This is a genomic window from Psychroflexus salis, from assembly GCF_014640175.1.
Lineage (GTDB): Bacteria > Bacteroidota > Bacteroidia > Flavobacteriales > Flavobacteriaceae > Psychroflexus > Psychroflexus salis.
In genome coordinates, this window is record NZ_BMGL01000003.1 from 1 (window position 1) to 57671 (window position 57671).

46 protein-coding genes (1 of these 46 running past the window's edge) are annotated in these 57671 nt (G+C 32.6%); 21 read left to right on the forward strand and 25 right to left on the reverse strand.

Annotated features, from left to right (window positions below; translation table 11 throughout):
- The 4 genes from IEV63_RS02565 to IEV63_RS02580 all read right to left on the reverse strand — a co-directional run.
- Nucleotides 1–2826: S8 family serine peptidase (locus IEV63_RS02565; RefSeq protein ID WP_188405199.1), on the reverse strand; the 2826-nt coding region annotated here is incomplete at its 3' end.
- Nucleotides 2827–3309: 483 nt separating this feature from the next.
- Nucleotides 3310–5610: a putative inorganic carbon transporter subunit DabA gene (locus IEV63_RS02570; RefSeq protein ID WP_188405200.1), complete on the reverse strand. Its 2301-nt coding sequence runs from the start codon at nucleotides 5608–5610 to the stop codon at nucleotides 3310–3312.
- Nucleotides 5611–5613: 3 nt separating this feature from the next.
- Nucleotides 5614–7035, reverse strand: coding sequence for a proton-conducting transporter transmembrane domain-containing protein (locus IEV63_RS02575; RefSeq protein ID WP_188405201.1), 1422 nt, complete (start codon nucleotides 7033–7035; stop codon nucleotides 5614–5616).
- Nucleotides 7036–7080: 45 nt separating this feature from the next.
- Nucleotides 7081–7386, reverse strand: coding sequence for a hypothetical protein (locus IEV63_RS02580; protein WP_229737159.1), 306 nt, complete (start codon nucleotides 7384–7386; stop codon nucleotides 7081–7083).
- Between the two features lie 89 nt (nucleotides 7387–7475).
- Here IEV63_RS02580 and IEV63_RS02585 point away from each other — a divergent pair, with 89 nt between their 5' ends.
- Nucleotides 7476–8399, forward strand: coding sequence for a LysR family transcriptional regulator (locus IEV63_RS02585; RefSeq protein WP_188405202.1), 924 nt, complete (start codon nucleotides 7476–7478; stop codon nucleotides 8397–8399).
- Between the two features lie 166 nt (nucleotides 8400–8565).
- On the opposite strand, the gene der is transcribed toward IEV63_RS02585, so the two are convergent.
- Nucleotides 8566–9870 carry a ribosome biogenesis GTPase Der gene (gene der / locus IEV63_RS02590; protein ID WP_188405203.1) on the reverse strand — a complete coding sequence of 435 codons (1305 nt, stop codon included), beginning with the start codon at nucleotides 9868–9870 and terminating at the stop codon, nucleotides 8566–8568.
- A 303-nt stretch (nucleotides 9871–10173) separates the two neighbouring features.
- Between der and IEV63_RS02595 the strand changes: the two genes are divergently transcribed.
- The 3 genes from IEV63_RS02595 (at nucleotide 10174) to IEV63_RS02605 (ending at nucleotide 12287) form a co-directional block, all read left to right on the forward strand.
- Nucleotides 10174–10683: a hypothetical protein gene (locus IEV63_RS02595; protein ID WP_188405204.1), complete on the forward strand. Its 510-nt coding sequence runs from the start codon at nucleotides 10174–10176 to the stop codon at nucleotides 10681–10683.
- An 82-nt stretch (nucleotides 10684–10765) separates the two neighbouring features.
- Nucleotides 10766–11323 carry a LemA family protein gene (locus tag IEV63_RS02600; RefSeq protein WP_188405205.1) on the forward strand — a complete coding sequence of 186 codons (558 nt, stop codon included), beginning with the start codon at nucleotides 10766–10768 and terminating at the stop codon, nucleotides 11321–11323.
- Between the two features lie 10 nt (nucleotides 11324–11333).
- On the forward strand, nucleotides 11334–12287 hold the full coding sequence (locus tag IEV63_RS02605) for a M48 family metallopeptidase (protein ID WP_188405206.1): 954 nt from the start codon (nucleotides 11334–11336) through the stop codon (nucleotides 12285–12287).
- Nucleotides 12288–12375: 88 nt separating this feature from the next.
- On the opposite strand, the gene IEV63_RS02610 is transcribed toward IEV63_RS02605, so the two are convergent.
- Nucleotides 12376–13989: a family 16 glycosylhydrolase gene (locus tag IEV63_RS02610; RefSeq protein ID WP_188405207.1), complete on the reverse strand. Its 1614-nt coding sequence runs from the start codon at nucleotides 13987–13989 to the stop codon at nucleotides 12376–12378.
- Between the two features lie 284 nt (nucleotides 13990–14273).
- Here IEV63_RS02610 and IEV63_RS02615 point away from each other — a divergent pair, with 284 nt between their 5' ends.
- From IEV63_RS02615 to IEV63_RS02625, 3 genes are read left to right on the forward strand one after another with little or no spacing between them, the layout of a single operon-like run.
- On the forward strand, nucleotides 14274–14912 hold the full coding sequence (locus tag IEV63_RS02615; protein WP_188405208.1) for a peroxiredoxin: 639 nt from the start codon (nucleotides 14274–14276) through the stop codon (nucleotides 14910–14912).
- Nucleotides 14913–14964: 52 nt separating this feature from the next.
- Entirely contained in the window at nucleotides 14965–15294 is a 330-nt protein-coding gene (locus tag IEV63_RS02620) for a thioredoxin family protein (RefSeq protein WP_373283707.1), read from the forward strand.
- Nucleotides 15275–15523 (forward strand): DUF6952 family protein, encoded by a 249-nt coding sequence (locus tag IEV63_RS02625; RefSeq protein ID WP_188405210.1) that lies wholly within the window; start codon nucleotides 15275–15277, stop codon nucleotides 15521–15523. Before IEV63_RS02620 ends, IEV63_RS02625 begins: the two co-directional genes overlap by 20 nt.
- A 426-nt stretch (nucleotides 15524–15949) precedes the next feature.
- On the opposite strand, the gene panB is transcribed toward IEV63_RS02625, so the two are convergent.
- The 4 genes from panB to IEV63_RS02645 all read right to left on the reverse strand — a co-directional run bounded on the left by panB (nucleotide 15950) and on the right by IEV63_RS02645 (nucleotide 20047).
- Nucleotides 15950–16768: a 3-methyl-2-oxobutanoate hydroxymethyltransferase gene (gene panB, locus IEV63_RS02630; protein WP_188405211.1), complete on the reverse strand. Its 819-nt coding sequence runs from the start codon at nucleotides 16766–16768 to the stop codon at nucleotides 15950–15952.
- A gap of 81 nt (nucleotides 16769–16849) precedes the next feature.
- Complete coding sequence (locus tag IEV63_RS02635; RefSeq protein ID WP_188405212.1) at nucleotides 16850–18136, reverse strand: mechanosensitive ion channel family protein; 1287 nt, start codon at nucleotides 18134–18136, stop codon at nucleotides 16850–16852.
- 68 nt (nucleotides 18137–18204) lie between these two features.
- Nucleotides 18205–19143, reverse strand: coding sequence for a glycosyltransferase family 2 protein (locus IEV63_RS02640; protein WP_188405213.1), 939 nt, complete (start codon nucleotides 19141–19143; stop codon nucleotides 18205–18207).
- Entirely contained in the window at nucleotides 19133–20047 is a 915-nt protein-coding gene (locus tag IEV63_RS02645) for a glycosyltransferase (RefSeq protein WP_188405214.1), read from the reverse strand. Before IEV63_RS02645 ends, IEV63_RS02640 begins: the two co-directional genes overlap by 11 nt.
- A gap of 56 nt (nucleotides 20048–20103) precedes the next feature.
- Between IEV63_RS02645 and IEV63_RS02650 the strand changes: the two genes are divergently transcribed.
- Nucleotides 20104–20925 (forward strand): 2OG-Fe(II) oxygenase, encoded by an 822-nt coding sequence (locus IEV63_RS02650; protein WP_188405215.1) that lies wholly within the window; start codon nucleotides 20104–20106, stop codon nucleotides 20923–20925.
- On the opposite strand, the gene IEV63_RS02655 is transcribed toward IEV63_RS02650, so the two are convergent.
- Nucleotides 20922–21608, reverse strand: coding sequence for a cell division ATP-binding protein FtsE (locus IEV63_RS02655; RefSeq protein WP_188405216.1), 687 nt, complete (start codon nucleotides 21606–21608; stop codon nucleotides 20922–20924). The two genes, IEV63_RS02650 and IEV63_RS02655, sit on opposite strands and share 4 nt — an antisense overlap.
- A 125-nt stretch (nucleotides 21609–21733) precedes the next feature.
- Here IEV63_RS02655 and IEV63_RS02660 point away from each other — a divergent pair, with 125 nt between their 5' ends.
- A complete protein-coding gene (locus IEV63_RS02660) occupies nucleotides 21734–23032 on the forward strand; it encodes an NAD(P)/FAD-dependent oxidoreductase (protein WP_188405217.1) in 1299 nt (432 codons plus the stop codon).
- Here IEV63_RS02660 and IEV63_RS02665 read toward each other — a convergent pair.
- The 8 genes from IEV63_RS02665 to IEV63_RS02700 all read right to left on the reverse strand — a co-directional run bounded on the left by IEV63_RS02665 (nucleotide 23029) and on the right by IEV63_RS02700 (nucleotide 33190).
- Entirely contained in the window at nucleotides 23029–24228 is a 1200-nt protein-coding gene (locus IEV63_RS02665) for an LETM1-related biofilm-associated protein (RefSeq protein ID WP_188405218.1), read from the reverse strand. The two genes, IEV63_RS02660 and IEV63_RS02665, sit on opposite strands and share 4 nt — an antisense overlap.
- A 99-nt stretch (nucleotides 24229–24327) precedes the next feature.
- Complete coding sequence (locus IEV63_RS02670; RefSeq protein ID WP_188405219.1) at nucleotides 24328–25170, reverse strand: hypothetical protein; 843 nt, start codon at nucleotides 25168–25170, stop codon at nucleotides 24328–24330.
- A gap of 72 nt (nucleotides 25171–25242) precedes the next feature.
- Nucleotides 25243–26451 (reverse strand): bifunctional alpha/beta hydrolase/OsmC family protein, encoded by a 1209-nt coding sequence (locus IEV63_RS02675; protein ID WP_188405220.1) that lies wholly within the window; start codon nucleotides 26449–26451, stop codon nucleotides 25243–25245.
- A gap of 35 nt (nucleotides 26452–26486) precedes the next feature.
- Nucleotides 26487–26876 (reverse strand): STAS/SEC14 domain-containing protein, encoded by a 390-nt coding sequence (locus IEV63_RS02680; protein WP_188405221.1) that lies wholly within the window; start codon nucleotides 26874–26876, stop codon nucleotides 26487–26489.
- 124 nt (nucleotides 26877–27000) lie between these two features.
- Nucleotides 27001–28803 carry an acyl-CoA dehydrogenase FadE gene (locus IEV63_RS02685; RefSeq protein ID WP_188405222.1) on the reverse strand — a complete coding sequence of 601 codons (1803 nt, stop codon included), beginning with the start codon at nucleotides 28801–28803 and terminating at the stop codon, nucleotides 27001–27003.
- A 229-nt stretch (nucleotides 28804–29032) separates the two neighbouring features.
- Entirely contained in the window at nucleotides 29033–30220 is a 1188-nt protein-coding gene (locus IEV63_RS02690) for an acetyl-CoA C-acyltransferase (protein WP_188405223.1), read from the reverse strand.
- A 116-nt stretch (nucleotides 30221–30336) separates the two neighbouring features.
- Nucleotides 30337–32742, reverse strand: coding sequence for a 3-hydroxyacyl-CoA dehydrogenase/enoyl-CoA hydratase family protein (locus tag IEV63_RS02695; RefSeq protein ID WP_188405224.1), 2406 nt, complete (start codon nucleotides 32740–32742; stop codon nucleotides 30337–30339).
- Nucleotides 32743–32755: 13 nt separating this feature from the next.
- Nucleotides 32756–33190, reverse strand: coding sequence for a MarR family winged helix-turn-helix transcriptional regulator (locus IEV63_RS02700; protein ID WP_188405225.1), 435 nt, complete (start codon nucleotides 33188–33190; stop codon nucleotides 32756–32758).
- 528 nt (nucleotides 33191–33718) lie between these two features.
- Between IEV63_RS02700 and lon the strand changes: the two genes are divergently transcribed.
- From lon to IEV63_RS02715, 3 genes are all read left to right on the forward strand, one after another.
- Nucleotides 33719–36169: an endopeptidase La gene (lon, locus tag IEV63_RS02705; RefSeq protein WP_188405226.1), complete on the forward strand. Its 2451-nt coding sequence runs from the start codon at nucleotides 33719–33721 to the stop codon at nucleotides 36167–36169.
- Nucleotides 36170–36281: 112 nt separating this feature from the next.
- A complete protein-coding gene (gene porQ, locus IEV63_RS02710) occupies nucleotides 36282–37298 on the forward strand; it encodes a type IX secretion system protein PorQ (protein ID WP_188405227.1) in 1017 nt (338 codons plus the stop codon).
- A gap of 252 nt (nucleotides 37299–37550) precedes the next feature.
- A complete protein-coding gene (locus IEV63_RS02715; RefSeq protein ID WP_188405228.1) occupies nucleotides 37551–38324 on the forward strand; it encodes a tetratricopeptide repeat protein in 774 nt (257 codons plus the stop codon).
- Between the two features lie 15 nt (nucleotides 38325–38339).
- Here the strand turns inward: IEV63_RS02715 and IEV63_RS02720 are convergent, their stop codons facing one another.
- Together IEV63_RS02720 and IEV63_RS02725 are read right to left on the reverse strand one after the other, a co-directional pair.
- Nucleotides 38340–39221, reverse strand: coding sequence for an IS982 family transposase (locus tag IEV63_RS02720; protein WP_229737168.1), 882 nt, complete (start codon nucleotides 39219–39221; stop codon nucleotides 38340–38342).
- A 121-nt stretch (nucleotides 39222–39342) separates the two neighbouring features.
- A complete protein-coding gene (locus IEV63_RS02725) occupies nucleotides 39343–39690 on the reverse strand; it encodes a hypothetical protein (RefSeq protein WP_229737160.1) in 348 nt (115 codons plus the stop codon).
- A 223-nt stretch (nucleotides 39691–39913) separates the two neighbouring features.
- Between IEV63_RS02725 and IEV63_RS02730 the strand changes: the two genes are divergently transcribed.
- Nucleotides 39914–40642, forward strand: coding sequence for a DUF6088 family protein (locus IEV63_RS02730; RefSeq protein ID WP_188405229.1), 729 nt, complete (start codon nucleotides 39914–39916; stop codon nucleotides 40640–40642).
- Nucleotides 40639–41622 carry a nucleotidyl transferase AbiEii/AbiGii toxin family protein gene (locus tag IEV63_RS02735; RefSeq protein ID WP_188405230.1) on the forward strand — a complete coding sequence of 328 codons (984 nt, stop codon included), beginning with the start codon at nucleotides 40639–40641 and terminating at the stop codon, nucleotides 41620–41622. The genes IEV63_RS02730 and IEV63_RS02735 overlap by 4 nt, the downstream gene beginning before the upstream one ends.
- 253 nt (nucleotides 41623–41875) lie before the next feature.
- Here the strand turns inward: IEV63_RS02735 and IEV63_RS02740 are convergent, their stop codons facing one another.
- Both IEV63_RS02740 and IEV63_RS02745 read right to left on the reverse strand, forming a co-directional pair.
- Entirely contained in the window at nucleotides 41876–42298 is a 423-nt protein-coding gene (locus tag IEV63_RS02740) for a hypothetical protein (protein ID WP_188405231.1), read from the reverse strand.
- A gap of 68 nt (nucleotides 42299–42366) precedes the next feature.
- Nucleotides 42367–42750, reverse strand: a complete 384-nt coding sequence (locus IEV63_RS02745) for a T9SS type A sorting domain-containing protein (RefSeq protein ID WP_188405232.1) — start codon at nucleotides 42748–42750, stop codon at nucleotides 42367–42369.
- A 227-nt stretch (nucleotides 42751–42977) separates the two neighbouring features.
- Here IEV63_RS02745 and IEV63_RS02750 point away from each other — a divergent pair, with 227 nt between their 5' ends.
- Entirely contained in the window at nucleotides 42978–47120 is a 4143-nt protein-coding gene (locus IEV63_RS02750) for a S8 family serine peptidase (RefSeq protein WP_188405233.1), read from the forward strand.
- Nucleotides 47121–47192: 72 nt separating this feature from the next.
- Nucleotides 47193–51296 (forward strand): immunoglobulin-like domain-containing protein, encoded by a 4104-nt coding sequence (locus IEV63_RS02755; protein WP_188405234.1) that lies wholly within the window; start codon nucleotides 47193–47195, stop codon nucleotides 51294–51296.
- A gap of 114 nt (nucleotides 51297–51410) precedes the next feature.
- On the opposite strand, the gene IEV63_RS02760 is transcribed toward IEV63_RS02755, so the two are convergent.
- Complete coding sequence (locus IEV63_RS02760; RefSeq protein WP_188405235.1) at nucleotides 51411–52643, reverse strand: hypothetical protein; 1233 nt, start codon at nucleotides 52641–52643, stop codon at nucleotides 51411–51413.
- A 99-nt stretch (nucleotides 52644–52742) separates the two neighbouring features.
- Nucleotides 52743–53588, reverse strand: coding sequence for an EamA family transporter (locus IEV63_RS02765; protein WP_188405236.1), 846 nt, complete (start codon nucleotides 53586–53588; stop codon nucleotides 52743–52745).
- A 255-nt stretch (nucleotides 53589–53843) separates the two neighbouring features.
- On the opposite strand from IEV63_RS02765, the gene IEV63_RS02770 reads away from it, so the two are divergent.
- The 5 genes from IEV63_RS02770 to IEV63_RS02790 form a co-directional block, all read left to right on the forward strand.
- Nucleotides 53844–54728, forward strand: a complete 885-nt coding sequence (locus IEV63_RS02770) for a helix-turn-helix transcriptional regulator (protein ID WP_188405237.1) — start codon at nucleotides 53844–53846, stop codon at nucleotides 54726–54728.
- 99 nt (nucleotides 54729–54827) lie between these two features.
- Nucleotides 54828–55070, forward strand: coding sequence for a hypothetical protein (locus tag IEV63_RS02775; RefSeq protein ID WP_188405238.1), 243 nt, complete (start codon nucleotides 54828–54830; stop codon nucleotides 55068–55070).
- Nucleotides 55071–55114: 44 nt separating this feature from the next.
- The gene (locus tag IEV63_RS02780) at nucleotides 55115–55591 is read left to right on the forward strand and encodes a hypothetical protein (protein ID WP_188405239.1); all 477 of its coding nucleotides are present in this window, start codon (nucleotides 55115–55117) and stop codon (nucleotides 55589–55591) included.
- Between the two features lie 153 nt (nucleotides 55592–55744).
- The gene (locus IEV63_RS02785; protein ID WP_188405240.1) at nucleotides 55745–56224 is read left to right on the forward strand and encodes a 5' nucleotidase, NT5C type; all 480 of its coding nucleotides are present in this window, start codon (nucleotides 55745–55747) and stop codon (nucleotides 56222–56224) included.
- Nucleotides 56225–56254: 30 nt separating this feature from the next.
- Nucleotides 56255–57671: the 5' portion of a DUF2779 domain-containing protein gene (locus IEV63_RS02790; protein ID WP_188405241.1), read on the forward strand. 569 nt of this gene lie beyond the right edge of the window; the window shows 1417 of its 1986 coding nt (coding positions 1–1417); it begins with the start codon at nucleotides 56255–56257; the stop codon falls past the right edge of the window.

The window sequence follows — 57671 nt, forward strand, 5'->3', positions numbered from 1 at the left end:
ATCATTTATCGAAATTAGTTGATTTTGAGTAACTGAATTTCCAGATTCATCTTGATATGTCCAAGTTATGGTTTCTGTTTCTGTAATAGGAAGAACAGCATTGGTTGTTCCAATTATTTCCCCATCACAATTATCAGTTGCTGTAGGTAGAGTTAATGATGTTACTTCACATTGAGCTGTAACAACTTCTAATTCTTCAAAAACGGGAATAGGATTGATATCATCACCTATTAATACCATAACTTCAAATCTATCTTCGCTCTCACAGTCACCTTGAACGCGAGCGGCATATAGTATTTCTCCGTTAGATATGTTATAATTTGGATCGAGAGAAGTACCTCCAAAACTTTGAGAATACCAAACTACAGAAGAAGTATCAAGCTCAATATCTTCAAGAAGTGGAGATTCACAAAATAGCTGTGAAGCTTCACCTTCTGGGGGCATTAATTCACAATTACTGGTTGGTAATATTTGAATGTTATAATCTTCTACTTCACCCCAAGTAAAATTTTCACATGGTGATGGAGTTTCATTATATTTCATAGAAACTCTCATTCTTAAATTTTCACCTACAACACTTTCAGCTGGTACTGTAAATGTATTTGAGACTTCATCGGCTGTTGATGGGGCTGATTGAAGTACCTGTTCACCGCTGTCTGTAAATAGTCCATTTCTATTAAAATCTATCCAAACTGAAACACCTTCTTGGTAAACCGTCCCCGACCACGCGGGATTAACAGTAACGGTGTAGGTTTCATTAATAATAAGATTAGTTGAAATAGCTGTAAAATCTGAGTAACCAGAACCTGCTCCAGATTCATTATCAATAGTTTCAAGTCTTACTCTTGCAATATATTCATCACTGGTATCAGAAGCTGAAGAATCACAATAACTTAGCACAAATTCTTCAGTGGTAAAGGTTAAAATTTCAGAGTAATCTGATTCGGTATTTTCAGAAGTACAGATCGAACTAACTTGAACTTCATAGGTAGTTAGTTCCGTTAAATCATTAAGGTTTATAAAATTGTTGGATAAAGAAACTTCAATCCATTGGTCGTCAGATTGTTTTTTATATTTAAAATTATACTCAACATTTGACATATTGTCCCAAAACAATGAAGCTGAATTGTAACTTACTCCACTAAGACCTAAACCAGTTGGAGTAGTAGCTTCACAAACTAATGGTTGGGTTGTTAGACCAGTTACAATTAAAGTAAAGTTTTGTTGTGAATTTGAAAGTTGCCCTTTGTGTGTAACAGTAATGGTATATATTCCTGAAGCGTTATCAATATCAACACGTTCAAAATTATCTTTAGTATTATTTCCTTTTTCGTTAGAATTAACCCCTGTAAGCTTCCAAGGTAAATATTCAATTCCACTTTGCTCAACTTTTATGTCTAAGTCATTAACCAAACTAGCAGTATCTAAATTAATACTTGTAGACGATTGGCCAGCAGGGTCTGTCCATGATATTGAAGCTAACAAATCATCAACATTATTACTCTCAACTTCAATTGTATAGGATTGATTAGGAAATAACGAAAGAGGATTTATAATAGCCCCATTATCTTTACTGGACAATGTTTCAGCCGCTCGTTTTGCATTCATCAATCCCCAACCAAAATTAGCATCTGGTCCTTCTAATCCAGCGTCATCGGCCGTATGTAAGATTAAACCTTTCAAGGTAGCTGACAACATGTATTCGTTAAATAAGTTTTGTGAATGCTGTTGAAGTAATAAAGCACTTCCAGCTACATTTGGAGCTGCCATAGATGTACCTGAAATGGTACTGTAGGAGTTATCTGCATCAGCAAAGGTAGAAAATACTCCTGTTCCATTACCTGTAATATCTGGCTTTATTCTGAGGTCATCTGTTGGTCCTTGACTACTAGTTGTATTTATTAAAACTGAAATCAATTCGCCATCAGGACTAACGTCAGCATCTCTTCCATTAGCTACTACAAGATTATTTTTTGATGTTGAGAAACCTGTTAACTTATCAAATTGTGGAAAATTAGGATTGAGTGGTGAACCATTCCAAGAATTATTACCATCATTTCCAGCAGCAACAACCATAAGGTAGTAGGGAGTATTGTATAAAAGGTTATCCCAATTACTAGATTCGTCTATGTAGCCTCCAAAATAGTAATCTGGCAAATTGTCAGGCATATAACCATAAGAATGATTAGATATTAACATCCCAGCAGCAGCAGAATTAGCGGCTTCAACTAAATCATTATTCCATTTATATGAATCAACTTTTGATTTCGGTGCCATTCCTTTAGCAGCTGGCAAAATACCCGAAGCTATAATAGTTCCCGTAACGTGGCCTGCATGAAAATTCAAATCTAGACCTTCTGAGGCTTCATCCATAATAGTAACTCTAGACCCGTTAGATTCACCTTGATATTCTTGATGAGTAGCTCTAGCATGACCTCCGTCCCAAACATGAGCAATCATGTCTTGTCCATCAAGGTTAAATCCTGTCGAACCTCCAATATTCAAATGATTTGTTCTTGTGGATTTAGCTGCATCAACATTAAAGCTTTGATAGTATAAAGGAGTCCCATCATCTAAAACGTTTTGTAACTCTGCAAATTTCCCATTACTTAATCTTAATTTAGGAGAGATGTTAAGCTGTTTTGCCTTAACTAATTTATTATTTTCTTTATTTAAAGCAATAAGCCTATATTTAGATATAAGTTGATTAAGTTTAGTTAAATCATACCTAGATGTAATTAGTTCTTTTTGGTCTTTAGTTTGAGCGATACTAAAGCTACTTGATAAAACAAGTAAAAATATTAATAGTTTTTGTAATTTCTTCATCTTAAAAATTGAAATCGAAATATATATATTTATGTAGCATAAAAAAAATATTTTTACAAATCAATTTTACATCTTAATATTGATAAGTCTTTTTTTTATTCTATTTATTTGTCTACTTCTTTGACTGTAAATTATTAGTTCAATTTTAGTTGCTATTGTTAATTGAAGTTAAGATTACTTCTCATTTATGTGTTGTATTTTTCAATGTATCATTTTAAATTTAACATAAATAATGGCGGATATGCAGGTTATTTATCAATTTCCATCAATCGAAGTACTAACTTTCAGAATTATAATTACTTGTCCTTTTTGAGCATATGTCTATTCATTAAATATTATTTAATTAAACATATAAAAATGATTTCTTTTTTGGAATTTTTATTAGTAGCTACAATTATTATTTGTCCAAACAAAGATATGTTCTGGCTCGTAGGCAATTAAATAAGTTAAAATAATACTTTAAGAACACATTTATGCCATAGGCTATGTTGCACTTAAATTATTCCACTTATTTTCAGCTACGTACTTATCTACTTTATTATTATGCAATGGGTCGATAGCCAATAAATGAATCCATTCATTTTCGATAAGTTTTTTTAAGTTTGGGTTGTTATTTAATAGACTATTAATCAATTGTTTTGGAGCATTTATAAAAACAGACAAACGTTGAGGTTTATGGTAATAATTTTCGTCAGATTGTTTTACAGATTGTAGAGGTAGTCCGGTTTTTAAATCACCACCATTGCCTTGTACAACTCCAAACTTTCCAACTATATTAAGGGTGATTTTAGAACCACTGCCATAATTTGCATTATTAACTGTACTAAAGTAATAATGGTTGTTAATCCATTGTGTTACCACCATTGGGCCGTTTAAAATAGCATTTAATGCAGTTCCATCTTCATCTTTTTTCCAATCGTAGGAATGTAAAAAGCATTCACTTTCTAAATTCATATTTTGGGTAAGTGCTCTAGGGCCAATTATAAATCCAGCATTTTTTGCTAAGCCCCATTCTGGCCTTGTTTCAGACCAGTCTGAAGATTTTCTGTAAGCTAAATTTACACTATTGCTTTTCCCAAGTCTTTCTAAAGTTGCCGTTTTTTGAGCTATTTTTAAATCAGATTTTAATGCTTTAATTTTTGCTTCAAATTTAATAGGAGCATCTCCATCGAATAAAGAAATTTCATCGGTTGTTGTGTTGTGTTCAGCTCCAATAAAAAGCGTGTTATTCTCAAGTTTTATCTGATGCTTTGTTAACAAAGCTTTTCTAACCTCTGTTTGATTTGCCAATTGAGCGATTAGTCTAGCATTATGTCTGCCTGGACTTGCTGCACATGCACCGCAATCTAAACTAGAAGCAAATGGGTTATTGGCTGTTTTACTAGCATGTCCAGCAAAAACAACTAAATCGGCAAATTTTTTCCATCCCATTAAATCGAAAGCTGATTTTACAATTTGCACACGTTCATCTAAACTTAACTCTGAAGCATCGTTAGCATGTTCAACCTTGGTTTTACAAGTAGTCTCTAAATATTTAATATCTTTTTGATGGTCTTTTTTGAAGAAAAAGCTTCTTTTTACTAATTGAAAACCATATACTAATCCTGCTCCTTCAACAAAACCAAAGGCAGATGGAAGTATATTTTTCATTCGTTTTAAAAAATAATTTTTGAATGAACTTCGCTTATGTTGTTTTTTTAATTTTTTGAAATTATTTTCTTCTTCTATATTTCCTTCTTCTGTAACCTTATACGCTGAAGCTAAAATGGGCGGACAAGATTTTCTTTTAATTCCTGAAAATGCATCTTCGTAATCCATAGCAATACCAAAAAAACCTGCGTATCCATAAGTTTCATAATTTCCAGCAATTTCAATATTTCTTCGAATTAATTCTGAACGGGTATCAATACAAAATACTAATTGTACATCGATAGGTTCGTTTTTTTGTATGGGATTAGAAGCTGCTAAATTTAGTTGATAAACCATTTTATTTTGCCAAGCATCTTCAATAGCTTTTAAACAATCTATACTAACGTTAAAAACCTTTTGTTCAGATTCAGTTAAATAAAAATTAGAGGGTAAACTGACTTTTAAGAAATACGAAATTAATATTCTTACCGCTAAATAATCTGCTAGTGGAAATGGGAATTTTTTAAACCATTCCGTAGTATTCTCTTGTCTGTATTTTAAAAAACCAACCCAACCATGAAGCGAAGCAAAATGCTTTTCGAAAATTTTTACTTGCTCGTTGGTGCTTATATCGTTAGTGAATTTTTCAATTGCACTTATGCTATCTTTTGGAAAATTAAATGACTTACTAATGTTTAAATTGGCATCGTATTTGGCTAGGCTTTTCCAGGCAGCATAAAAGCCTTTTTCTTTGTTTGGCATTTCCCAATCAGCTAAACCTTCATCTAAAAAAACACTCATCCATTTCACTAAAACTTGATCTACTGCTTGTGTCTTGTTTAGGTTACTTTTAGATTTTAGTTCTTTAATTTCTTCAAAATATCTATCTATATTACCCGAATATTGATGTGTTTTTAAAATTTCAGCTAGTTGAGATGAGTTTAATAAATTTGTTTGTAGCGCATCTTTAAAAAAATGAGCATCAGGCAAGGCTAAGTTACCAGTTTTTTGATATGCATTTAAGCAAGCAGTTTTAAAATTCTGTTTTTCGTAACCAGATAAAGGATTTGAAGTAACAAATGAGTATAATGGCCAAGTAGTTCCAACAGATGTAGCCGCTAATTCAATATTTTGCTTCAGAATTTGATGATTCATTTTTTAAGATTTGAATTTTAAAATCGTGTTTTTGTTGGGTTGTGTTAGGTTTAAAAGCTTTACATATAGCCAAGGTGAGTTTCGATAAATTCCGAGTTTCATTAAGAAGAAGCTGGCTAAAAAAAGAATGCCAAAGCTAATTTCGAAAAGGCTCAATTGGTGTGGTTTAATTACAAAATTAGATTCATTTAGTATTAAACTCACTGCGTTATAAAACACTGCATACAGTACGATACCTATTACAAAAAAACTAATTGAAACAATTAGGCGCTGTCCAAAACTATAGCTTTTTTCTCTAATAATGTTATAAGTGGCTTGTCCTACAGTAATAGCAACAATTAAGGTTAAAAATATGCTAGTATTATTTAGACTTGTTTTTCCGGTTAACAGCATAAATAAAACAGCTCCTGCTAAACCAAATAAAATAACAAAAAATGCTTGAATTATTTTGATGTTAATCTTGGTAACTTTGTTTGGATTGCTCATCTCTATCTCTTCACCAGAAGAAAGGAATAAGTAAGCTTTATAAAATCCATGTAATATTAAATGAGCAATGGCAGCATTAAAAAAGCCCAAGCCACATTGCATCACCATAAAACCCATTTGGGCAATAGTAGAACAAGCCAGTTTATGTTTTACATTCACTTGAAGCAGTTTTACAAACTGAGCAATTAAGGCTATAAAACCACCCAAAACAAAAAGTAGCATAAGCGTGTTAGACCTAATAAGTAAACTTGCAAATAAGGTAAACAAAATTCCTGCACCATTTATAAAACCTGCATGCATTAATGCAGAAGCTGGAGTTGGGGCTGTCATTGCAGAAAGTAACCATCTATGAAAAGGAAATAAAGCAGATTGAATAAAGCCAGCGATTATTAACAAAATGGCTGCTATAACAAGCATGGAGTTTGGTATAAGATCTAAATTATTTAAAATGTAGTCCAACTGAAACGAACTGGAATAATACGTTAAGATGCTTAAGCTTAATCCTAGTAAAATTGTACTGGAAAAGAAAAATCGAAAGGCATAATTAGACGCATGTCTTGCTTCGCCCCAATCTGCATTAACGCCTATTAATTTGGCCATAAATAAACCCATTAAAAACCAACTTAACAGAATTAAAATACTCGAATTTGCTATTACAAAAAATAAAACAGATAACACAAACCCAATGCTAAATAGCGAAAAACGTTTTTGATAGGTGAAGCCTTGTAAATATCGTTTTGAATAGGTGCTTATTAAAGCTCCAAAAAAACCTACAGTTGTAAATATAATTAAGCTTAAACCATTAATACGTATGTATTTTCCTAGGTAAATAACTTTTTCTTGTATAAAATATAAGGGTATGCAGATAAAACTGACTATAAAAAATATCCATAATAAGGGTTCAATTATTTTAGATACTGTTGGTACTTGATTTTGCATTGTAGAAATCTTTAGTAAGTATTACAAAATTTTTTAAGCAAATTATTAAATTACTTCAATATTCAAAAAACCAGATATTTTAAATTTTTTAGAATTATCCTTACTTTCTTTAATGTAATTTTTAAAACTTTCTTTTTCACCCTTAAGTTGATCTATTCTTTTGTTAATAGGTTTTTTATCGCTAAGTTGGTCCCTTTCCCAAAGCTGCATTCCTTCAACTTTATGAAAGTTAATTTTTTGATCGATTAAAGATGAAACTATATCTAGTGCTTGTACTTTGCTAAATTCCCCATCAACTAGTTTAATTGTCTTTTTTAATTCAGCAGTTTCATTTCCCATCTTAGTTTTCATAAATTTTATTTGTTTTGTGTAAACAAAGGTTGTAATTTTAGACTCTAAGTTCTTATTAATATATTTTATAGAACCTATTAAAAATATTTATGAATTATACGTTGCATCAGCTTAGGGTTTTTTTGAAGATTTCAGAAAGTCAAAGCATCACCAAAACTTCTGAAGAATTACATCTTAGCCAGCCAGCGGTTTCTATACAATTAAAAAATTTTCAAGAGCAGTTTTCTATTGCTCTAACGGAACAAATCGGTCGTAAAATTTATATTACAGACTTTGGTAGAGAAATAGCAACATCGGCAAGAAATATTTTAGAAAAGGTTGAAGAAATAAATTATAAAACAAATGCCTATAAAGGATATTTAACTGGTAAATTAACACTTTCTATCGCATCTACTGCAAAGTATGTAATGCCCTATTTTTTGACCGAATTTATGCAGACTTACCAAGCTATAGACTTGGTGATTGATGTAACTAATAAAACAAAAGTGATTAGAAGTTTAGAAAAAAATGAAGTTGACTTTTCTATGGTTTCAGTTTTGCCCGATAAATTAAAGGTAAATACACTAGAATTACTTCAAAATCAATTATTTTTAGTTGGATCTTCACTTACAGGACACGATTTAAATAATATAAATAGTTTAGACGATTTACCTTTTATTTATAGAGAAGAAGGTTCGGCTACACGAAAAGCAATGGAAGATTTTTTAATTTCAAATAAAATTTCGATTGATAAAAAAATTGAATTGACTTCTAATGAAGCTGTAAAACAAGCTGTAATTGCAGGACTCGGTTTTTCTATAATGCCATTAATAGGTATTAAAAATGAATTAAAAAATAAAGATTTACAAATTATTCCTTGTAAAGGGCTTCCTATAACTACCAAATGGCAGCTTGTTTGGCTGGCATCTAAAAATCTTTCGCCAGCTGCTCAAGTTTTTTTAAATTTTATAGAAACACATAAAAATGAAATTGTTAAAAATCATTTTTCATGGATTAAGGACGATTTTAGCTAAAAATTAATTTTTTAAATGGCATAAATGCTAGCAGTGCATTTATAAAATGAATTTATAGTGTATATTTTGGTTGCCAATCATTTTTTATTTTGCTTCACCCAAATTTTACAGAAATATTGAAAAATTTATAAGAAAGTCTGAACCTAAACAAAAAGATACTTACTATTTATTTTTTTCGCATATATATTGAAATGGGAACACCGTTAAAATCGAAATTTTTACGCAGTTGATTTTCAAGATATCGTTTATACGAATCTCTAACGTATTGAGGTAAATTACAGAAAAATGCAAATTGTGGTTGTGGAGTAGGTAATTGAGTAATGTATTTAATTTTTACATATTTACCTTTTAATGCTGGTGGTGGGTTTTGCTCTATTAATGGAAGCATTGTTTCGTTAAGTACACGTGTTTTAATTTTTTTGCTTCTGTTTTTATAAACTTCAATAGCAGTTTCTATGGCCTTATAAATACGTTGTTTGTTAAGTACAGAGATAAAAACAATTGGTACATCGGTAAACGGAGAAATGCGTTCTCTAATTGAAGCTTCAAAATTTTTGATGGTATTGGTTTCTTTTTCAACTAAATCCCATTTGTTGGCTAAAATCACGATGCCTTTACGGTTGCGTTCGGCTAACCAAAATATATTTTCTACCTGCCCATCAAATCCACGATTAGCGTCAAAAATTAAAATACATACATCGGCATGCTCAATGGCGCGAACACTTCGCATTACAGAATAAAATTCTAAATTTTCTTTTACTTTAGATTTTTTTCTAATTCCAGCGGTATCTACCAATTTAAAATCGAATCCAAAGCGATTATAACGTGTGTCGATAGCATCTCGAGTAGTTCCAGCAATATCGGTTACAATGTATCTTTCTTCACCAATTAAAGCATTAATAAAAGACGATTTTCCTGCGTTTGGTCTACCTACAACGGTAAGTTTAGGTAAATCTTCTTCTACTTCTTCAACCGCATCGGGTAAAGCTTCTACCACTGCATCGAGTAAATCGCCGCTTCCACTTCCATTAATGGCAGAAATGGTGTAATATTCACCTAAGCCTAAACTATAAAATTCAGTAGCATCTAATATATTTTTATTGCTATCTACTTTATTTACTGCTATTACAACAGGTTTGTTGCTTTTGCGAAGTAATTTAGCTACGCCTTGGTCGTCGGGAGTAATTCCTGAAGTTACATCTACAACAAAAATTATAACATCGGCTTCTTCAATGGCTAATTCTACTTGTTTATCAATTTCAGCTTCAAAAATATCGTCGCTACCCACAACATAACCGCCTGTATCGATAACGGAAAACTCTCTTCCATTCCAATCGGTTTTTCCGTAATTGCGATCACGGGTTACACCACTTGTACTATCTACAATAGCTTCACGGCGTTGAATTAAGCGATTAAAAAAAGTAGATTTTCCCACATTTGGTCTTCCTACAATGGCAACTATATTTCCCATAACTGAAATTTTAACAATTTGCAAAGGTACTACTTTTTAATGGTTTGGATTGTAATTGTAGCTTCAGCTAAAAAGAAATTAATCGATACAAATAATCTTGTTTTAATTAAAAACATTTTACATTTGGAATGGTATCGTGCTATAAATGAGAATAATTTATCTTTTTTTATTTTGTTATAGATTTAACGAAAGGATTTGGCTTAAGAAAAAAGAATAAGTCTACTAAATTTTGATGCGATGCCAGATAATATTAATTAATCAGTTTTAACCAGACACTCATGTTTAAAAAATTTATTTAGTAAAATGTCTAAACCAACTCATTTTGATTTTGAAAATTCAGTAAGCCTTAGGGTACATTTTCAATTAGAAACAAAAAAGTCTTTTACTGCTCTTGTAGAAAGTATAAAAATGCTTCCAGTTTCAACGTTAAAAAAAATCAGTTTAAAAGTAAGCGACCAACATATATGGTTAGGTATTGCTCATAAAAATAAAAAAATGTATTCTCCAAATTTGCATTTAGAATGCAAAAAAGTTTTAAATACTACGCAAATCAATGCCAAATTTGGACCTGATCCAGCATTGTGGACTTTATTTATGTTTTTGCATTTTGGCTTGGGTATTACCATAATTAGTACACTAATTATGATGTACGCAAATTTTGTATTACAAAAAAGTATCAATTTTCAAATTAGTTTATTAATCCTGTGTACTTGTATTTGGATTGCCCTTTATTTTTATGCTAGATATAATCGTAATCGTGGAAAAAAGCAAGCTTATTTTTTACTTCATACTATAAAAGGAGTATTGAAATAATATTCTTGTAAGGTTTAGTTATTTTAAACTACCCCATTATTTTATTATGTATATTTGACACTCACACATCAACTTAAATTAAATGGAATTATTAATCGTTATTGGAGTAATTGTTGTTTTAGTTATATGGGTTATTGCTATTTACAACAACTTAGTAGGTTTAAGAAATAGAAGAGAAAATGCATTTGCAGATATCGATGTTCAGCTAAAACAAAGACATGATTTAATACCACAATTAGTTAATGCAGTAAAAGGATACATGTCTCATGAGCGTGAAACACTCGAGTCGGTTACCAATGCAAGGCGACAAGCTATTAATGCGAGTACTGTAAATGAAAAAATAGCAGCAGAAAAAGAACTAGGTTCAGCTTTACAAGGCTTAAGTATTCAAGTTGAAGCATATCCAGATTTAAAAGCTAATGAAAACTTTATGCAGTTGCAAAATGAAATTTCAGATATTGAAAATAAGCTTGCTGCTGTTCGACGATTTTTTAACTCGGCTACACGAGAATTAAATACTGCCATTGAAAAATTTCCTAATGTTGTTTTTGCGGGAATGTTTGGTTTTCAACGCCAGCCTATGTTCGATTTAGGAGAAGCTAGAGCTGATCTAGATAAAGCTCCAGATGTAAGTTTCTAATTTTAATTTTATGGCAAAATTTGTGGGTATTCAAACCCAAATTAAACGTAACAATACACGGTCAGTTCTTATATTAATTGCTTTTCCCTTGTTGTTGTTAGCAGCTGTTTTTGCTGCAACTTATTTTTTTACCTTCGATGAATATGGTAACGCACAACCCGAAGTTGCTATAGATTTATTTTTAGGTGCTATTCCAGCTACACTTATAATTGTTGGTATTTGGTTTGTAATTGCTTACTTTTTTAATGCAAAAATGATTGCTATGGCAACTGGTTCAAAAACCTTAAGCCGTAAAGAAAATATGCGTGTTTATAATCTCGTTGAAAACTTATGCATGAGTGTAGGTATGCCAATGCCAAAAGTGAAAATTATTGAAAGTGAAGCGCTGAATGCTTATGCTAGTGGAATTCGGAAAAGAGATTACACAGTAACTTTAACGAGAGGCTTAATTAACAAACTTGAAGATGATGAACTAGAAGGTGTAATTGCACACGAATTGATGCATATTCGAAATAATGATGTTCGATTACTTGTAGTAAGCATTATTTTTGTCGGTATATTTTCTTTTGTAGTGCAAGTAGCTTTTCGAAGTTTTTTATACGGAAGTATGACTTCACGAAGAAATAATAAAGACTCTGGAAAAGCTATGATTATTATTTTGGTAATTGCTGCTGTTGCTTACTTTATTTCACTTTTATTCAAATTTGCGCTGAGTAGAAAAAGAGAATACATGGCAGACTCCGGTGCCGCAGATATGACGCGTAAGCCTTGGGCACTAGCATCTGCTCTAAAAAAAATAGCTCCAAATCATCATGTAGATGATGTAAAAAGCGAAGATGTACAAGAATTGTTTATTGAAAATACTCCCAAAGACGGAGCAGTAGGTTTTATGGGAGGAATAGGGAAGTTGTTCTCTACGCATCCGCCCATAGAAAAGCGAATTCAGTTTTTAGAGCAATTTTAATGTTGAAAATTCTTCGATAGAAATACATATAATTCAAAAGCCGATTTATTTTCATAAATCGGCTTTTGAATTGAAATAAAAAACCTACTTATTGCTTTATTAACTTATAAGTATGACTTTGTTTGGTGTTTGTTTCTTTAATTAAATAAATTCCAGGACTCCATTCACTTGTATTAATTTGCACTCTAGTTGTATGTATTGAAACTTTATCAATTAATCTACCTTGTGTGTCAAAAATGCTCAATTGTGTTCCCATGGCTTCTGCAGGAGCATAAATATGTGTTTGGTTAATTGCTGGGTTAGGCGCAATTTTTAGTTTATTTTCAACTGTAAAATCATTGCTGCTTAAATTGGTTTCTTGGTATATTCGAACATAGTCAATATCCATACTGCTTTCGGTAAAAGTAGAATCTATGCTAGGTTCTATAGCTATGTTAAGTAAGATAAATTGATCTTTATCAAACGGCCAAGTATCTGCGTTATAGACATTAGGTTGATAGGTATAGTGCACTACATCGTCAACACTAAAAACCATTCTGTTGGGAAACCATTCTAAGGTGTACACATGGTAATCGGTAGAAGCAGTTGGAATAACTTGTCCGCCATGGTTTATGGTTCCACCAAAACTTGATGGTGTGTGCATGGCACTAGAAATGTAATTTTGGTTGGTTCCCCAATGTTCCATAATATCAATTTCACCGCAAGCTGGCCAAGGAGTTGTACCAAAACCTTCATTATCCCAATACGTTCCGATTTCTTCAATATTTGTTCCTAACATCCAAATGGCTGGCCAAGTTCCAACTCCTGTCGGCAGTTTTGCTTTAACTTCAACTCGACCATAAGTAAATGCAAATTTTGAGTTTAATCTAGCCGAAGTATAATCTTTAGTTATACCTTGATCTGTAAAGGTTTCATTTTTAGCAACTATATGTAATTCTCCATTATCTAAATATGAATTATCAGTTCGGTTTGTATAATGTTGTATTTCTCCGTTAAACCAAGAATTTCCGTTAAGTGGTAAAACAGTTTGATGATGCCACTTGGTAAAATCAATAGCTCCGTTACCATCAAATTCATCAGCCCAAACCAACTCATCGTAAATGGGGTCTTCTACAGGTTCTTCATCAGACTCTTCACCTTGAAAATAAAAATCATCAATGTAAGCTAAAACTTCGTCTGTATTGTTTTCACCATTAATTTGTATTAAAACTTTATTTAAATCATTTCGATTTAGTGGAGCAGGAGAATCTGGACTTAGATTAATGTAATTATCATTTGCAAAATCGAAGCTAACTTCTTGCCATTCGTCTAAAATTATGGGTTTTATAATTTCAGTTTGTGTACTCCATGGCGCTGGAATTTGATTATTTTGAAGTTTTAATGAAACTTGATTAGGCTGATTGCCTGTTACACCACTAGAAGGAACATATATTTTAAAACTAAAAACGGTGTTGGTACCTAAATTAATGGAAGCTGAATAATTAAAGAAAGCATTTGCAAAACTTCCCCCAGTGTCATGATAACTTAGTACATTATTCGATGTATTTATACCTTCTAGATATGGATTTTCAAATGCTTCAATTACTTCGCAGTCATCTTGTTGCCAATTTATACTGCTACTTCCTTCAAAATCATCTTGTAAAAGTTGGCTGTAAAGCGAAATATTAAATAAACATAATAGAATTAAACTTACTTTTTTCATTAACATAATTTTTTTCACAATATATATTATTTACCATTGTTTAAAACATCTTTTTCCTTAAAAATCAAACTAGTTAAGTTCTTGTAGTGGTTTATCTTTTAAAAGTACAGCTTCGTTCAGTTTAATTAGGAAATTATATTTAACAAAACATCAATTTAGTTGATGTTGAAAAACACAAACAATAGTAAAATCTTATATCTAAATAAAAAATCATAAGAATAATTTAGCATCTTAAACCTATAATTTGGCTAGTTTTGTTCTAAACAAATTTAAAAATTTAAACTATGTCAATTGTAGGTAAAACCTTTCCAGATTTAACAGTAGATGCCATGAATGAAATGGGCGATACATTTAAAATAAATGTATTAGAAGAAGCAAAAAAGAACAATAAAAAAGTATTGTTGTTTTGGTACCCAAAAGACTTTACGTACGTATGTCCAACCGAACTTCATGCATTTCAAGAAGCTAAAGCTGAGTTGGAAAAAAGAAATGTAGTTTTAATCGGTGCATCTTGCGACACTCCAGAAGTGCATTTTGCTTGGTTAAATACAGCTAAAGACGATGGTGGGATTGAAGGCGTAACATACCCAATTCTTGCTGATAGCAACCGAAATTTAAGTAGAAAATTAGGTATTTTAGATGTAACTAACGAACGTTATGACGACGAAACTGGCGATTATTTAGTTGATGGCGATAATGTTACTTACCGTGCAACTTATTTAATCGATGAAGAAGGTTTAGTATTTCATGAAGGAATTAACTTTATGCCTGTTGGAAGAAACGTACAAGAATTCATTAGAATGATTGATGCTTACACCCACGTTCAAAAACATGGTGAAGTTTGTCCTGCAAATTGGGAAGAAGGAAAAGAAGCGATGAAAGCAGACCGAAAAGGTGTAGCTTCTTATTTAGCTTCTAAATAAACTATCCATAAATAAATGTTCAAGTAAGCTTGCGCTTACTTGAACAACTAAAATAAATAAAAAAGCTATGTTCCAAGAATTAAAAGAAGATACATTAAAAGAAGTAGTAGAGTCCAACAATAAGGTTGTTGTACAGTTTTCTGCAAGTTGGTGCGGGAATTGCCGTTTAATGAAGCCAAAATTTAAAAAATTAGCAGGAGAAAACGAACACATTCCTTTTGTTTTAATCGATGCTGAAAAAAATCCTGAATCTAGAAAGTTAGCTAATGTAAATAACTTACCCACATTTGCTGTTTTTGAAAAAGGGGAATTTAAAAATCAAGTACAAACCAACAAATTTGAATCTTTAAAAGAATTAGTCAATGAAGTTACCAATAATTAAACATTTTCAAAAAAATAATGATGCCCAAAAGCTAGAACATACCATTGAAGTATTAGAGTCTTTTTGTGAACATCGTTCCGTTAAAGAAGATGAGATGGATGTAGTTGGAGAGCTAATAACAAATTTAGCAGGCGCAGTAGAAATGGACAAAATGGTTAAAGACGGTATGTCTGAAAAAGATGCAGCCAATGCTTTTGCTAAGCGTGTTTTAGGTTCTATAGACCAATAATCCATACCATTAAAATTTTATAGAAGCCTTTATAATTTTCAATTGTTACCAATTTTCATGATTGTTTTTTGGTTTGATTATATCTAGACAATAGAATTATAAAGGCTTCTTTATGTGTTTTTTTTACTTTATGCTGCAGTTTTAAAGTTAGGTTTAGGCTTTTTAGTTGTTCACCAAAAATATTTAAAATGGAAATTTTTGGTAAACAGAAGTTAAGACGACTTTTGGTACCAAAAATACTCAGTTTAGTCTAAGAAATATCGAAAGTAAGTTAGTTACACCAACTTAACTATCAAAAGAGAATAAAATACTCCAAGATACTTTACAAATATAAATTGGATGAACTCCAATTTGTTTCACTAGCGATTACTTTTCTTTTATTCAATTAATTTTTCATCTTGAGTACTTTACTAAAAAATCTTCTTCCTAATATTGTTCGTTTTCATTAGGGAAATCGCCAGACTTTACATCTTTATTGTAATCTTGAATGGCTTTAGTCATGATTGTGTTTAAATCGGCATAGCGTCTTAAAAAACGCGGACTAAACTCATGGTCCATTCCTAACATATCATGAATTACTAAAACTTGGCCGTCAACTCCGTTTCCAGCACCAATTCCGATTACGGGAATACTAATACTTTTAGCTACTTCTTCGGCCAATTTTGCTGGCACTTTTTCTAAAACAAGTGCAAAACAACCTAAGCGTTCTAAAAGCAATGCATCTTCTTTTAATTTTTCTGCTTCGGCTTCTTCTTTTGCACGAACGGTATAAGTTCCAAATTTATAAATAGATTGTGGGGTTAAACCTAAATGTCCCATTACAGGAATACCAGCTTTTAAAATTCGTTTAATAGAATCTTTAATTTCACTTCCACCTTCTAATTTTACGGCATGTGCTCCACTTTCTTTCATAATTCGTATTGCAGAGCGCAAGGCTTCTTTTGGATCGCTTTGGTAACTTCCAAATGGTAAATCTACCACCACCAAAGAACGATTAATCGCGCGAACTACGTTGGTAGCATGATAAATCATATGGTCTAAGGTTATAGGAAGCGTAGTTTCGTGGCCTGCCATAACGTTGGAAGCAGAATCGCCCACTAAAATTACATCAATACCAGCTTTATCTACAATTTTAGCCATGGTAAAATCGTAGGAAGTTAACATCGATATGCGTTCTTTATTGGCTTTCATATCGACCAAAGATTTTACGGTAATTCTTTTATATTGCTTTTTAGCTACAGACATAATTTTAGTTTTTACAAATGTAGGATTTTAGCTTGAATTTATCTTTTAAGAGAACAATTTCAACACTAATTCCATTTAATTTTAGCTATTAATTTCTTTCAATTTCGTTTTAAAGTCTTTACTAAAGTCTTTCCCAGTAGGGTATTCAAAAACTTCTAATTTAAAATATGGAACAGCGGCTAAAATATGATCAAAAATATCAGCCATAATGTGTTCGTAATTTTTCCAAATTTTATCTTTACTAAAAGCATAAATTTCTAACGGAACACCTTCTGGACTCGGAGCTAATTGCCGGCTCATTACCATCATATCTTTATTTATAGCAGGATGCTGTTTTAAGTATTCGTCTACATATTTTCTAAACATACCAAAATTAGTGAGATTTCTGCCGTTAATTAATACAGATTTGTCGGCTTTAATTCGGTTATTGTGCTCGTTTATTTCGCTAGAACGTTGCCCTACATAGTTTGTAATGAGTTGTATCTTTTTAAATTCTTCTATTTCATTTTTATTTAAAAATTGAATAGATTCTGCCTTTATTAATACTGCACGTTTAATTCTTCTCCCGCCAGATTGACTCATGCCCCGCCAGTTTTTAAACGAATCGGATATTAAATAATACGTAGGAATTGTAGTTATGGTATTATCGAAGTTTCTAACTTTTACAGAAGCCAAATTAATTTCGAATACATCACCATCAGCCCCATATTTTTCCATACTAATCCAATCGCCAATTCGCACGGTATCATTCACAGAAACTTGAATACTAGCAACAAATCCTAAAATTGTATCTTTAAAAACCAATAATAAAACAGCAGATAGTGCGCCAAGACCAGTAAATAGTTTTGTTAAAGAACGGTCGGTTATAATGCTGAAGATTACAACAATACCAATTAACCAAACCACAATCATAAATACTTGAATGTAACTTTCTACAGGTTTATCTTTAAAAGCCTTCATGGTTTTTAAAAAATCCTTAAAAGTTAATAAAATGCTTCGTAAAAGTGCAATAATGAAAACTACAGATAAAAGGCTTACTAATTTTTCTGCATAAATTTCAGCTTCGGAGAAATCCACTAATATAGAAGGGGTTAAAACTGATATAAAGTTAATGGTTATTAAATTTGAAATATGTAGAAAGGTTTTGTTTTTAACTAAATAATCGTCAAAATGAGTTTTAGATTTAGCGGCAATTTTATTTACAACACGCTCACCAAAAACACGCAGAACCTTGTAGATTATATAAGCCAATAAAAAAGTAAAAACCAAATTAATAAGCAAGTTTAAATACTGCGCTAAACTTTCATTCAATCCTAGGTCTTCTGTAAAAATCCTGTAAAAATACCGAGTTATGGGTTTGGAGCTCATGCTTAAATTTTATTCAAAAATAAGAAAGTTAGGTAGATAAATTTCAGTTAAAACAAGAAGTATTTTCTCTAAAAAGCAGACTTATATATTCCTGCCTGTTTTAGTTTTTCTTGAAGGTGTTTTACTAATTTCAATTCATTTGTTGAAAGCTTCAAAAGTATTTTTTGTTTAAAAGACAAGCAATTTAAATCGATTTTACTTTTAGCAAGTTTCCAATTTTGATCTTCTTGTATCTTCGATTTCAAATAAATAGAAAACCAATTTTGGTTGAGGTATAATTTTAAAAACTTATGATTAGTGCCTTGTTTTTTATATTTTTCTAAAAGGATTATGCGTTCTTTAAAACGTGGAGATTGCGACAGATTATTCTCAGAATTTACATAATAACTAAAGGTTGTTTTAGGTATAAAAACTATATTTTTTTGTAAGCCAATGCGAATAAATAGGTCGGTGTCTTGACCAGATGCAATATGTTTGTCGAATTTTCCAATGCAATTAAAAAACTCTTTTTCAATAACAAAACCAGAAGTAATGAGCAAATCGTGAGCTAAACTATTTTTAAAGTAGGGAAGAACCACAGTGTTTTTCGGAATTTTAAAATTGTATGTTGCTTTACGGGTACGAAATTTATGGTCAATTATTTCCGCTTGTGAAGTAAAAATTGATTCATTTGGAAATTTCGATATGGCTTCGTGTAAAACCGATAAGTGATTTGCTTTCCATACATCGTCGGCATCTAAAAAAGCTATCCATTTAGCTGAAGCTATATCAACACCGTGATTTCTTGCAGTTGCAGCACCTTGGTTTGTCTGGCTTTTTATTGAGATCCGAGGGTCTGTAAAAGCTTCAACCTTTTGTAAAGAACAATCTGTAGAACCATCGTTTATTATGATTAATTCAAAATCTGAAAACTTTTGCTGCAATACACTTTTAATGCAATTTTGAATGTAATTTGCTTTATTATACAAGGGAATTACTACAGAAAAAAAATGACTTTTAGTTTTCATTACCCAACGAATTAACCTGCTTTAAATGACAAAAATAAAGCATCCTGTATAAATTGAAACAAAACAAGTTTGGCGAGTTACTTTTTAAGTTTAATACCAAAAGCTTAGCCAGTGTTTTATAAATTAAGTTGCAAGATGAAATTAATTTTAATTTTTTAAGCTTCAAAAAAGCTTGTTGAATGGGCCGAAAATTATTCGAAATTATATTTTTATTTTCTAATAAAATAATACTTTTTAGTGCATCTTCTGTTTTATGAACAAAAGTTTCATTGTTTTCTAAGCCCAAGTGAAACACTGCATTGTTTATATGTTTTATAGCTGTTTTAGCCTTTTTTAATTGATAAGCCAAAACCATATCTAAACCATAAACGTGGTTTAATACCAGTGTGTACTTTAAAAAAACATGCTTTTGGATACAAATTGCACCAGTTACTAAACTTTTATATGTATTGTTTTTTCGTTGTTTTAAACTTTGTTCTTCATTTGCTTTACCGTATTTCCACCGTAATAAAAACTGAGCATTTGTAGGTTTTTCTTGGTATTTAATTCCGCCAAAAATTACATCTGTATTTTCATCTTTAGTAATCTGTTTAATAAAAAGATCGATAAAATTCTTTTTTTGCGGAATTACATCAGCATCTAAAAAAAGCAACCAATTATATTGAGCCGCTCTGGCTAACAATACTCTTGTTTTTTCTCTTCCTAAATTTGTTTTATTTTTTATAAGCCTTACATAAGGTAAATTTTCAAGCTGATAATAGCTGTTTTGAATTTCTGTATCTGTAGAAGCATCATCGCCAACAATAAGTTCTACTTCAACATCTAGTTTTTCAATCTCTTGTGCTAGACTGTAAACCAAATTTTGGCAGTTATCGTTGAAATTAGGAATGAGAATGCTTAACAATTTCAGAATTTTATTAACTTTACAAAGTTACTTAATTAAATCCATCCTTTTTTATTATGAATCGCTTTCAAATTGCAGATCAAATTTACAAAAAATTAGTAGCGCATCAAGTTGTTATTAAAGATCAATTTAACAAGCATAAAGAAGCTATTCCTTTTTTTTATATTGATGATTTGCTGCCGGAAGCTTTGGCTTTAAATTTATTCGAATTATTTCCAGAGAGCCATGATATGATGCATAAAAAAAGCATTAGAGAAGACAAGTATGTTGGTTTTAAAATGAATAAATACAATGCTTTATTAGAAGAATGTATTTATGCTTTTCAGCAACCTAAAGTTGTTAATTTAATTGCTGAAATTTGCGGAATTAAGTTTGCGGTACCTGATGAACATTTATATGCTGGTGGTTTGTCTTGTATGGGAGAAAACCAATTTTTAAATCCACATTTAGACAACTCTCACGATAAAGACCGACAGCTTTGGCGTGTTTTAAATTTATTATATTATGTTTCACCTTCATGGGAATTAAATGATGGTGGGAATTTAGAATTGTGGCCTAATGGTTTACATAAAAAACCGATAACAATTCACTCTAAATTTAATAGATTGGTAGTTATGGCTACACATCAAAATTCACTTCATTCGGTTTCTAAAGTTGAAACCAAAAGTTTTAGATGTTGTATTTCTAATTATTATTTCTCCAAAAAGCCTTTTAGAATTAATGATGAATTTCATGTAACTTCATTTAGAGGAAGACCAAATGAATTTTTAAAAGATAAAATACTTCAATTAGACTCCATGATACGAATGGGTATTAGAAAAATTTTCAAGAAAGGTATTGTTGAAAATCCGCATGTGTATAAAAAGGAAAAAAATTAGACTGCTCTTTTCTGTACAACTTCAAATACTTTTTGTCCATCGCATTTTAAAGTTTTAGAAGGATATTTTAAAAGTAATGCATAATCGTGCGTTGCCATTAATATCGTATTTCCATTTTTATTTATTTCTTGAAGCACTTCCATAACTTCAACCGAAGTTTGTGGATCTAAATTCCCAGTAGGCTCATCTGCTAAAATTAACTCTGGGTCGTTTAACAAAGCCCTAGCAATGGCAACGCGCTGTTGTTCGCCACCCGATAATTGATAAGGAAATTTAAAGTTTTTGGTTTTCATTCCGACCTTGGTTAGCACTTGGGTAACTTTTTCCTTCATTTTGTTTTTTTCCTTCCAGCCAGTTGCTTTTAGCACAAACAATAAATTATCTTCGATGTTCCTATCGTTTAATAATTTAAAATCTTGAAAAACAATACCTAATTTACGTCTTAAAAAAGGAATTTGCTTTTCTTTTAATGTGCTTAAATCTTCTCCAACAATCTTGCCTTTGCCTTCTTTTAAAGGTAAATCACCGTATAGAGTTTTCATAAAACTACTTTTACCGGTTCCTGTTTTACCAATTAAATAAACAAATTCTCCTTTGTTAATACTAATATTAATATCAGATAAAACTAAGCTTTCTCGTTGGTAAATACTTGCGTTTTTGAGATCTAAAATAACTTCAGACATAAAAAAGTATTTTTTGTTTGGGTCTAAAGATATTATTTATTGTGTAATTGAAGTAATAAATACAAAGCAAAGTTAAAGTAAATGTAAACCGCTGTTGCTGTTGTAAATTTATGAAAAACTAAATAATGAACATTCCTTCTTCAAAACATCCTAGAGTGGTAATTGTTGGTGGCGGTTTTGCAGGTATATCTTTTGTTAAAAAACTCTTCAATAAGCCAGTACAATTAGTACTGCTCGATAAACGCAACTACCATACATTTCAACCCTTATTATATCAGGTTTCTACTTCAGGATTAGAGCCCGATTCCATCGCTTACCCGCTTCGTAAAATTTTAAATAAATCTAATAATTCTTTTTTTCGCTTAGCTGAAGTACATCAAATTTTACCTGAAAATCGAACAGTTGAAACAAATATCGGCAGCTTAGTTTACGATTATTTAATTATTGCGACCGGTTCGAAAACCAATTTTTTCGGTAATAAAAATGTTGAAAAAAATGCAGTTTGGATGAAGTCAGTACCACAAGCCTTAAATTTACGTAGTTTAATTTTAGAAAATTTTGAACAAGCTACTATTACGGAAGATGAAGATAGAAGAAAAGCTTTACTGAATTTTGTAATTGCTGGAGCTGGCCCTACTGGTGTTGAGCTAAGCGGTGCGCTTGCCGAATTAAAAAACCATATAGTTACTAAAGATTATAAGGATTTAAATCCAGATGAAATTCATGTACATTTATTAGAAGGTGAGCAAAGAGTGCTGCCACCTATGAGTGAAAAATCTTCTGCAAATGCTCAACGATTTTTAGAAAACTTAGGTGTAAAGGTGCACACTTCTACATTTGTTGAAGACTACCAAAACAACATTGTAACAACCAACACGGGTAAAAAGTTTAAAACAGAAACTTTTATTTGGTCGGCTGGAGTTACTGGAGCTCCAGTTCGGGGATTAAAAGCCCATGCATTTGTAGAAAAGACTAACCGCTATCAGGTAAATCAGTTTAATCAAGTTCATGGACATGAACATATATTTGCTATTGGCGATATTGCCATCATGCAAAATGAAGATTATCCTAATGGACACCCTATGGTTGCTCAGCCAGCTATCCAGCAAGGCGAACATTTAGCTAAAAATCTCTTATTGCTTTTAAATAATAAAAGTATGAAACCATTTTCGTATTTCGATAAAGGCACCATGGCAACTATAGGAAGAAATAAAGCAGTAGTAGATTTAGGTAAGATAAGGTTTGGTGGTTTCTCTGCTTGGTTTGTATGGATGTTTGTGCATTTGTGGTTTTTAGTTGGTTTTAGAAACCGTATAGTAACATTTTTTAATTGGGTTTACAATTACATTAATTACGATAGAGCTGCACGATTAATTGTACGGCCATTTAAAACTAAACGAGTAGAAATGAATGATGCAGATTAATTAAACTTATTATTTTCGTTAAATGAAGAAGGCAGTAATTTTGGAATAAAGCGAATAATTATCGGAAGTAAAACGCCACCACCTGGCAGAGCAAAAATTGCTAAAGAAGGAATGCTTTTAAATATATCGAAAAGCTGTTCTTTTACTTTTTGTTTTTCAGTTAAACTTAAATCGCGATTGGTTGATGCTTTAAGTAAAATGAACAATTCCTTACTTTCCATTATCTCCTGTGTTAGCCTTTTTTTGTTTCTTCTTAATAAAACTTGAGTGTTTCGTTGTGTTCGGCTATAAAAATTTTGAAGTGGATTTTTAGCGTTAAAATATGCTATTTCTGATTTGTATTCAGTTACAAATTTTTGTAAATATTCAATTGAAGATTGTACTTCGTTAGTAGCTAAATCAATTTTTAATGCCAGTTGAAAAACAAATTCAGATTCTGAAACTTCAATTAATTCGTCGCTATAAATAGCCATACAAATTAAGTCGATGGCATATTTTTTAATTGAATAATCATCAAGGATTTTAAAATTAACTTCATCGAATGCACACATTTTATTTTGGTTTCTCTTTTCGTATCGTAAGGAAGAAAGTAGAAGTTTCATAATTAATTCTTCATATTTTCCTAATTCAGTTTTTTCTTGAATAGCTAAATACACTAAATTAATTAAAACACCTTCTAATTCGATGGCAAGTTGATTAAGTTTTTCAGGTTGTTTTAACCATATTTGAAAGCAAATTACATCAGCAAAAAGCATTGCATTGGTAAGTAGTTTACTGAAGTTTTTTTGAAGCAAGCTTCCTTTGGGTTGTACACGATTATGAATTATAGTTTCTAGGTTTAACGCATGGTTTTTACTAGCTAACGAAACTCCAAAGTTTTTCTTCGAGTTAGAAGTAATTTGGGTATAAAAACTGATAATTTGTTCTATTTCTGAAGTGTTTGTAGTACCAGCCGATTTCGATTTACAAACATGCATTAAGGCATAAACTAAATTTAGTTTTGCTAACTCTTCTTGGGTGTAATTTAATTCGGTTTTTAGTTCAGTATTTATGCAACTTATATTGGTTCCGTAAATAAAACCAGCATTAAGTAAATAATCGTAAAATTCATGTTCATCCCAATTTTTGGAATTATTAAAAAAAGATTCTGATGCTAGTTGTAGCTTGGTAATCCAACCTTGTGTAGATGGATTCATACATTAAATTTAATTTATAAATATAAACATTTACGACAAATACAAATTAAAAAAGCTACTTTTTAAAGCAGCTTTTTTAATAACTAATATTTAATAAAACTACATTTCTGTTTTACTTTCTTCAGCTTCAGCTAAAGTAAAAGTGCGTTCTACTTTATTAAAGGGCCCTTCTACATAATTACCTTCAGCATCTACCAATTCTAATGCAACTGTATTTTCACCCATAGGTAATCCTTCCATTACATAGGGCGCCCATTTAGTAACCATAAATTCATTTTCGCCATTAATAATTACTTTTACTTTATGTCCGTCTTCGGCTAATTCTGTATTCAACAAAAAGAAGTCTAACATAACCTTGTCAGTTTGTTCTTTGCCTGTATATGTACCTTTGGGTCTACTATAAAATAGGTGTGGAGCTTCGAAATCTACATCTAGCATTTGCTCTTCAGTAGGTTCACCAACACTCAATTTGGCTAAAGTATACGAGTTTTCATTTTTAACTGATTCGTGGTAAGATCGAGATAAAAAGGCTAAAACTAAATGTTCACCTTGTGGTAGGTCTTTGGTAAAAGCATCTTCGTAATGAGCTGAATAAGGACCATTGTTTAAAATAAAATGTACATGTTGTCCATGATGAGAATTGGCTAAACCGTTCTCTCCAGCATTTTCTGTTTGGTCTTTTAAATTATAATTTTCAACCTGAAAAGCAAATTCAACTTCACCTTCTTCAAGCATAGGAGAAGTTGGCGATAACATGCTTAATTTTGCTTCTGGAAATTTTGGAGAACCTTCTAATTCATAGAATTTTATCTCACTTTCCTTCTCAACTATTTCAGTAGGTTCTTCATTTTTATTTTCTTCATCTGCTTTCGTGGGAGCTTCTTCGCAAGCTATAAAGGAAGCTAAGAATAAGATGGATAGTAAACTGTTTATTTTTTTCATATCTATAAAATTTTATTCCAAAATTACAATTTTAGTATAGTTTCAAGCAGTAAATTCTTAAATCTTAACAATTTATTGAAGCTTAGTTTTAATTTGTATTTGGCTACTTAGTGTTTTGTGAACAGGACATTTATTAGCTATTTGGAGTAATTTTTCTTTTTGTTCTTCATTTATATTTCCATTTAAAACAATTTCTCTTGAAAAGGTGTCTATTTTTTTAGATGAATTGGATTCTGCATCTTCTGCATGAACTTTTTCGTAATTAATATGGACTTCCACATTACTTAAAGGCCAATCTTTATGCTTGGCATACATTTGTATAGTCATAGCTGTACAAGCCGCAAGACCTGCTGAAACAAATTCATAAGGATTTGGGCCTAAATTTGTGCCGCCATAATCTTCCGGTTCGTCTGCTTTTAAATAATGATGCCTAGCTTTTATGTCGGTTAAAAAATTATCATTTTTATTTAAATGAGCAACAACTTGGTGTTCACTTTCAAGCTTTTTAGAATCTTCTTCGGTATCTAAATAACGCTTAGACCAGCTTGCAATAACTTGCCCAACATACTTGGAATCGCTTTCGTTGGTAAGTAGGTGATTGGCTCCTTCTAAGCTTACAAAACTTTTTGGATGCCTAGCTGCTTTGTATAATTTTTCTGCATTTTTAATACCTACGATTTTATCTTGCGGGGAATGCAGTATAAGTAGTGAAGCTTTTAAATGATCTAAAGCATTTTTTTTACTTTGTTTTTCAATATCTTCTACAAATGATTTTTTTATTTTAAATGAACGCCCGCCAATATTAACTTTAGCTTCACCGTTTTCATTTATATCATCTAGGTTTTCTTCTAAAAGCTGCTTTACATGTTCGGGATCGTGTGGACTTCCAATAGAAACTACAGCTTTGCAAGAAGGAACTTGTAATGAAGCATAAATACAAGCGGTACCGCCTAAAGAGTGACCAATAAGTAAGTTTGGAGCTGTGTAATTTTCTTTTAAGAAATTAACAGCTGCTAAAATATCTTGAATGTTGTGGCTAAAGTTGGTGTCTGCAAATTCTCCTTCGCTTTCTCCTAGGCCCGTAAAATCGAAACTAAATACACCAAAGCCTTTATCGGTTAGCGATTGACTAATGTTTTTTATGTTTTTAAAATTTTTATTACACGTAAAACAATGAGCAAATATAGCGAACGAATGTGCTTTGCGAGTTGTGGGTAAATATAAAATAGCTTTTAGTTCTTCTTTTTTTTGGTTATTAAAACTAATATTTTTTTTATACATGTTGGTAACTTGATTTTTTACTTAAAATTTTCAATTTATCGGAGTTGTTGGTTTAGCCAATCTTCTGCTTCTGAAGTTTCACTACTTACAAAATAAGGAACAGGTTGTTTTTGAAATTTGAATATAGTTTTCAATACATTTCGAATTATTAAATTTGGAATTATATATGCAGTTCCAGCGCAATAATTTTTCATTAAATCTTCATTATCCTTTAACCATTTAGCCTGTTTTTTTTGAAAAGAAATACCAGGAAAAACCGCTTTTGAAGCATCAAATAGGATAGCGACTCTCTTTCTTTTAGTATAAATTTCCTTTAAATTTTTCAGATAATCGGAAAAATTTTCGTCGTTAGCTGCATTTCCTGTAAAAGTAACTTTTACGTATGGAAACTCATCTATTTCTATAGTAGCGTATTCTTGCTTCATTTAAATTGTTTTAAAGTTTAAACATAACTAATTATGACTTAGTAGTGTTTCTTTTACATTCTTTTTAAGAAACAAAAAAAGCTGCCTAAAAGACAGCTTTTTTACATATAGATAGTAGGTTAGTTTAAAACGGATAAGTATTTTCGTCTACTACTTTTTTAGCTACTAATTCTTGCAATGCAATAATGTTTGGGTAATTATCGTATTTTGTGTAACGTTTCAATCCCATTAACATCATTTTTTGTTCATCGCCTTCTGCAAATGAAATAATGCCTTTTTTGGCTTTTTCATTTACCTTTTCAACTGCATAATATAGGTACAATTGCGCCATAGCAACTTGGTATTTCGCTTCTTCTTCGTTGGTTTTTTCTACGTTTTTCTGTGCGCGTAAAATAGCAGATTCAGCCATATAAATTTCCATTAAAATATCTGCTGAAGCCATTAATAATTCCTGATGATTTTCAATTTCTTGACCATATTTCTGCATAGCAGAGCCAGCGACCATTAAAAAGGTTTTTTTCATTTTTTTAATCATGGCCTTTTCTTCAGAAAGCGGAGCCGAATAATCAGGAGTTTCAAATGAAGGAATTCCGGTTAATTCTTCTTTTACTTCATTAGCTGGTCCTAACAAATCAACATGACCTTTCATGGCTTTTTTAATCATCATACCTACCGAAAGCATGCGGTTAATTTCGTTTGTTCCTTCGTAAATTCTAGAAATTCGCGCATCTCTCCAGGCCGATTCCATAGGAGCATCAGCAGAGAATCCCATACCACCAAATATCTGAATTCCTTCGTCTGTACAAATTTGGCAATGTTCTGATACAATTACTTTTAAAATAGAGCATTCTATTGCATATTCTTCAACACCTTTTAATTCTGCTTCTTGGTGACTAGCACCAGCTTCTTTTCTGGCATTGATTCGATCTTCAATATTTTTAGCGGCCCGGTAAGATGCAGATTCGTCTACAAATGCACGAGTTGCCATTTGTGCTAATTTTTCTCTTATTGCTCCAAAGCTAGCAATCGAAGTTTTAAATTGAACACGATCGTTAGCATATTTTACAGCCGTGTCGATTACCCTTCTTTGAGCATCTAAACAAGCTGCTGCTAATTTAATTCGACCAACATTTAAGGCATTCATAGCTATTTTAAATCCACCGCCGCGTTCACCTAACATGTTTTCAACCGGAACTTTGGTGTTATCGAAAAATACTTGACGAGTAGAAGAGGAGTGAATACCTAATTTTTTTTCTTCATCACCAAGTGAAATTCCATTTTCTAAATCTTTTTCAATAATAAATCCAGTGATGTATTTATCATCTTTAATTCTAGCAAATACGATGAACAAATCGCAAAATCCTGCATTAGAAATCCACATTTTTTGTCCAGAAATATGGTAGTGTTTACCATCATTAGAAAGGACAGCTTTTGTTTTTCCTGAATTAGCATCCGATCCCGCTCCTGGTTCTGTTAAACAATAGGCACCAAACCATTCGCCTGTAGCTAATTTTGGAATGTATTTTTTCTTTTGTTCTTCTGTACCGTATAAGGTAATAGGCAAGGTTCCGATTCCGGTGTGTGCACCAAATGCTGTAGCAACCGAACCAGTTGCACCCGAAATATAATCACAAACCAACATGGTAGATACGAAATCCATTCCCAAACCTTCGTATTCTTCAGGAACTGCAACACCTAAGAAACCCAGTTCTCCAGCTTTGCGCATGATTTCTTCGGTTAATTTGTAATTTTTCTTTTCGAACTCTTCTTTGTTTGGCCAAATTTCACGGTCTACGAATTCCTTAACTGAATCACGCATCATTTTTTGCTCTTCTGTAAAATCTTCAGGGGTGAAGATATCTTTTGCGTTGGCTTCTTTTACTAAAAATTGACCGCCTCTAATTTCTTGTTTTTCTATTGTTTCCATTTTTTTTATTTTTTGTTTATTATCTCGAAAAGTTGCTAAGGCACAAAGGTTTAATGAAATTTAAAATTCACAATCTAGCACTTCTCAATACTCTCTACTTAATTCTTAATACTCTTTTCACCATAAAGTCGCAAAATTCACAGAGATTCAATTTAATTCATAATTTAAAATTCATAATTTAAAATTTCTAACTACTCACATCTCACTACTTAGTACTCACTACTAACTATTAAAAAACTTCATAAATCCCTGCGGCACCTTGTCCAGTTCCAACACACATGGTAACCATGCCATATTTGTTTTTAAGGTTTCGTTGTTTCATTTCATCAAACAATTGAACCGATAATTTTCCTCCTGTACAACCTAGTGGATGCCCAAGTGAAATAGCTCCACCATTTACATTAACGATATCTTGATTAAGATCTAACTCGCGAATAACTGCTAAAGATTGTGATGCAAATGCTTCGTTCAATTCGATTAATTCGATGTCTTCTTTCTTTAAACCAGCTTGTTTTAAAGCTTTTGGAATTGCTTTTACAGGGCCAATTCCCATGATTTTGGGCTCCACACCAACGGTAGCGTAGCTTACCAACCTAGCAATGGGCTCTAAATTATGATCCTTCATAAACTGCTCACTTACCACCATAACAAATGCAGCACCATCACTGGTTTGTGAAGAGTTTCCTGCAGTTACGCTTCCACCTTCAGCAAATACAGGACGTAATTTATTTAAGGCTTCAATGTTTGTTCCTTTTCGTGGACCTTCATCTTGAGTTACCGTATATTTTTTAGAAGTTTTTTTGTTATTTTCATCTAGATAAACTTCTTCCACATCAATAGGGACAATCTGATTTTTAAATCGGTTTTCATCTTGTGCATTTAAAGCTTTCATGTGGGATTTATAAGCAAATTCATCTTGGTCTTCGCGACTCACTTTGTATTTTTCGGCTACGGCTTCAGCAGTTAAGCCCATTCCCCAGTAATAACTTTCATTTCCTTCTTTACCAATTTTATAGTTGGGCACGGGTTTGTAACCACCCATAGGAATGTAACTCATACTCTCTGCTCCTCCGGCGATAATACAATCGGACATTCCTGACGAAATTTTGGCGCTTGCCATGGCAATGGTTTCAATTCCTGATGCGCAGTAACGATTAACAGTTACACCAGGCACTTCTTCGGTTTTTAGTCCCATTAACGAAACTAATCGCCCTACATTTAAACCTTGTTCTGCTTCAGGCATGGCATTTCCTACCATCACATCGTCAATTTTTGTTTTGTCGAAATCGGGCAGTTGTTCCATCATATACTGGATGGTCTCTGCGGCTAAATCGTCTGGTCGCTTAAATCGGAATACACCTTTATTGGCTTTTCCTACTGCGGTTCTGTATCCTTTTACTATATATGCTGTTTTCATAATCCTATCCCTAAACCCTTTCCTAAGGAAAGGGAATTTGTTTCGGGTTATTTTAAATTAATTTATACTTCATTTTGTAACAAAAGTCTCCCCTTAGGGAAGATTTAGATGGGATTTTAGTTTCTCAACGGTTTCCCTTTCTTGATCATATGCTGAATACGCTCTAGCGTTTTTCGTTCTCCGCAAAGCGATAAAAAGGCTTCGCGTTCTAGGTCTAATAAATATTGTTCGCTCACCATAGTTGGGGCAGATAAATCGCCACCCGACATGACATAAGCTAACTTATTGGCAATTTTCTTATCGTGTTCGCTGATGTATTTTCCTGCCATCATTTGGTCTGTTCCTACTAAAAATGCCCCTAAGGCTTGTCTTCCTAGTACTTTTACATTATTGGTTTTTACCGGTTTGGTATAACCTTGTTCAGCCATTAATAAAGCATATTTTTTAGCCGTTGCAATTCTTCGGTTGTCGTTCACAACCACAATGTCTTTTCCTTTTTGAAGAATATTTAAATCGTATGCTTCGTAAGCCGATTTAGCTACTTTAGCCATTCCAATGGTAAGAAAATGTTCACGTAAACGGTTTAATTCTACATCATCTTTTTGGAAAGTTTGCGCAGCTCTTAAGGTCATTTCTTTAGAACCACCACCCCCTGGAATTACGCCAACGCCAAATTCAACTAATCCAATATAGGTTTCTGCAGAAGCGACTACTTTATCGGCATGTAAACTCAATTCACATCCGCCGCCTAAAGCCATTTGATGCGGTGCTGCTACTGTTGGAATAGAAGAATAACGCATACGCATCATAGTATCCTGGAAATATTTAATAGCTGCATTTAATTCTTCGTATTCTTGTTCTACAGCAAACATGAATATCATACCGATGTTTGCGCCTACAGAAAAATTCTGACCGTTATTAGAAACAACCAATCCGTTGTATTCTTTTTCAGCTAAATCAATAGCGTGATTCAATCCGTTCAATACATCACCATCTATAGAATTCATTTTACTTCTGAATTCTACATTTAGAATTCCATCGCCTAAATTTTGTACGGAAACACCTTTGTTTTCGAAAACTTTTCTGCTTTCGCGAATATTATCTAAAATGATGAAGGCATCTTGACCAGTTACTTTGGTTTGTTCTTTCTTTGGAATATCATAATAATAGGTATTTCCGTCTTTTACTGAATAAAAGGTTTTTTGCGATGAAGCAGATAAGTCTTGTATCCAATCGGCTACTTCATAACCTTCTTCTTTCATCAATTCGATGCCTTTTTCTAGACCTACCGCATCCCAAATTTGAAACGGTCCGTGTTGCCAGCCAAAACCAGCTTTCATGGCGTCATCTATTTTATATAATTCGTCTGAAATTTCAGGAATTCTGTTTTGTATATAAGCAAATAAAGCGGCAAAGTTTTTACGGAAGAATTTTCCTGCTTTGCTATCGTCTTCAATTAAAATTGGAAAACGTTTAGCTACATTATCAATCGATTTCGTTTTATTCATCAATTCAAAACGCGGACTTTGCTTATCGCGATATTCCATAGTATTCAAATCCAAAGATTTGATTTCACTTGAACCATCTTTGTTTTTAATTTTTTTGTAAAATCCTTGACCAGATTTACTTCCTAGCCAATCGTTTTTCATCATTTTTTCTATGAAATCTGGTAATTTGAATAAATCATTACGCTCATCGTTTGGACAATTTTCGTGCAAACCATTAGCTACGTGAACCAAAGTATCTAAACCCACTACATCCACTGTTCTAAAAGTAGCTGACTTTGGTCTTCCAATTAACGGACCCGTAAGTTTGTCGATTTCTTCAATAGTGATGTCTAAATCTTTCACTTGATGAAAAAGTGACATGATGGAGAAAATACCAACTCGGTTACCTATAAATGCAGGCGTATCTTTGGCTACAACTGAAGTTTTTCCTAAGAATTTTTCTCCATATTCTTTTAAAAATTCGATTACTTCTTTGGCAGTATCTGGGCCTGGAATAACTTCGAAAAGCTTTAGGTAGCGTGGTGGATTAAAAAAGTGTGTTCCACAAAAATGCTTTTTAAAATCGTCACTTCGGCCTTCATTCATAAACTTAATCGGAATTCCAGAAGTGTTAGAAGTAATTAACGTACCTGGCTTTCTGTGTTTTTCGAGGTTATCGAAAACCTGTTTTTTAATATCCAAGCGTTCTACTACCACTTCAATAATCCAATCTACATCTTTTACTTTAGCAATATCATCTTCTAGATTACCAGTCGAAATTCGCTTAGCAAAGTCCTGATGATAAATAGGAGATGGGTTTGATTTTAAAGAAGCTTGGAGCGCATCGTTTACGATACGATTTCGTACTTGCTTGTGCTCTAAACTTAAGCTTTGTTTTTTTTCTTTTTCATTGAGCTCTCTAGGTACAATATCTAGCAAAAGCACTTCAACTCCTATATTGGCAAAATGACAAGCAATGCCGCTTCCCATAATTCCTGAGCCGATTACTGCTACTTTATTAATTCTTCTTTTCATGAACTATAAAATTTTAGTTATAAATTTTTCGATTTGCAATTAAGTCTGAAATTACATTAGCCACTTTCTTAAAGGTTTGTAAATCTTCCACTGAAATATGTTCCTGTACTTTTTCATCAAACTTTAAGACTACTTTTTTAGAATAATCCCGCATATTTACGCCAAAAGTGGTAAGTTTTATAAGAACACTTCTTCCATCTTCAGGATTTTTTTCTCTTGTAATCAAGCCTTTGTTTTCCATAGTTTTTAGGGTTCTTGACAAACTTGTGGCTTCCATTCCCATTTGTGGACCAAGCGAAGTAGAAGGAGTTCCTTTTTCTGGGTCAATATTTAATAGGATAAAGCCAGTTGCCATTGTACTTCCTTGTTTACCAGCTTCTTCGTTATACATTTTTGCTACTGCCATCCAAGTGGCACGCAAAACATAATCAATGGTCTTTTCTTTCATTATCAAAATTGAATTTCAAATATAAGCATTTTTTATTATGCACGCATAGTAAAATTGTGAAAATATTGTAAAATCACATCAAGAAAAAGCCTGTAATATATCATTCAGTTAGGCTTGTTTTTCTTTCATTTAAAACAAATGGAAAAGTAGTTTTTTATAAAAAGTATAGTTTTAAAGAAAGCTTTTAATTCAATTTATTGTTTAATTGGTATAACTTTAAACTATTTATTTAAATCTAAGAGTATATGAAGTAACTTGAGTCTTAGTTTTGGCTACAGAATAGAAAGAAATATAATTTTCATATTTCTTTTTACATAGGAAGTTTTATGTAATCTGATTAATATTAACTCTAAATCTAAATTATGAAGTTAGATGTTTACTTAAGTGTCTTTGCTTATTTGGCACAAGAATTGGACTTATAAAAGTAAATTAATGTAAGTTACAAAAACATGGATTTTGTAACCTAACACAATATAAATAACACTTGTTTTGTTAGAAATAACTGACAAGCTGTCTTAAAAAAAATATATGTCTAGATCAAAAATATTTAGCCTTGACAATTTGTCTTCACAATCTATTGATGAAGACGCAGAATTAATTCCTTTAATGACGCCCGAAGATGAAGAAGCTATTAATCGAGAAAAATTACCCGAAGAGTTACCTATTTTATCTTTAAGAAATACCGTTTTATTTCCAGGTGTTGTTATTCCAATTACAGCAGGAAGAGATAAATCTATAAAGTTAATTAATGAAGCTAACAAGAATAGCAAAATTATTGGTGTGGTAGCTCAAAAAGAAGATGAAGATGAAGATCCAAATTTTGATGCCATTAACAAGATAGGTGTAGTTGCAAAAATACTTCGTGTTTTAAAAATGCCCGATGGAAATACGACGGTAATTATCCAGGGAAAAAAACGCTTTAAGATTACTGATCCAGTAGCAGAAGAACCTTATTTAGTTAGTAAGGTAGAGAGTTTTAATGAAATTAAACCATCTGTTGAAGATACCGAATTTTTAGCCATTTTAGATACGATTAAAGAACTTTCATTAAAAATAATCAAAGAAAGTCCTAATATTCCATCGGAAGCTTCATTTGCAATCAAGAACATTGAAAGTTCTTCATTTTTAGTCAATTTTATCTCATCTAATATGAGTTTAGAAGTAGACCAAAAACAAGAATTACTCGAGATATCTGATTTAAAAATGCGTGCCCTTGCTACTTTAAAACACATGAATTTAGAATATCAAAAACTCGAATTGAGAAATGATATTCAGAATAAAGTGCATAGCGATATGAATCAACAGCAGCGTGAATATTTTCTTCATCAACAAATGAAAACCATTCAGGAAGAATTGGGTGGTGCATCGCACGAAGGTGAAGTTGAAGAGATGCGCATGCGTGCTAAAGACAAAAAATGGAGCAAGGATGTAAAAAAACATTTTGATAAAGAAATTAGCAAATTGCAACGCATGAATCCGCAAGTAGCTGAATTTTCGATTCAACGTAATTATTTAGATTTATTTTTAGATTTACCTTGGAATGAATTTAGTAAAGATAAGTTTGATTTAAAGCGAGCTCAAAAAATTCTTGACCGCGACCATTATGGTTTAGAAGATGTAAAACGTAGAATAATTGAATATCTTGCTGTTTTGAAGCTACGTAATGATATGAAGTCACCTATACTTTGTTTGTATGGACCTCCAGGAGTGGGTAAAACTTCTTTAGGAAAATCTATTGCAGAAGCATTGGGCAGAGAATATGTTCGTGTTTCGCTAGGTGGATTACGCGACGAAGCAGAAATCAGAGGGCATCGAAAAACTTATATCGGTGCTATGCCAGGCAGAATTATTCAAAGTCTTAAAAAAGCAGGTACTAGTAACCCTGTGTTTGTACTCGATGAAATTGATAAGATTGGAAATTCGCATCAAGGGGATCCATCTTCAGCTTTGTTAGAAGTATTAGACCCAGAACAAAATTCTGAATTTCATGATAATTTTTTAGAGTTAGGTTACGACTTATCTAGAGTAATGTTTGTGGCAACATCTAATAATTTAGGAACCATTCAACCAGCATTACGCGATCGAATGGAAATTATAAATGTTACCGGTTACACCATCGAAGAAAAAGTTGAAATTGCTAAAAGACACTTGTTGCCCAAGCAAATAAAAGTTCATGGTATAAAGAAAACTGATATCAAGCTAGGCAAAAAAGAATTAGAAAAAATAATAGAAGGCTATACGCGAGAATCTGGTGTTCGTGGCTTAGAAAAACAATTGGCTAAAGTGGTAAGAAACGTAGCAAAGCATATCGCTATGGAAGAAGAATACAATGCCAAAATTACAAATACAAATATTGAAGAAATACTTGGTAGCCAAAAAATAAATCTAAATTCTTATGAAAATAATGATGTTGCTGGAGTAGTAACTGGTTTAGCTTGGACTAGTGTTGGTGGAGATATATTGTTTATTGAGTCTACACTTTCTAAAGGTAAGGGCAATTTAAACATTACAGGAAACTTAGGGAAAGTAATGAAAGAATCTGCTACCTTGGCTATGGAATACATAAAAGCTAATGCAGAAGAATTTAACTTAGATGCTGAACTATTTTCTAAGTACAATGTACATATTCATGTTCCCGAAGGAGCAACACCTAAAGATGGACCAAGTGCAGGAATAACGATGTTAACTTCTTTAGTTTCATTATTTACTCAGCGTAAAATTAAACGCAATTTAGCAATGACTGGTGAAATTACGCTTCGTGGACGAGTGCTACCCGTTGGCGGAATTAAAGAAAAAATACTTGCCGCTAAACGAGCAAAAATTAAAGAAATTATACTCAGTGAAGACAATAAACGCGATATAAACGAAATAAAGGAAGACTATTTAAAAGGTTTACAATTTCATTTTGTGAAAGATATGTCCGAAGTCCTTGAAATTGCCTTATTAAAACAAAAAGTTGCTAAAGCAAAACAACTTTAATTCAATAAAAAGTAATAAGTTTGAAAACTGGATGGTTAATTTACATCCAGTTTTTTTATTTGTATAAAATAAAAAAACAAACTTGCGTTTTAAATACAATGCATACACTTTGATGAAAATTAAAATTGCTTTTCTTATAGTTTGTATAACTCAGTTTACCTACGCGCAAATTGGTGGACAAAATACTTATCAGTTCTTAAATTTACCAGTCAGCCCAACGCATTCAGCTCTGGGGGGTAAGTTAGTAACAGGTTTAAGCTATAACCCAACTATGGGAATGCTTAATCCTGCTAATATTAATGCAGAAATGGCAGGACAAGTGTCTGCTAATTATATGAATTACATTGCAGATATTAGCTATGGTACAGCTGCTTACGCGCATCGTATAAATGAAAAATATGGTATTGTACAAGCTGGAGTAAGCTATATAGATTATGGTAATTTTGATGGTTTTGATGAATTTGGAAATGAAACAGCAGACTTTGGTGGTAACGAAGTTGCATTTAATTTAGGATATGCTTACAAACTGCCAGACACTCGTTTTTCTTTTGGTATCAACATAAAAGCCATCACTTCTCGATTAGAACAATATTCTTCTTTTGGCCTTGCTACCGATGTAGGTGTAACTTATTATAATCTAGAAAGCAAATGGATATTTTCGGGAGTTTTACGAAATGCAGGTGGACAATTAAAACCATTTAATGAAGTTAGAGAAAGTATGCCTTTAGAATTGATATTTGGTGTTTCGAAAGAACTAGAAAATGTGCCGATTCGATGGCACCTTACTTTAGAAAATATGCAGGAATGGGATGTTGCTTTTAGAAATCCCGCCCGTGATGAAACCGATTTAGAAGGTAATGTAACTAGAGATGATCCTAGCTTTATCAACAATGTTTTTAGGCATACTGTATTTGGTGTAGAACTTTTCCCTCAGGGTGGATTTACGGTACGTTTAGGTTATAGTTTTAGACGTGCCGAAGAATTAAGGATTGTAGACCAGCGATCTTTTGCAGGATTAAGTGGTGGTTTTCAAATTAAGTTTAATCGCTTTCGTTTTAGTTATTCATATATGCGATTTAATCAAGCGGCGAGCTCAAGTTTCTTTGGAGTAGACATCGATTTAAAATAACACAACTTAGTTCTTTTATTTCTAGCTATTTAGTAAATATACATATAGTTTTCAATATAATTATCTTAAAGTTGATGCTTAAAATAACTATATTTGATTTTATTCATTTTATCTTGTATGCAGTGTCCAAGTTTTTAATTACACTTTTCTTATTCATTTTTGGTTTAACAATTGGGAATTCTCAATCGCTTACCAAGACGCAAATAGACAGTATCCATAAAACTCAATTTAATATTTATTCTGAATTTTACAGTGATATTAAAACTTCAAAAAAAAAAATTAGATAGTTTATTTAAAGTTGATACATCAAGTTGGCCTGATTCATTAGTTAAAGCTAATTTAAAATTAAAAGGTATTTATTATCAAAGGATTTTTAAACTTGATTCTTCAGAATATTACTTAAGAAAAGTTATTAAATTTGAAAAAGAACGATTAGAATTAAGTCCTTTTAACCTCTATAATCTTGCTGTTACTCTAAAAAAGAAAAGATCTTACAAAACCGCAATTGATGTTTTAAATGATGCTCAAATTATTGCCTTAAGGACGGATAATCTTAAAGCTTTAGGTATAATTCAAGATGAATTATCGAGTGTTTATTCTCGTTTACAAAATTACCAAATGGCTTTAGATTTAAAGCTTAGAGCGATCAATTTGATTGAAAACTCCAAGCCCATTGATACAATTAGCCTAATTTATGCCAAGCATAATCTTGCAGACCTTTATTTTAAAACAAAAGAATATCAAAAATCTGCAGAATTGTTTATTCAAGCTAGTAATGAATTTAAACGAATTAATTACATGCCAACTTATCATTTGGCAAACACAAACTTAGCTAATACTTATATCAAACTTGAAAAATTTCATGAAGCGGATAGTCTAATACAAATGTCTATTGAATGGTTTAAGGAGTTTAAAAATGAAAATTATATTAACTATGCTTTAGAAACAAAAGCTTTGCTTTTGTTTAAGCAAAACAAATTAGTTGCTTCTAGTAGAATATACGATTCATTAGTTAATAATGCTTAACCCGTAGTGCATTATCTAAACGAGATTAACTTTCAGATTATTGATATTTCTCTTGAACACAAATTTATTTATATATTGTATTGTTGTTAAGGTGGTAATCTTAGCTAGGATTCTAGTTTTAAAACCTTCAAATGATTTTGCATAATTACGTCTTATCATGAATTGATCACAAAGCTGTGAGAATAGAGTTTCTATTCTTTTTCTATATTTTTTAAATTGATAGTATTGTGGTTTGTAATCTTTTTGATTCTTTCTCTTTGGAGTTTCTAACTCTATACTAGCTTGTGTAAATAAATCAACTTGTACTTTTTGAGACAAGTATCCTTTGTCTCCAAGCAATACACAATCAGATATTTGTAGCTTTATGTCTTTTAAATAATGAATATCATGAACTGAAGCTGGACTCAAATCAAAGCTTTGAAAAACGCCTTCTATAGAACAGACAGCATGAAGTTTATAACCATAAAAGTGTAAGTTTTGAGAAGCACAAAAACCTTTATTTGGTAAAGCATAATCTTGCTCTTTACAAATCTTGCTTCGGTTGGAACGAGATAATTTACACACTTCAAGAGGCATGCTATCAACGACAAAATAGTTTTCAAATTCATTAAAAGCATCTACCATTTTAGACCTAATTTGTTCCATGTAAGAGAAAAGTTTTCGCTTTCTTCTATTATACACACTCCTTTCAATTTTATTTTCTAACTCTGTATTTTTTAATTCTCTAAAAAGTTGATATTCTGAATCAATAGACTTAAACTCAGCTAAAATAATTAGACTAATCAACTCTATATCAGATAGCTTAGGAACAATAGGCTTAAAGTAAAAATCATCCTTATCTGATATTTTACGTAATTCTCTTAAAATTAATTTGTAACTTGCCATAAAGTTGCTCATCATTGTATTTGTTTGAAAGTCAATACAATATACTCATTTATAGTGAGTTGAGCAACTTTTTCATAATGCACTACGGGTTAGAATAGTAATTAGTTATTAAATTATTAATCTCAATTGAAAATCACTTAGCATATTCAGTAATTTTATTTCTAATTCTCTGATCTAAATAAGCATTTCTGCCCTTTAATTCAGTAGCTATTAGTTTTGCTACATCCCTATACTTTTCTATCTTTTCCAAGTTCCATGTGGGTGGTGGTGGCTGTAGATTTGTTATACGGTCAGCTAATTTCACGATGACTACTTCTTTATATGTGCCCTTTATACGTTTTAAGCTATCTTTCATTTTAGTCAATTTATCGGAGATGCTTTTATCTTTGGTTAAAGCAGCAACGCCTTCAGTAATTTGATTTGAAAAGTTTTCTCCAATTTCTTTTAGAGATGTTTCTGTATCTTCAACAATATCGTGCAATAAGGCTAGCTATATAGCAAGGTTCATGTTGAAATCAGATTCATGCATATAAGCTGTAATTACCTCCATGGCCACATTAGATAAATGTAACAAGTAATTTGCTTGGCTACCCGGTACTTTTTGCTGTTGGTGTTTTTCTCCGGCAAACTTGATGGCTTCCTATTAATGTCAAGTTTTTAGAACCATAAACTTGACATTAATAAAAATTAAGTATCTTTGCACTATGGCATTAGCAACAGAAATACGCAAAAAAATAAAATCCTTCCCAAAAGGAAAAACCTTTGGATATGACGATTTGTGCATTGCTAAAAACGACTACACTACTGCTGCCAAGGCATTGGAACGCCTGCAAAAAGAAGAATTAATAAAAAAACTTTCTAAAGGGGTGTTTTATAAACCTGAAAAAAGCGTGTTTGGAGAGTTAAAACCAGATTACAGCGAATTGCTTCGTCCTTATTTATTTGAAAATGGTAAGCGTGTGGCATACGAAACAGGCACTTCATTATACAATCGTTTAGGCTTGACTACTCAAATGGCTTTCCGCACAAAAATTGCCAGTCGTAAAAAGCGCATCAACATCAATCGGGAGAATTTAAAAGCAGATGCCGTAAAAAGCTATGCCGAAGTTACGGATAGTAATTATGAGATTTTGGGTTTGTTGGACGCCTTCAAAGACATTAAAACTATTCCCGATTGTTCCATTGCTCATGCAATAAAAAGACTAAGTAGCATAGTCAACGAACTCAACGACAAACAAACCAAATCATTCATTAAATATGCCTTAATGTATCCGCCAAGAGTAAGAGCATTGGCAGGTGCAGTTCTTGAAAATTTGGGTACAACCCCTAAAGGCATTGAACAACTAAAAGAAAGCCTCAATCCACTCACAACTATAAAATTGGGAGTAAATAAAGGAGAATTGCCTAACCAATCAAATTGGTATATCGAATGAAGTTGCACAAAAACATAACTTTATACAGAGATGCTATTCGGTTTACCGCTCAACAAATGAAGCTAAAACCCGAATATATTGAAAAAGACTATTGGGTAACCTATGCTTTGTTTAGCATTTTTAAAAGCGAAATAGGAAAAGAAACCATTTTTAAAGGTGGTACAGCATTATCTAAGTGTTACCAGCTTATCGACCGATTTTCGGAAGATATTGACTTGGTGGTTTTAAGGCGTGAAGGAGAAACAGGCAACCAATTAAAATCAAAATTAAAAAGAATAAGCCAAGAGATAGAAACCGTATTACCTGAAATTTCCATAGAAGGCATTACCCATAAAATGGGAATGAACCGCAAAACTGCACACGCCTATAATAAAGAATTTAAAGGCAATTACGGTCAGGTAAGAGATGCCATTATTTTAGAATCTACTTGGCTAGGCTATTATGAGCCATTTACCACAAAAAACATCATTTCATTTGTTGGACAAATGATGTTAGAGAATAAGCAGTCTGATATTGCAGAAGAAAACGGCTTACTGCCTTTTGAATTATTGGTACTAGAACCCACGAGAACCATCTGTGAAAAAATAATGAGCTTGGTTCGTTTTTCCTACAGTGAAAATCCTATTGCGGATTTGAAAAAGAAAATAAGGCACATCTACGATTTGCATCAGCTTTTAAAACAAGATGAATTTTTAGAATTTTTTCATTCAAAGGCTTTTGATGAAATGCTGATAAAAGTTGCCAATGATGATGTGGTTAGCTTTAAAAACAACAATCAATGGCTTATTCATCATCCAAACGAAGCACTTATTTTTAAGAATTTAGAAAAGGTATGGAATACGATATCAACTACCTATTCCAATGATTTTAAAGACTTGGTGTATGGCGATTTACCAAACCAAGAAGATGTTTTAACTACCTTAAAAATGATTCAAGCAAGATTAAAAGGCATTTCTTGGACAGTAAAAGTTGAAGAATAGGAATAAAGCTAACAGAAGCGAAATAGATAGATTGGTTGATGAATTGTTTGCATTTACAGACCTATGATAAAAGACGACTGCTCATGAAATAAAGAAGTACCTGAAGGACGTTGAGTAGCATCAGTCAAGACACAAACCAAAAACTAACAAAAGAGCATATCTTACTGCTATACTATCAAATAATACTTAAACCGTCAAAATCCTAAAGTGTTTAACTATTTTAATAGTTTAATCTAAACTCAAATTAATTGAACTACTTTATTAACATTCTCTTTAACTCTAGCGATTTTTTTTCTGTTTCTTGTATAAATTCATCAATAACATCAGCAGACAAACCAGAAACAGAAAAATTTACTGATTTACTATCTTCTGAATTTATATAAATAACTTTTTCTTTATGGAATATATAGGCTAAGTAGAAAAGAATAGATAAGCCTAGTGGAAATTGAAATGGTAAGTTAAATTGAAAAGATAAAAAAACACCAAATGCAGAAATAATTGCAAAATGTAAATATTTCTTTTTTTCAAAATATAAGATATTAATAACTGAAATCTTATCTAGCATAATAGATGTATATGTATTTCTGCTAGAATAAAATCTAACTCTGTAATTAGTTAATTTTATTTTTTTTTGATTAAACTCTTTAATAATCACTTCATTTTGTAATGCATCCATAATTTTATTTATTTATGATTGATCTCTATTAGTATTTTTAGGAAAACTTAAAGCAAAACGATTAAAGTCTAATCTTTTATCACCTTGATAGTTACAAAGCGACCTTCTTTTAAAAACTTAAACAGATAGATCCCGGCTTCATAAGTTGACATATCAACAATATTGTGTTTTGAGTTCCCTAGTCCCTTAGTAAACATTGATTTACCGATCAAATTGAAAATTTCTAAAGATTCAAATTCTGTGTAAGAATTATCAAAACTGACTAAAGAACTTGTTGGATTAGGATATACCGTAATATCTAGAGCATTATACTCTTGAACATTCAACGTATTTTCAATTTGCTGTAAACCTGATAATGCATCTACTTTTCCATAACCCCAAAGTATGTTAGGTGTAGAAAATATGTCTACTGTATATATATCGTTTATAGCAGTATTTTGCATTAAATTCATAACATCATTTGTGACCCAAGACACCGATACTTCTAACTTAGTTGCTGATATTCAAGTTGTATTATATGCATGTTTATGAAGTGATCAACTTATTTAGTAAAAATAAACAATTTACAATAACATGTTAAATCCTGATTTATAGGATTACATTTTATAAGATGGGCAAGCTATGGGCAAGTATTTTAATATTTCCCCTTTAAGTTTGGAAATTTAAAATATCATAATTTATGAAGTATGTTTTTACATTATTTGTAGCCTTATTTATTTGCCAATCTTCGTTTTCTCAAACTCCAGAAGCCGATTTAATGGATTTTGAGCCTGATGAACTAATAGTTAAGTTAAAAGATGAAGTTGATGTTGGACTTACCTATAGTCCTGATGGAAAGCCTTTATCTGAATTTAATATTGGACAGCTTTTAAGTATCGAAGAACAGCTTCTTGAAGCTGCTGTTATGTTTAATCGTCAATCAATAGAAAGTAGTATTAAGTTTAAACAAGAGCGACAACAATTAGCAAAATCCAAGCGATCAAATACACCTAATACAGGAGTTATAAATGATAAACCATTAAGTTTAAAAAACATTTTTAAACTTAAGCTTGAAGCGCTACAAAATCAGACTCAGTTACTACAATTAATTGATGATATAAAACAACACCCTGATGTTGAATTTGCAGAGCCTAATTATAGGATGAAAATAGATGATTTTGAAGTTGGAGATATCTTAACTAACGATGATTTTAGTGATAACTCTTCAAAAACATTGAATAGCTTAACTCTTGTGCCTAACGATCCGCTTTATGGGGAGCAAAACAGCATAGCTCAAACCAATATAGATGATGTATGGGAAAATTATACTACAGGTGATGGGTCACAGGTAATAGCTATTTTAGATACAGGGGTAGATTATAATCATCCTGATTTAGAAGATAATATTTGGGTAAACGAAGCTGAGTTAAATGGTGTTGATGGCTTTGATGATGATGGCAATGGCTATGTAGATGATATCTATGGCTGGGACTTTATTAACGAAGACAATGCGCCGCTTGATGATAATATGCACGGTACTCATGTGGCAGGTATTGCTGGTGCCGTTGGTAATAATGAGATAGGTATAGCTGGTGCAGCTTGGGATGTAAAATTAATGTCTATTAAGGTCTTTCAAAGTAATGGTGTGGGAAATTCGACAACCATTGCGGAGGGTGTGGCGTATGCGTCTAATAATGGAGCGACTATTCTTAATATGAGTTTTGGAGGGTATGCCGAGTCAAGTATTTTACGAGCAGCACTTGAAAATGCTTATGCCTCAGCCTTTCTGGTAGCTGCAGCAGGTAATGATGGCATATGTATTGGGCCTAGTAAATGCCCTGGTAATCAAGATCCATTCCCTTCATATCCAGGTTCATATAGCTTTGTTTTAGGCGTAGAGGATAGTCCAAAGCCTCAAAATGAAGGTTATACCAATTATGATGAAGATGGCCCTACCTTTTCAGGTTATTCAACCCTTTTAAATTATGAAGTAACTGCACCTGGCACGCAAATTATTAGTACGGTACCGGGCGGAGGTTACTCTAACTTAACGGGAACATCAATGGCTACACCTTTAGTAGCTGGTGCAATGGCCTTATACTTACAACATAAGCCTGAGGATAGTAAAGAGCTTATTTTCGGTAACTTAATTAATACTGCTGGTAACCCCTATATAGATATTTTGGCAGCAATTGAAGTAGTCCCTACACCAGAGTTACAAGTATTATCGATAACAACACGAGATACCATTAATAATCAAAATGGGAATGAATTTTTGGAACCCGGTGAAACCATAGAGATATTACCCGTCATTAAAAATTATTGGGGCCCGACTGACGATGTTCGTGTGGGGATAGAATTTGCCGAGTTTGAAGATACCTCTAAAGCCACCATAGTAGAAAACGAAATTCAAATTGGTGCTATAAGTGCCTACGCGAGCTTACAAGATTTAGAAGAGAGTCTAAAAATTGAAATCGCAGATAATGTGGCGAATAATGTCAACATTCGTTTTAATATAAGTGTTTGGTCTGGAGATAATCAAGAGCATTTAAGTTCTAAAGAAGTAGTTATAAATGTTAAGAACAGTATTTTGTTAAGTGGCTTTCGATACGACGATTTAACTTTAACTGCTGATAAGGAATACCTAGTGGTTGATAATTTTGTAATGAATACAGGAACAACCTTAATTATTGAACCTGGCGTAGAGTTATACATTTCAGCCAATAAATCAATTAATATAAAAGGTAATGTGATTGCGAATGGTACACCAACCCAAAAAATTAAATTTTTACCTGAAGGCTTAAGGTGGAATGAAATTATTTTAGATAACAATGCTGCCGATGCGATTAAAGAATTTAGCTTTTGTGAATTTTACACAGGTAAAAACATCGATGGTAGTGCTGAAGTTTCTGATTGCTTATTTTATGATTTCAATAGTATTAATACTGGCTTAATAACTAATTCTAATTTACAAGGATTAACATCTGATTTTAGAGCTTACAGGCCACTTAATTCATCTACATATAGTGGACTAAACTATATAAATAACTCACCTGTAAATAGAGTTACAATCGGTTTTGATAATATAAACAATCAAAATTTTTTTAACAATAATATCTTAAATAATTGGGAAAATTCTCCACCTCCAAATAAACCATATTCTTTTATGACTAGTGAGTATTATGGCGATGTAGTAATATCAACCTCAAATTATTATGGAAGTAACGACCCCGATATACTTCAGACCAGTGTACTTGACTTTATAGAAGATTCTAATTTAAGTGTGGCAGATATTAATGCGGCTGATGCGCCATCGGCACAAGCGCATGGTATCGTTTGGAAGGTTGAGGTTAATGGTTTTGATGCCCAAGATGAGTATGAGCAATTAGACCCTATAGGCGTTGGAAGCCACGAGTTTAAAGTATATTTTAATCGGGAAATGGATACTAGCTTAAATCCCCAAATTTCTTACGGGGTTACTATTCCGTATAATCAAACTGTAATTTCTGAACAAGGGACGTGGTCTGATGATGGTAAAATTTATACCGTTACTCACGATGTTAATATTGGTTCCGCTGATGGTATCAATCGTATTAGAGTACAGGATGCAAAAGATTTAGACAATTTTGTAATCCCTGTTGAAGATTCGCGTTTCAATATGCTAGTTCAATCGGCAGGTTCAGCTTCTACTGGCTTTTTTGCGACTCCAGGGCTTGGAAAGATTGATTTAGACTGGGAAGACCCAGCTGAAGAAGATTTAACCGATATATTAGGCTATAACATGTATCGCTACCAAATAGACGAAGATGGGCTTGAAACTGAGCTCTTAAAACTTAATGAAACACTTATTACAACTTCTGAATTTACTGATTTTGAAGTTGAGGAACAACAATCTTATTTTTATAAGTATAAAATTTTAAGAACTAGCTTTGAAGAGACAGATTTTTCAAGAACAATAACAGCTCAACCACTTACATCAGAGTTGGGTGATAGTAATGGCGATTTTGAAGTTAATGTGTTAGATGTAATTACAGATGTTGACTATATTCTAGGTCAAAATCCATCACCTTTCATTTTTAAGGCGGCAGATGTAAATTTAGATCAAACCATTAACGTGCTCGACATAGTAGGGACGGTAGATTTAATTCTTAACCCTAATGGTGACGCTGGAACAGATAGCGCTACTGGTGAAATCACCTATTATCCTAACACACCTATAGGAGATGCAACATTAAGTTGGGAGGGAGACGACCTCTTTATTGATTCGGAGCATTTAATTGGGGGCATTCAATTAGTTGTTTCTACTGATTTTGATTACAATCTTAGTTCATCGGTGGCACATTTAGAACAATTAATTTACGAACAAGATGGCTTTCAGGTTATTATGTTGTATAGTTTTAATAACCAGTCGTTTGGTAATGGTCCTGTAAAACTCCTGACTAAATTATCTGATAGTAATGAAATAGGTTTTGAGAATGCAGTTGTAGCTACAACTTCTGGTGCTAAATTGAATATGATATACCAAGATACTACCTTAGGAACCATTGAAGCGCCAGAGCAATCAAACTCACTTCAGTTTGGTAAACTATATCCAAACCCTTCATCTGGAATGGTAAATTTAGACTATTATTTGCCTCAACATGTAGATCGATTGGTTTTAACAGCTTATAACATGCAGGGAAAAGTTGTGTTTACAAGAGATAACTTTAGAAATGTTCCTGGGAAAAGTTCTCAAACGTTAAATGTCAGTGATCTTTCAGATGGTGTTTATATCATGGTTTTAAGAGCTCTAAAAAATGATAATGTCATCTTTCAAGATTTTAAAAAACTGATTATAGAATAATTACTTGAATCAAATTTATGGTGGATAGTGGGACAAATTGGTATCTGTTTATTTTGAAAATTGGATATTGGTTTGTTCCATAATACCAAATTAATTAAAGCACAATATATGAAGTTTTTATTTTTTGCTATTGGTCTTTTAGCCAATACAATAATGGCTCAGAATGATTTTAGTATAAGTTCTGTAAATGTAAATGTTGATAGTGATTTTGAAATTGAAGTAGACTTAGACAATAGTGATTATATAACTGCATTCCAATTCGATATTTCCTACGATGCAGATGCTTATGAACTTATTTCTGGTAGTAGTTTATCAAACCGTGCAGATAATCATTCTATGTCAATTAATACCGTTAATGAAAGTACCATACGAGTTTTAGTGTATTCTAATGCAAATGCAATTATAAGTAGCGGAGAAGGCAAAGTACTGACCTTAAATTTTACAAGTAAAAATAAACCAGGGACATACCCGCTAAATGTATCCAATATTGTTGTGTCTAATCAAGTAGGACAAGAAATACCAGCGGTATCGAGTAATGGAAGTATTGAAATATTAGGGCCACAATATCAGCTAACAACAGCATCTTTAGATTTTGGTGAAATCCCGATCGGTTCAACACCTACTGAGTTAGTCACTATTACAAACCTAGGGAATCAAGATCTTGAAGTTTTATCATATAGCATAGATACTCCTTTTTCAATAGATCAGGATTTTCCTGTTACAATAAGTCCAGGTTCAAGCCAACAGTTCACCTTAGACATTAATACAGCCAATAAACAATTGGTTACCAAAAACCTTAGTTTTACAACCAATGATGAAGACCCGCTCAGATCCATACAATCATTAGAAGTTTCAGCCGATATTTTTGCAGTTAATGAAATTTATGTGGGTTCGGCGCAAGGGGATTCTAATACAGACTTAACTATCCCTATTTCGGTTTCTAATATGGAATTATTTAGTGGTTTGCAGTTCGATGTAATTCTTCCTGAAGATGTAACTTATGTTGAAAATTCAGCACAGCTATCACCTAGAGGAATTAATCACATTATTTCGGGTAATGTAATAGAGTCAAATATCTTACGTTTCGTGGTCTATTCGCCTACGAATGAAAATTTCACAGGAAATAGCGGCGAAGTTTTTAATTTTAAAATCAATCCTAATTTAGACTCTGGTACTTATCAATTACCAATAGAAAACCCAATTATTTCAAATATTGAAATCGGTGATATTCTTTCTGATGCATACAATGGTGACCTTAGTATTAATGCACCTTATCTTTCTTCAAATGTGCAGACTATAGACTTTGGTAACATACCCATTACAGAAATCCGAACATCTAATGTTATTCTTACAAATACAGGTTCAGCCAATTTAGTTATTGATGAGCTAGTCTATGATTCATCTGCTTTATCTTTTCCACTTACTATACCCACCATTTTAAGTGCAGATCAAAATACAACTGTTGAACTCGAGTTTGAACCCACTGAAATAGGCATTTTTGATGAAGATATTTCAATTCGTAACAACTCCGCCGAAGAACAAAAAATAATAAAGATACTAGCTAATGTTTTTTCTCCAAATTATCTGAAAATATTAGATCGAAACACTGGTAGAGGTGTCACAACTGATATAAGTTTAAACCTATCAAATAATGAAGCTGTAAAAGGAATTCAATTTGACCTAGTTATACCAAGTGGTTTTTTGTTAGACATAGATAATATTTCTGAAACTTCTATTTTGAATAACTTTAGTATGTCTGTATCTGAAATCGACGACAATATCTTCAGATTTATCATTTATACTTTAGGGGATAATTTGATTAATAATGGCGATGAAACTATACTAAAGCTTCCTGTATTTATAGAAGATACAGTTCCTTACGGTTCATATTCATTTGATTTTACAAATGTTATTTTATCAAATGCTTCAAACCAAAATGTTGCTAGTGATGCCTTAGAAGTTGGTCAAATAAATGTAATAAATGACACCACCAATCCAGTAATCACTTTACTTGGTGATAATCCCGTCACTATTGAAGTTGGTACAACCTATACTGATGCAGGCGCAACCGCAAGTGATAATGTTGATGGCGACTTAACAGCTGATATCATCGTCACAGGCAGTGTCGATACAGATGTAGTTGGGACCTATACTTTGAGCTATGATGTCACTGATTCTAGTGGAAATGCCGCTGAAACGGTCACAAGAACTGTAAATGTGGTCGATACGACTATTCCAGTGATTACTTTACTTGGTGATAATCCCGTTACTATTGAAGTCGGTTCAACCTATACTGATGCAGGCGCAACGGCAAGTGATAATGCTGATGGTGATTTAACAGCTGCTATCATTGTCACCGGCAGTGTAGATGCTGATGTGCTTGGAACCTATACCTTAAGCTACGATCTAACTGACTCAAGCGGAAACGCTGCTGAAACGCTTACACGAACCGTTAATGTGGTTGACACCACCAATCCAGTAATCACTTTACTTGGTGATAATCCTGTCACCATTGAAGTAAGCACAACCTATACCGATGCAGGCGCAACGGCAAGTGATAACGAAGAAGGCGATTTAACAGCTGATATCATTGTCACCGGCAGTGTCGATACAGATGTAGTTGGGACTTATACCTTAAGCTATGATGTAACTGACTCAAGCGGAAATGCCGCTGAAACGGTCACAAGAACTGTAAATGTGGTCGATACGACTATTCCAGTGATTACATTACTCGGTGAAAATCCAGTGACCATTGAAGTCGGCACAACCTATACTGATGCAGGCGCAACCGCAAGTGATAACGCTGATGGCGACTTAACGGCAGATATTGTAGTCACCGGCAGTGTAGATGCTGATGTGGTTGGCACGTATACTTTAAGCTATGATGTAACTGACTCAAGTGGAAATGCCGCTGAAACGGTCACAAGAACTGTAAATGTGGTCGATACGACTATTCCCGTGATTACTTTACTTGGTGATAATCCCGTTACTATTGAAGTCGGTTCAACCTATACTGATGCAGGCGCAACGGCAAGTGATAATGTTGATGGCGACTTAACAGCTGATATCATTGTCACCGGCAGTGTAGATGCTGATGTGCTTGGCACGTATACTTTGAGCTATGATGTCACTGATTCTAGTGGAAATGCCGCTGAAACGCTTACACGAACCGTTAATGTGGTTGACACCACCAATCCAGTAATTACCTTACTAGGCGATAATCCAGTGACCATTGAAGTCGGCACAACCTATACTGATGCAGGCGCAACCGCAAATGATCCTGAAAATGGTGATTTAACAGCTGATATTATTGTCACCGGCAGTGTAGATGCTGATGTGGTTGGTACTTATGCTTTGAGCTATGATGTAACTGACTCAAGTGGAAATGCCGCTGAAACAGTCACACGAACCGTAAATGTAGTCGATACGACTATTCCCGTGATTACCTTACTAGGCGATAATCCAGTGACCATTGAAGTCGGCACAACCTATACTGATGCAGGCGCAACCGCAAGTGATAATGTTGATGGCGACTTAACAGCTGATATTATTGTCACCGGCAGTGTCGATACAGATGTAGTTGGGACCTATACTTTGAGCTATGATGTCACTGATTCTAGTGGAAATGCCGCTGAAACGGTCACAAGAACTGTAAATGTGGTCGATACGACTATTCCCGTGATTACTTTACTTGGTGATAATCCCGTTACTATTGAAGTCGGTTCAACCTATACTGATGCAGGCGCAACGGCAAGTGATAATGTTGATGGCGACTTAACAGCTGATATCATTGTCACCGGCAGTGTAGATGCTGATGTGGTTGGTACTTATACTTTGAGCTATGATGTAACTGATTCCAGTGGAAACGCCGCAGAAACGCTTACACGCACTGTAAATGTAGATGAAGAACTTTCTATAAATGAAATGGAGAAGCTGAAATTTCAACTTTACCCGAACCCTGCTACACATCAAGTAACCATAACAAGTAATCATTATGCAGACTTAAAAGCGCTTAGCCTATACAAAATGCTAGGTCAAAAAGTGAAACACCTTGAATTATCTGAGAGCTCAGCAACAATACAGATTAATGTTGACGATTTGGCCTCAGGAACTTATTTAATACAGCTAACCACGAAAGACCAGCAACAAATAACAAAACGTTTTATTAAGCATTAAATAAAATTACCTGGCTTCATCTATAGTTTAACTAGCCATTCAAAAACGCTTTGCGATATAGCAAGGCGTTTTTTGTTTATAGTTCTAAAACCAGTTATGGTATTATATTCATACTTAATTATGCTGAGTGGCTGTTAAAAAGTTTTCTAAATAAGCTTGATTAAAGATTTTAAATTGTGTTTTTTTAGCTAAGTCGAAATATTCTTTTTGGTGGGATAATTTTAAGTTCTTGTCCTGTTGTAAGTGATAGCCCACACAGTGATAAAAAATCAAGAAGTAACTACGATCCAACCTTCTTTCAATAACATCGGTGTCTATTTGATTAAAAATAACCTTAGCTCTTTTAAAATCAACATTTTGAAAGCTAATAATAACATCGATTAAATTAAAAATAAACACATCAAAGTAACTTCTTAAATGTATATCATCAAGTACAGGTTCATAGCTAAATTCTAATAAATATTTTAATTTTTTAAAGTCTTTGATAATAATTAAATGATGTATGATTTCAACTAAAAACCACTTGAAGTCTAAAGATTTTGCCTGTTCAAATCGTTTCTTGAATTCAGACCAATACTCATCTTCAAGAACGCTATTTTGCGATACTTTAGCCTGTAAAATTTGATAGCCATAATAACGACCTACTAACACTTTCGGTAGTAAGTCCAAGTCTAAATTTGTAAAATTAACCGCTGGGGCTTGACCTGTATTCAAATATGACCAAAGACCATTTAACAATGCTAAAAATAGTTGTTCTTCAGTATGGACTGCCTTCGGTTGAATTGTTTTGATTATTTCCCCATAACGATGGTTGATGTTCGTCATATCGATACAAGAATAAATCATATAATACCTAAAATGATAGTTGATTATCAGGGGTTCAATAATTCGATCAAAATAAGGTTTGGGCAGGTGGTTTAAATAGATATTAATTAGTTGCGCTAGTTTAGCTGCATATTCGGTCACATCTTCTGCTGGGCTATTCAGTAAAGTGATATAGTTGGGGTTGAATAAATCAGATAGATAATCCCATTTTTCAAAGTAAACTGCATGTTCAAATACCGCTATAATGTAATAAACCGAATCTTGTGTCTCACACATTTTTTGGATAAACTTAAGATCAGATCTACTTAATCTATCTTTATGTTTTAGCTGCTGTAATCTTGCTTCTGTTAGCCATTTTTGATGTTGGTTTTTTTCTTTGCTGTAGGTTAGGAATGACCGATAACCAAGAAAACTAGAAAGTTTGTCTAGGGTGTTTTGGCTAGCATTGGTTTGTGGCAAAAGCCCCCAAAAACGTCTGAGCGTATTAAAACCAATCCCTTTAATTTGTTGTTCTTCTAACAAATTCATGAGCACCTTTACATCTGTAGAATTGGTTATCTTAAACCCGATCCGTTTCTGTATGTCATTTTGTAGTTGTTTTTGCAGGTAATTCATCGCTCATCACATTAAATAAAACAATAGCATACCTAATACAAGTATCAAAAGCCCAGGCAAAGCACTTAGATTCAAGTGTTCTTGTTTGGTAAGCGTTCCTAAAAGCAAGGTAAAAATAGGCGTTAACAAGCCAATGAGCGCCGAATGAAACGGGTTGGTGCTTTTTAAACCTTCCAAGCCAAGCAGTACGGCAAGGGTGATGGGAAGGCTAAATAAAGCAAGCTGCCACCAAGCTATTTTTTGAGAAATTTTTGTTTCTGGTTGGTGTACCAAGACTAAAAGACTAGTGGCTGATAATACAACTAACTCTTGAGTAAAGGCCATATTTAGCTGAGATACACTTTCTAAAAACTCCCATTGCAAAAGCAGCAAAACCCCAAAACAAAGATGGGCAAAGGCAAAATACAGATGAGCTAAGTAGTTGCGAGTACGCTGTTTGGTTTTAAACTGAACCCAGATAAAATACACATAACCCACAGCTACCAAGCTCAAGGACAACCAATTAAGCCCCTGACTTAAGATGCTAGTTCCTTCTAAATAAATTCCTAACCCAAAAGTGAGTAATAAACTGTAAAAAGCAAATTGCAATAGCGAGCCATTTTTAAAACCCTTAACCAAGCTTACTAGCCCCAAACACCCAATTAAACTTATGCCTAATAGCTGTATTTGTTCTTCAAGTTTAACTTCAAAAACCTGAAAATAGACAAACCCAATAAGCAATAAACCTGTAAAAAGGCTGGTATAGACCGCTCGTTTTTTAATAATAACAAGCGTAGGTAGCTGCTCTGAAAAATAAGACCAGAGCACATTATTCACTGAAAATAAAAGCACACTTCCTAGCAAATACAACATGTTACAAACATACTAAATTAAATGGGCAAGCTATGGGCAGAAAGTTAAATAATTTTGAAATAAATTGCGAAATTGATTATTGTTATTGCTTTTCACTTAGCATATAAATATAAAATGAGCCGAAAATTAGTATTTATAGATTATTACCAAAAGGCAAATTCAGCTAAGAAAGAATGCTGTTATACAAAATGTAAAAAGTAAAGAAAAAGGATAAATATAAAAAGATAGATGGCGGACCAAGCCAAATTTCAGAAAATGTTGGAATTACTTCTTATGCTTGATTGCAAGTATGGCAGAACTATACCTGAACTTTCTGAACGTTTTGAAATGTCTTATAGGACTGTTTATCGCTATTTTGATACCTTCAAACGTGTAGGATTTGTGATCGATAACAACAATGGTTTCTATAGGATTAACAAAAAAAATTCCATAGCACAAGATATTAGTCAACTCTTGCATTTTAGTGAAGAAGAGGCATTCATCCTTAGTAAAGTAATTCATTCTATAGATGAAAATTCAGAATTAAAGGAAAAACTAGTCAAGAAACTTTATAGCCTTTACGATTTTGACAGAGTAATATATGCTATTACCAAAAAAGAAGAAACAGAGAACATATATAACCTACTTCAAGCCATAAAGCAACAAAAGCAAGTGGTTTTAAAGAGTTATAAATCAGGTTACAGTAAGAACATTAGCGATAGAGTTGTGGAGCCAATAGATTTTACAGTTAACTATTCTGGTATTTGGTGTTTCGATACACAAGATCAATCTAATAAAATCTTTAAAACGTCTAGAGTAAAAAAAATAGAAGTACTAGAAACAACATACCAATACAAATCGAATCATCAAGTGGGTATGATAGATGTTTTTAGAGTGCATAGCTTTAAACCTATTGCAATTGAGCTCAGTTTATCTCTAGTAGCTTATAATTTAATCTTAGAAGAATTTCCATTAAGTGAGAAGTACATTAAAAAGAAATCAGACAATCATTACTTGCTTTCTACAGAAGTTGGTAATTTTTTTGGTGTAGGCCGTTTTATATTAGGCCTGCCAGGAGAAGTTGAAGTTGTACACCCCAAAGCGCTTAAAAGTTATTTAAATGATAGAATGAAGAAAAGTTTTAGTTATGACACTAGTTGACATAACTCCTTTTTTTATTTGTAACAATTTAAAAACCATATTCAAAGCTCAAATTTAAAATAGTAAAAAACAGAATTAACTTAAAACACAATTAACAAAATGCCAAGAGATTACACCAAGTACAACGTAGAAGGTTTAGGCGAGAACCTAAACAAAAGACAATTAGTTTTTACCGTGGTTAAAGACTGGGTAGAGAAAAACAACCCAAGTTTTGAAGACTTACAAAAGGCCTTTCCTGATGAAGTGCAAGGCTCAAAAGGCGTTGTTGCAAAGGAAGCTGAGATAAAAGACCCTAAACGATATAATGTTAAAGAACCACTTAAGATTAAAAATATTGACTGATTTAAATGTATTAGTCAAATGATTTACAAGCTAAATTTAAATTAATGACAGAACATACTGAAATGTTCAAACCAATAGTTTGGACTTACGTACAACAATACAATAGAACCCAAGTTCCATTTATAAAGAAAAAATTAAAAGAAGGTTTAAAGGATACTCTTAAGAAACTTACAGATCAAAAAGTTACAATGGTTTCTGAAGAAGTAATGAACGCTTGCATTCCTTTAGAGATCGACCCATTTGAGTTATTGTGGACTAAAAGAGACGTAATTGGTAAAGATGAAAGTGGTAAATCACTTCTAGTATGGGAACACACCACGCCACTTTCAGAGTATTTTGAATCCTTAATTGCATGTAAATCTGAACAAGAGATTTCTCACGTAATAGAAAATTATAGTGGAGTTTGTTGGATAATGCGGCATGAAGATAATGCATTAAACGCTGCTGGTTTTAGGTCAAGTAGACCCTATGGTTGGGAAGAGGCTTATAAATCATGTGGAATTAAATTAATTAGGAAATAGTTTTTAATTTAATTACATGTATTTGAGTCTATATTAAACCTTAATAAATCTTATCATCAATAAACATCAAATAGTTTATTGAATAGGGTAATTGGATTTTACATTTAGTTATTATTTTATAAAATACTCCAAAAGTTAAAACACTAATAGTACATGAATAAACCGATTATTTACATAGACATGGACGGAGTCCTGGCTGATTTTGGGAAGGCGATTAAGACTCATCCTAAGTCAAATTATTTAAAGTATAAAGATAATCCTGACAATATTCATGGCATTTTTGCAAATTTGGAAGTAGTACCAGGCGCAAAAGAAGCCATTCATAAACTGAATCAATCCAATAAATACAACCTATTTGTTTTAACCACAGCACCTTGGGACAATCCTACCGCATGGATGCACAAGCGCAACTGGATTGAAGAACATTTTGGGAATATTTTTCATAAGAAATTGATTATTACGCACAGAAAGGATTTACTGATTGGCGACTATTTAATCGATGATAGAACAGCTAACGGCGCAGGCAATTTTAAGGGAACGCACCTTCATTTTGGTTGGGATTACATCAATAACAAATTCAATAACTACCCGAATTGGGAAGCCATTTTAGATTATTTTAAACTAAATGGCTAATACATCTGAAATAAATTTTAAGCTGCAAGCATGAGATACTTAACTAAATCACGTTTTAAATTAGGCCTTGAATGCCCTAATAAATTGTTTTACACCAAGAAAGATGACTATGCCAATCAAAAAAACAATAATCCGTTTTTAGAAGCTTTAGCATCAGGTGGCTTTCAGGTAGAAGAATTAGCACGCTTGCATTACCCTGGTGGTTATTTAGTTGATGATGATAAATCTGCCCATTATGATTATGAACAAAAAGTAACTGAAACGAATAAATACCTGCAACAGAAGAATGTGGTGATTTATGAGGCTGCTTTTAAGTACAATAATTTATTTATCCGTGTTGATATTTTAGAGAAAAAAGGCAATCACATCAATTTAATTGAAGTGAAGGCTAAATCATTTAAAGAAGGGGATAAGAAGAAGGATGTGAAATATAACTCTGATTGGAGTTTGTATTTGTTTGATGTGGCTTTTCAAAAATACGTTATAGAAAAAGCACATCCGCAATTTAATGTCAAGCCCTACTTAATGCTAGCTGATCAAAATAAAACGGCATCTATAGATGGGCTAAATCAAATGTTCCGCATTAAAAAGAACAGCAATAGTAGAACCGGAATAGAAAAAAAGGAAGTCCAATTAGCACAGCTAAACCTGCCAGAAGATTCGGTCTTATCTCTTAAAGATGTCTCTGAGATCATTACTAAAATTGAAACAGGAGAACATCGCATTTTAGAAGATTACGAATTTGAAGATGCTATTGAAGTCTTGTCTAAAGCCTATCAAGATGACCGCTACTTTGGTTATCCCCTCAACTTTGCAAAATGCAAGCATTGCGAGTTTAAAACCGATGCGAACTCAAAAAATAAAAAATCAGGCTTTGAAGAATGTTTTCAAAAGCAATTAGGTTGGAAAGAAGAAGATTTTAAAGCACCAAATGCTTTTGAAATCTCAAAGCTGCATCATACCAAACTTAAAGGATTCAATGAATTTAATATCCTAAAATTAGAAGACATAAATGATGAACAATTACAACCAAAAAGTGAATCAAAACAGGTTTTGAATGGTTGGTCGCTTTATGAAAGGCAAATTTTGCAAAAACAAAAAGCATTAGACCCTGATAATTTTACTTTTGAAACTTTAGATCAAGAATTGAAAAGTGAAATGGCTTCTTGGATACCGCCTTATAATTTTATTGATTTTGAAGCTTCTACAGTGGCTCTCCCTTTTTATAAAGGTCAGCATCCTTATGAAAAAGTAGTGTTTCAGTTTTCTCACCATATCTACCATGAAGATGGACGTATAGAACACGCTAACGAATTTATTAATGTGAACCCAGGTGAGTTTCCCAATTTTGAGTTTGTAAGAGCACTAAAAGCAGCCTTAGAGCAAAATAACGGTTCTGTGTTTCAGTTTTCGCCCTATGAAAATTCTACCCTAAATCAAGTCAAAC

Coding starts and splice junctions, on each gene's coding strand:
- IEV63_RS02570 (WP_188405200.1), bottom strand. CDS start 5,610: ATGAATCATCAAATTCTGAAGCAAAATATTGAATTAGCGGCTACATCT.
- IEV63_RS02640 (WP_188405213.1), bottom strand. CDS start 19,143: ATGAAAACTAAAAGTCATTTTTTTTCTGTAGTAATTCCCTTGTATAAT.
- IEV63_RS02685 (WP_188405222.1), bottom strand. CDS start 28,803: ATGGAAACAATAGAAAAACAAGAAATTAGAGGCGGTCAATTTTTAGTA.
- porQ (WP_188405227.1), top strand. CDS start 36,282: ATGAAAATTAAAATTGCTTTTCTTATAGTTTGTATAACTCAGTTTACC.
- IEV63_RS02585 (WP_188405202.1), top strand. CDS start 7,476: ATGAATTATACGTTGCATCAGCTTAGGGTTTTTTTGAAGATTTCAGAA.
- IEV63_RS02700 (WP_188405225.1), bottom strand. CDS start 33,190: ATGAAAGAAAAGACCATTGATTATGTTTTGCGTGCCACTTGGATGGCA.
- IEV63_RS02695 (WP_188405224.1), bottom strand. CDS start 32,742: ATGAAAAGAAGAATTAATAAAGTAGCAGTAATCGGCTCAGGAATTATG.
- IEV63_RS02605 (WP_188405206.1), top strand. CDS start 11,334: ATGGCAAAATTTGTGGGTATTCAAACCCAAATTAAACGTAACAATACA.
- IEV63_RS02690 (WP_188405223.1), bottom strand. CDS start 30,220: ATGAAAACAGCATATATAGTAAAAGGATACAGAACCGCAGTAGGAAAA.
- IEV63_RS02680 (WP_188405221.1), bottom strand. CDS start 26,876: ATGAAGCAAGAATACGCTACTATAGAAATAGATGAGTTTCCATACGTA.
- IEV63_RS02775 (WP_188405238.1), top strand. CDS start 54,828: ATGCCAAGAGATTACACCAAGTACAACGTAGAAGGTTTAGGCGAGAAC.
- IEV63_RS02625 (WP_188405210.1), top strand. CDS start 15,275: ATGAAGTTACCAATAATTAAACATTTTCAAAAAAATAATGATGCCCAA.
- IEV63_RS02720 (WP_229737168.1), bottom strand. CDS start 39,221: ATGAGCAACTTTATGGCAAGTTACAAATTAATTTTAAGAGAATTACGT.
- IEV63_RS02595 (WP_188405204.1), top strand. CDS start 10,174: ATGTCTAAACCAACTCATTTTGATTTTGAAAATTCAGTAAGCCTTAGG.
- lon (WP_188405226.1), top strand. CDS start 33,719: ATGTCTAGATCAAAAATATTTAGCCTTGACAATTTGTCTTCACAATCT.
- IEV63_RS02675 (WP_188405220.1), bottom strand. CDS start 26,451: ATGTATAAAAAAAATATTAGTTTTAATAACCAAAAAAAAGAAGAACTA.
- IEV63_RS02615 (WP_188405208.1), top strand. CDS start 14,274: ATGTCAATTGTAGGTAAAACCTTTCCAGATTTAACAGTAGATGCCATG.
- IEV63_RS02730 (WP_188405229.1), top strand. CDS start 39,914: ATGGCATTAGCAACAGAAATACGCAAAAAAATAAAATCCTTCCCAAAA.
- IEV63_RS02745 (WP_188405232.1), bottom strand. CDS start 42,750: ATGAATTTAATGCAAAATACTGCTATAAACGATATATATACAGTAGAC.
- IEV63_RS02740 (WP_188405231.1), bottom strand. CDS start 42,298: ATGGATGCATTACAAAATGAAGTGATTATTAAAGAGTTTAATCAAAAA.
- IEV63_RS02600 (WP_188405205.1), top strand. CDS start 10,766: ATGGAATTATTAATCGTTATTGGAGTAATTGTTGTTTTAGTTATATGG.
- IEV63_RS02765 (WP_188405236.1), bottom strand. CDS start 53,588: ATGTTGTATTTGCTAGGAAGTGTGCTTTTATTTTCAGTGAATAATGTG.
- IEV63_RS02780 (WP_188405239.1), top strand. CDS start 55,115: ATGACAGAACATACTGAAATGTTCAAACCAATAGTTTGGACTTACGTA.
- IEV63_RS02750 (WP_188405233.1), top strand. CDS start 42,978: ATGAAGTATGTTTTTACATTATTTGTAGCCTTATTTATTTGCCAATCT.
- IEV63_RS02785 (WP_188405240.1), top strand. CDS start 55,745: ATGAATAAACCGATTATTTACATAGACATGGACGGAGTCCTGGCTGAT.
- IEV63_RS02735 (WP_188405230.1), top strand. CDS start 40,639: ATGAAGTTGCACAAAAACATAACTTTATACAGAGATGCTATTCGGTTT.
- IEV63_RS02635 (WP_188405212.1), bottom strand. CDS start 18,136: ATGAGCTCCAAACCCATAACTCGGTATTTTTACAGGATTTTTACAGAA.
- der (WP_188405203.1), bottom strand. CDS start 9,870: ATGGGAAATATAGTTGCCATTGTAGGAAGACCAAATGTGGGAAAATCT.
- IEV63_RS02575 (WP_188405201.1), bottom strand. CDS start 7,035: ATGCAAAATCAAGTACCAACAGTATCTAAAATAATTGAACCCTTATTA.
- IEV63_RS02650 (WP_188405215.1), top strand. CDS start 20,104: ATGAATCGCTTTCAAATTGCAGATCAAATTTACAAAAAATTAGTAGCG.
- IEV63_RS02670 (WP_188405219.1), bottom strand. CDS start 25,170: ATGAAAAAAATAAACAGTTTACTATCCATCTTATTCTTAGCTTCCTTT.
- IEV63_RS02665 (WP_188405218.1), bottom strand. CDS start 24,228: ATGAATCCATCTACACAAGGTTGGATTACCAAGCTACAACTAGCATCA.
- IEV63_RS02660 (WP_188405217.1), top strand. CDS start 21,734: ATGAACATTCCTTCTTCAAAACATCCTAGAGTGGTAATTGTTGGTGGC.
- IEV63_RS02580 (WP_229737159.1), bottom strand. CDS start 7,386: ATGAAAACTAAGATGGGAAATGAAACTGCTGAATTAAAAAAGACAATT.
- panB (WP_188405211.1), bottom strand. CDS start 16,768: ATGTCTGTAGCTAAAAAGCAATATAAAAGAATTACCGTAAAATCTTTG.
- IEV63_RS02610 (WP_188405207.1), bottom strand. CDS start 13,989: ATGAAAAAAGTAAGTTTAATTCTATTATGTTTATTTAATATTTCGCTT.
- IEV63_RS02655 (WP_188405216.1), bottom strand. CDS start 21,608: ATGTCTGAAGTTATTTTAGATCTCAAAAACGCAAGTATTTACCAACGA.
- IEV63_RS02770 (WP_188405237.1), top strand. CDS start 53,844: ATGTTGGAATTACTTCTTATGCTTGATTGCAAGTATGGCAGAACTATA.